This is a genomic window from Collinsella aerofaciens (assembly GCF_040910185.1).
Lineage (GTDB): Bacteria > Actinomycetota > Coriobacteriia > Coriobacteriales > Coriobacteriaceae > Collinsella > Collinsella aerofaciens_BF.
The window spans coordinates 1-57,117 of record NZ_JBDGBA010000007.1 but is presented as its reverse complement, the minus strand read 5'-3'; the positions used below and the strand labels follow the sequence as shown (position 1 = coordinate 57,117).

General features: G+C 59.3%; 54 protein-coding genes and 1 pseudogene (1 of these 55 only partly in view). 24 read left to right on the top strand and 31 right to left on the bottom strand.

Annotated features, from left to right (window positions below; genetic code table 11):
• From AB5Z54_RS04365 to AB5Z54_RS09870, 4 genes are all read right to left on the bottom strand, one after another.
• On the bottom strand, positions 1–3,055 hold the 5' portion of the coding sequence (locus AB5Z54_RS04365) for an ABC transporter ATP-binding protein/permease (RefSeq protein WP_368160432.1). It extends 200 nt beyond the left edge of the window; only the first 3,055 of its 3,255 coding nucleotides appear in the window; it begins with the start codon at positions 3,053–3,055; the stop codon falls past the left edge of the window.
• A gap of 254 nt (positions 3,056–3,309) precedes the next feature.
• Positions 3,310–4,281: a TlpA family protein disulfide reductase gene (locus tag AB5Z54_RS04360; RefSeq protein WP_368160429.1), complete on the bottom strand. Its 972-nt coding sequence runs from the start codon at positions 4,279–4,281 to the stop codon at positions 3,310–3,312.
• Positions 4,282–4,310: 29 nt separating this feature from the next.
• Entirely contained in the window at positions 4,311–5,213 is a 903-nt protein-coding gene (locus tag AB5Z54_RS04355) for a 4Fe-4S binding protein (RefSeq protein ID WP_349088476.1), read from the bottom strand.
• Positions 5,206–5,277 (bottom strand): CD1871A family CXXC motif-containing protein, encoded by a 72-nt coding sequence (locus AB5Z54_RS09870; protein WP_254179316.1) that lies wholly within the window; start codon positions 5,275–5,277, stop codon positions 5,206–5,208. Before AB5Z54_RS09870 ends, AB5Z54_RS04355 begins: the two co-directional genes overlap by 8 nt.
• Before the next feature lie 147 nt (positions 5,278–5,424).
• Between AB5Z54_RS09870 and AB5Z54_RS04345 the strand changes: the two genes are divergently transcribed.
• Both AB5Z54_RS04345 and AB5Z54_RS04340 read left to right on the top strand, forming a co-directional pair.
• Positions 5,425–6,117, top strand: coding sequence for a response regulator transcription factor (locus tag AB5Z54_RS04345; protein ID WP_438265567.1), 693 nt, complete (start codon positions 5,425–5,427; stop codon positions 6,115–6,117).
• Positions 6,114–7,265, top strand: coding sequence for a HAMP domain-containing sensor histidine kinase (locus tag AB5Z54_RS04340; RefSeq protein WP_368160423.1), 1,152 nt, complete (start codon positions 6,114–6,116; stop codon positions 7,263–7,265). Before AB5Z54_RS04345 ends, AB5Z54_RS04340 begins: the two co-directional genes overlap by 4 nt.
• 168 nt (positions 7,266–7,433) lie before the next feature.
• On the opposite strand, the gene AB5Z54_RS04335 is transcribed toward AB5Z54_RS04340, so the two are convergent.
• Positions 7,434–8,198, bottom strand: coding sequence for a trypsin-like peptidase domain-containing protein (locus AB5Z54_RS04335; protein ID WP_195621436.1), 765 nt, complete (start codon positions 8,196–8,198; stop codon positions 7,434–7,436).
• Positions 8,188–8,730 carry a hypothetical protein gene (locus tag AB5Z54_RS04330; protein ID WP_368160419.1) on the bottom strand — a complete coding sequence of 181 codons (543 nt, stop codon included), beginning with the start codon at positions 8,728–8,730 and terminating at the stop codon, positions 8,188–8,190. Before AB5Z54_RS04330 ends, AB5Z54_RS04335 begins: the two co-directional genes overlap by 11 nt.
• Before the next feature lie 376 nt (positions 8,731–9,106).
• Between AB5Z54_RS04330 and AB5Z54_RS04325 the strand changes: the two are divergent.
• Positions 9,107–9,334: pseudogene (locus AB5Z54_RS04325) on the top strand (leucine zipper domain-containing protein); the annotation flags it as partial.
• Positions 9,335–9,394: 60 nt separating this feature from the next.
• Here AB5Z54_RS04325 and AB5Z54_RS04320 read toward each other — a convergent pair.
• The 4 genes from AB5Z54_RS04320 to AB5Z54_RS04305 all read right to left on the bottom strand — a co-directional run bounded on the left by AB5Z54_RS04320 (position 9,395) and on the right by AB5Z54_RS04305 (position 11,252).
• Complete coding sequence (locus AB5Z54_RS04320) at positions 9,395–9,676, bottom strand: hypothetical protein (protein WP_260698998.1); 282 nt, start codon at positions 9,674–9,676, stop codon at positions 9,395–9,397.
• Positions 9,677–9,691: 15 nt separating this feature from the next.
• Entirely contained in the window at positions 9,692–10,315 is a 624-nt protein-coding gene (locus tag AB5Z54_RS04315) for a DUF1700 domain-containing protein (RefSeq protein ID WP_117848183.1), read from the bottom strand.
• Complete coding sequence (locus tag AB5Z54_RS04310) at positions 10,302–10,622, bottom strand: PadR family transcriptional regulator (RefSeq protein WP_022093836.1); 321 nt, start codon at positions 10,620–10,622, stop codon at positions 10,302–10,304. The genes AB5Z54_RS04315 and AB5Z54_RS04310 overlap by 14 nt, the downstream gene beginning before the upstream one ends.
• Before the next feature lie 414 nt (positions 10,623–11,036).
• Entirely contained in the window at positions 11,037–11,252 is a 216-nt protein-coding gene (locus tag AB5Z54_RS04305; protein ID WP_368160417.1) for a hypothetical protein, read from the bottom strand.
• A gap of 26 nt (positions 11,253–11,278) precedes the next feature.
• Here AB5Z54_RS04305 and AB5Z54_RS04300 point away from each other — a divergent pair, with 26 nt between their 5' ends.
• Both AB5Z54_RS04300 and AB5Z54_RS04295 read left to right on the top strand, forming a co-directional pair.
• Complete coding sequence (locus AB5Z54_RS04300; protein WP_368160415.1) at positions 11,279–12,283, top strand: helix-turn-helix domain-containing protein; 1,005 nt, start codon at positions 11,279–11,281, stop codon at positions 12,281–12,283.
• Between the two features lie 155 nt (positions 12,284–12,438).
• The gene (locus tag AB5Z54_RS04295; RefSeq protein ID WP_368160413.1) at positions 12,439–16,824 is read left to right on the top strand and encodes a hypothetical protein; all 4,386 of its coding nucleotides are present in this window, start codon (positions 12,439–12,441) and stop codon (positions 16,822–16,824) included.
• 112 nt (positions 16,825–16,936) lie between these two features.
• Here the strand turns inward: AB5Z54_RS04295 and AB5Z54_RS04290 are convergent, their stop codons facing one another.
• Positions 16,937–17,956 carry a DUF4352 domain-containing protein gene (locus AB5Z54_RS04290; protein WP_368160410.1) on the bottom strand — a complete coding sequence of 340 codons (1,020 nt, stop codon included), beginning with the start codon at positions 17,954–17,956 and terminating at the stop codon, positions 16,937–16,939.
• Between the two features lie 404 nt (positions 17,957–18,360).
• On the opposite strand from AB5Z54_RS04290, the gene AB5Z54_RS04285 reads away from it, so the two are divergent.
• The 4 genes from AB5Z54_RS04285 to AB5Z54_RS04270 all read left to right on the top strand — a co-directional run bounded on the left by AB5Z54_RS04285 (position 18,361) and on the right by AB5Z54_RS04270 (position 25,491).
• Positions 18,361–19,743 (top strand): ATP-binding protein, encoded by a 1,383-nt coding sequence (locus AB5Z54_RS04285; protein WP_040358713.1) that lies wholly within the window; start codon positions 18,361–18,363, stop codon positions 19,741–19,743.
• A 152-nt stretch (positions 19,744–19,895) separates the two neighbouring features.
• The gene (locus AB5Z54_RS04280) at positions 19,896–21,893 is read left to right on the top strand and encodes a DNA gyrase/topoisomerase IV subunit B (protein WP_368160407.1); all 1,998 of its coding nucleotides are present in this window, start codon (positions 19,896–19,898) and stop codon (positions 21,891–21,893) included.
• A gap of 45 nt (positions 21,894–21,938) precedes the next feature.
• Entirely contained in the window at positions 21,939–24,179 is a 2,241-nt protein-coding gene (locus AB5Z54_RS04275; protein WP_368160405.1) for a DNA gyrase subunit A, read from the top strand.
• Between the two features lie 217 nt (positions 24,180–24,396).
• Positions 24,397–25,491, top strand: a complete 1,095-nt coding sequence (locus tag AB5Z54_RS04270; protein ID WP_368160402.1) for a DUF8462 domain-containing protein — start codon at positions 24,397–24,399, stop codon at positions 25,489–25,491.
• A 107-nt stretch (positions 25,492–25,598) separates the two neighbouring features.
• On the opposite strand, the gene AB5Z54_RS04265 is transcribed toward AB5Z54_RS04270, so the two are convergent.
• Positions 25,599–26,129 carry a flavodoxin family protein gene (locus AB5Z54_RS04265; protein WP_368160399.1) on the bottom strand — a complete coding sequence of 177 codons (531 nt, stop codon included), beginning with the start codon at positions 26,127–26,129 and terminating at the stop codon, positions 25,599–25,601.
• Positions 26,130–26,449: 320 nt separating this feature from the next.
• Between AB5Z54_RS04265 and AB5Z54_RS04260 the strand changes: the two genes are divergently transcribed.
• Positions 26,450–27,334, top strand: coding sequence for an LPXTG cell wall anchor domain-containing protein (locus AB5Z54_RS04260; protein ID WP_368160397.1), 885 nt, complete (start codon positions 26,450–26,452; stop codon positions 27,332–27,334).
• Between the two features lie 272 nt (positions 27,335–27,606).
• Positions 27,607–27,837, top strand: a complete 231-nt coding sequence (locus tag AB5Z54_RS04255) for a hypothetical protein (RefSeq protein WP_368160394.1) — start codon at positions 27,607–27,609, stop codon at positions 27,835–27,837.
• A gap of 77 nt (positions 27,838–27,914) precedes the next feature.
• Here AB5Z54_RS04255 and AB5Z54_RS04250 read toward each other — a convergent pair whose 3' ends face one another.
• Both AB5Z54_RS04250 and AB5Z54_RS04245 read right to left on the bottom strand, forming a co-directional pair.
• A complete protein-coding gene (locus tag AB5Z54_RS04250) occupies positions 27,915–28,886 on the bottom strand; it encodes an alpha/beta hydrolase (protein ID WP_368160391.1) in 972 nt (323 codons plus the stop codon).
• 2 nt (positions 28,887–28,888) lie between these two features.
• Positions 28,889–29,653 (bottom strand): carboxymuconolactone decarboxylase family protein, encoded by a 765-nt coding sequence (locus AB5Z54_RS04245; RefSeq protein WP_368160389.1) that lies wholly within the window; start codon positions 29,651–29,653, stop codon positions 28,889–28,891.
• A gap of 273 nt (positions 29,654–29,926) precedes the next feature.
• Here AB5Z54_RS04245 and AB5Z54_RS04240 point away from each other — a divergent pair, with 273 nt between their 5' ends.
• On the top strand, positions 29,927–30,367 hold the full coding sequence (locus AB5Z54_RS04240) for a MerR family transcriptional regulator (RefSeq protein WP_368160387.1): 441 nt from the start codon (positions 29,927–29,929) through the stop codon (positions 30,365–30,367).
• Between the two features lie 231 nt (positions 30,368–30,598).
• On the opposite strand, the gene AB5Z54_RS04235 is transcribed toward AB5Z54_RS04240, so the two are convergent.
• Complete coding sequence (locus AB5Z54_RS04235) at positions 30,599–31,498, bottom strand: LysR family transcriptional regulator (protein ID WP_368160385.1); 900 nt, start codon at positions 31,496–31,498, stop codon at positions 30,599–30,601.
• 128 nt (positions 31,499–31,626) lie between these two features.
• Here AB5Z54_RS04235 and AB5Z54_RS04230 point away from each other — a divergent pair, with 128 nt between their 5' ends.
• The 4 genes from AB5Z54_RS04230 to AB5Z54_RS04215 all read left to right on the top strand — a co-directional run bounded on the left by AB5Z54_RS04230 (position 31,627) and on the right by AB5Z54_RS04215 (position 34,846).
• The gene (locus AB5Z54_RS04230; protein WP_368160383.1) at positions 31,627–32,475 is read left to right on the top strand and encodes an aldo/keto reductase; all 849 of its coding nucleotides are present in this window, start codon (positions 31,627–31,629) and stop codon (positions 32,473–32,475) included.
• Between the two features lie 71 nt (positions 32,476–32,546).
• Positions 32,547–32,681, top strand: coding sequence for a flavodoxin (locus AB5Z54_RS04225; RefSeq protein WP_267473384.1), 135 nt, complete (start codon positions 32,547–32,549; stop codon positions 32,679–32,681).
• 105 nt (positions 32,682–32,786) lie between these two features.
• Entirely contained in the window at positions 32,787–33,638 is an 852-nt protein-coding gene (locus AB5Z54_RS04220) for an aldo/keto reductase (RefSeq protein ID WP_368160380.1), read from the top strand.
• Between the two features lie 44 nt (positions 33,639–33,682).
• Positions 33,683–34,846, top strand: a complete 1,164-nt coding sequence (locus AB5Z54_RS04215; RefSeq protein ID WP_368160377.1) for an iron-containing alcohol dehydrogenase — start codon at positions 33,683–33,685, stop codon at positions 34,844–34,846.
• 56 nt (positions 34,847–34,902) lie between these two features.
• Here AB5Z54_RS04215 and AB5Z54_RS04210 read toward each other — a convergent pair whose 3' ends face one another.
• Together AB5Z54_RS04210 and AB5Z54_RS04205 are read right to left on the bottom strand one after the other, a co-directional pair.
• Positions 34,903–35,175, bottom strand: coding sequence for an ATP-binding protein (locus AB5Z54_RS04210; RefSeq protein ID WP_368160509.1), 273 nt, complete (start codon positions 35,173–35,175; stop codon positions 34,903–34,905).
• A 35-nt stretch (positions 35,176–35,210) separates the two neighbouring features.
• On the bottom strand, positions 35,211–35,372 hold the full coding sequence (locus AB5Z54_RS04205) for a hypothetical protein (protein WP_368160512.1): 162 nt from the start codon (positions 35,370–35,372) through the stop codon (positions 35,211–35,213).
• A gap of 340 nt (positions 35,373–35,712) precedes the next feature.
• Between AB5Z54_RS04205 and AB5Z54_RS04200 the strand changes: the two genes are divergently transcribed.
• Positions 35,713–36,132, top strand: coding sequence for a YjdF family protein (locus AB5Z54_RS04200; protein ID WP_368160374.1), 420 nt, complete (start codon positions 35,713–35,715; stop codon positions 36,130–36,132).
• 208 nt (positions 36,133–36,340) lie between these two features.
• On the opposite strand, the gene AB5Z54_RS04195 is transcribed toward AB5Z54_RS04200, so the two are convergent.
• Positions 36,341–36,790, bottom strand: a complete 450-nt coding sequence (locus AB5Z54_RS04195) for a hypothetical protein (protein WP_270226453.1) — start codon at positions 36,788–36,790, stop codon at positions 36,341–36,343.
• Between the two features lie 564 nt (positions 36,791–37,354).
• On the opposite strand from AB5Z54_RS04195, the gene AB5Z54_RS04190 reads away from it, so the two are divergent.
• From AB5Z54_RS04190 to AB5Z54_RS04180, 3 genes are read left to right on the top strand one after another with little or no spacing between them, the layout of a single operon-like run.
• Complete coding sequence (locus AB5Z54_RS04190) at positions 37,355–37,984, top strand: class I SAM-dependent methyltransferase (RefSeq protein WP_368160371.1); 630 nt, start codon at positions 37,355–37,357, stop codon at positions 37,982–37,984.
• On the top strand, positions 37,971–38,342 hold the full coding sequence (locus tag AB5Z54_RS04185) for an SAM-dependent methyltransferase (protein WP_368160368.1): 372 nt from the start codon (positions 37,971–37,973) through the stop codon (positions 38,340–38,342). The genes AB5Z54_RS04190 and AB5Z54_RS04185 overlap by 14 nt, the downstream gene beginning before the upstream one ends.
• 60 nt (positions 38,343–38,402) lie before the next feature.
• Positions 38,403–39,233 carry a class I SAM-dependent methyltransferase gene (locus tag AB5Z54_RS04180; protein ID WP_368160366.1) on the top strand — a complete coding sequence of 277 codons (831 nt, stop codon included), beginning with the start codon at positions 38,403–38,405 and terminating at the stop codon, positions 39,231–39,233.
• Between the two features lie 95 nt (positions 39,234–39,328).
• Here the strand turns inward: AB5Z54_RS04180 and AB5Z54_RS04175 are convergent, their stop codons facing one another.
• From AB5Z54_RS04175 to AB5Z54_RS04145, 7 genes are all read right to left on the bottom strand, one after another.
• Positions 39,329–40,213 carry an ROK family protein gene (locus AB5Z54_RS04175; protein ID WP_368160363.1) on the bottom strand — a complete coding sequence of 295 codons (885 nt, stop codon included), beginning with the start codon at positions 40,211–40,213 and terminating at the stop codon, positions 39,329–39,331.
• Positions 40,214–40,292: 79 nt separating this feature from the next.
• Positions 40,293–41,417 carry a glycoside hydrolase family 172 protein gene (locus AB5Z54_RS04170; protein WP_172676343.1) on the bottom strand — a complete coding sequence of 375 codons (1,125 nt, stop codon included), beginning with the start codon at positions 41,415–41,417 and terminating at the stop codon, positions 40,293–40,295.
• Between the two features lie 12 nt (positions 41,418–41,429).
• Positions 41,430–41,828 (bottom strand): PTS sugar transporter subunit IIA, encoded by a 399-nt coding sequence (locus AB5Z54_RS04165; RefSeq protein ID WP_055287011.1) that lies wholly within the window; start codon positions 41,826–41,828, stop codon positions 41,430–41,432.
• 26 nt (positions 41,829–41,854) lie between these two features.
• The gene (locus AB5Z54_RS04160; protein WP_055287013.1) at positions 41,855–42,688 is read right to left on the bottom strand and encodes a PTS system mannose/fructose/sorbose family transporter subunit IID; all 834 of its coding nucleotides are present in this window, start codon (positions 42,686–42,688) and stop codon (positions 41,855–41,857) included.
• A gap of 2 nt (positions 42,689–42,690) precedes the next feature.
• Positions 42,691–43,476, bottom strand: a complete 786-nt coding sequence (locus AB5Z54_RS04155) for a PTS mannose/fructose/sorbose/N-acetylgalactosamine transporter subunit IIC (protein WP_368160361.1) — start codon at positions 43,474–43,476, stop codon at positions 42,691–42,693.
• 9 nt (positions 43,477–43,485) lie between these two features.
• Entirely contained in the window at positions 43,486–43,959 is a 474-nt protein-coding gene (locus AB5Z54_RS04150) for a PTS sugar transporter subunit IIB (RefSeq protein ID WP_055287016.1), read from the bottom strand.
• 123 nt (positions 43,960–44,082) lie between these two features.
• The gene (locus AB5Z54_RS04145) at positions 44,083–46,824 is read right to left on the bottom strand and encodes a PRD domain-containing protein (RefSeq protein ID WP_368160358.1); all 2,742 of its coding nucleotides are present in this window, start codon (positions 46,822–46,824) and stop codon (positions 44,083–44,085) included.
• A 59-nt stretch (positions 46,825–46,883) separates the two neighbouring features.
• Between AB5Z54_RS04145 and AB5Z54_RS04140 the strand changes: the two genes are divergently transcribed.
• Positions 46,884–47,309: a hypothetical protein gene (locus AB5Z54_RS04140; protein ID WP_368160357.1), complete on the top strand. Its 426-nt coding sequence runs from the start codon at positions 46,884–46,886 to the stop codon at positions 47,307–47,309.
• Between the two features lie 257 nt (positions 47,310–47,566).
• Here the strand turns inward: AB5Z54_RS04140 and guaA are convergent, their stop codons facing one another.
• The gene (gene guaA, locus AB5Z54_RS04135; RefSeq protein WP_117635915.1) at positions 47,567–49,165 is read right to left on the bottom strand and encodes a glutamine-hydrolyzing GMP synthase; all 1,599 of its coding nucleotides are present in this window, start codon (positions 49,163–49,165) and stop codon (positions 47,567–47,569) included.
• 267 nt (positions 49,166–49,432) lie between these two features.
• Between guaA and AB5Z54_RS04130 the strand changes: the two genes are divergently transcribed.
• A complete protein-coding gene (locus AB5Z54_RS04130; protein ID WP_368160355.1) occupies positions 49,433–50,446 on the top strand; it encodes an asparaginase in 1,014 nt (337 codons plus the stop codon).
• 321 nt (positions 50,447–50,767) lie between these two features.
• Here the strand turns inward: AB5Z54_RS04130 and AB5Z54_RS04125 are convergent, their stop codons facing one another.
• Entirely contained in the window at positions 50,768–50,986 is a 219-nt protein-coding gene (locus AB5Z54_RS04125; protein WP_035136926.1) for a helix-turn-helix domain-containing protein, read from the bottom strand.
• 76 nt (positions 50,987–51,062) lie between these two features.
• Between AB5Z54_RS04125 and AB5Z54_RS04120 the strand changes: the two genes are divergently transcribed.
• The gene (locus AB5Z54_RS04120; protein ID WP_368160352.1) at positions 51,063–51,452 is read left to right on the top strand and encodes a hypothetical protein; all 390 of its coding nucleotides are present in this window, start codon (positions 51,063–51,065) and stop codon (positions 51,450–51,452) included.
• A 9-nt stretch (positions 51,453–51,461) separates the two neighbouring features.
• On the opposite strand, the gene AB5Z54_RS04115 is transcribed toward AB5Z54_RS04120, so the two are convergent.
• The 4 genes from AB5Z54_RS04115 to AB5Z54_RS04100 all read right to left on the bottom strand — a co-directional run bounded on the left by AB5Z54_RS04115 (position 51,462) and on the right by AB5Z54_RS04100 (position 56,167).
• Positions 51,462–51,845, bottom strand: a complete 384-nt coding sequence (locus tag AB5Z54_RS04115; RefSeq protein ID WP_161116122.1) for a DUF1648 domain-containing protein — start codon at positions 51,843–51,845, stop codon at positions 51,462–51,464.
• 11 nt (positions 51,846–51,856) lie between these two features.
• Positions 51,857–52,933: a redox-regulated ATPase YchF gene (ychF, locus tag AB5Z54_RS04110; protein ID WP_055309950.1), complete on the bottom strand. Its 1,077-nt coding sequence runs from the start codon at positions 52,931–52,933 to the stop codon at positions 51,857–51,859.
• A gap of 127 nt (positions 52,934–53,060) precedes the next feature.
• Entirely contained in the window at positions 53,061–54,404 is a 1,344-nt protein-coding gene (locus AB5Z54_RS04105) for a 6-phospho-alpha-glucosidase (RefSeq protein ID WP_368160349.1), read from the bottom strand.
• A 155-nt stretch (positions 54,405–54,559) separates the two neighbouring features.
• Positions 54,560–56,167, bottom strand: a complete 1,608-nt coding sequence (locus AB5Z54_RS04100) for an alpha-glucoside-specific PTS transporter subunit IIBC (RefSeq protein WP_368160507.1) — start codon at positions 56,165–56,167, stop codon at positions 54,560–54,562.
• 360 nt (positions 56,168–56,527) lie between these two features.
• On the opposite strand from AB5Z54_RS04100, the gene AB5Z54_RS04095 reads away from it, so the two are divergent.
• Positions 56,528–57,117 (top strand): alcohol dehydrogenase catalytic domain-containing protein (locus AB5Z54_RS04095; RefSeq protein WP_368160346.1); only part of this gene is annotated, 590 nt, incomplete at its 3' end.

Genomic DNA, 57,117 nt, shown 5'->3' with positions numbered 1-57,117 from the left:
TGGCAAAGACGCCGGCAATGAGGCCCTCGATAAAGGTCTCGGCGTTGAACACGTTTGCCACGTTACGCTTCGACGCGCCAATCGCGCGCAGGATGCCAATCTCCTTTTTGCGCTCCAGCACGCTGATGTACGTGATGATGCCGATCATGATGGAGCTCACCACCAGGCTGATACTCACGAATGCGATGAGCACCAAGCTGATGGTATTCACGATATCAGTCACCGAACCCATGATGATGCCCATGTAGTCGGTGTACGAGATTGCCTGCTCGTCGTGGCCGGCGGCTTTGACCTGCTTGTTGTACGCATCGATATGGTCGAGTACGCGCTCCTTGGCCTCAAAGTCGCGCGGGAAAATCTTGACCGAGATGGGGTCCGCCTCGTCCGCATAACCCAGTGTGGTCAGGTTGTTGTCATAGGTAAGCTGCGATGCCTTGGCATAACTCATCATGAGCGAACTCAGATCCTCGGCGTCCATGTTGAAATGGATGGCGCGGGCAAAGGCGCTCGCATCCATATGCATAGCGCCCGCCAGGTTGGCAAAACTCGAAGACATCTGTGTCGCTATCTGGCCCATGAGCCCTGCCGCGCCCGCCTTGAGCTGGGACGATACCGTCGTCGCAATCTGCTCGCTAATTGTCTTCATCACCTGATCCATAGCCTGCTGCAGATACGGAGCCAGCTGCTTTTGCACATAGTCGGTCATCGCCTGTTGCAGGCGCTCGGCCAGGGCATCGCCACCGAGTGCCTTGAGCTGAGCCAGATATTGCTGGGCTGCGGCATCATTCTCAAGATACGTCGAGAATGCGGCGGCGAGCTTTGACGCGTCCTTAAGGTCTTCGGGCGACAGCGCCTTAAACTGATCAGACTGCAAAAAGCCCTCAAACAGCTGGTTGGCTAGTGTTCCCACCTGCTGCATTTGCTCGGGCGTGAGTTCCAGACCGTCAAAGATACCCGAGAAATCTGGGGTTGGCGCTTTTGCCATGATGTCGCTGAAGTCGATGTCCTTGCCAACGCCCGAAAGGTCAATGTCCAGCCCCGACAGATCGATGCCAGAAAGGTCCATACCGCCGGCTGCACCCGAGAGCGCAGATGTATCGAACGAAAACGCGCTCTTGAGCGCTGCCTCGTCCACACTGAACATGCTGCCCAGATCCACGCCTTGCTTGGCCTCGCCTTGCAGTTCGTCGAAGGTTTTGCCCGTAAAGACATCCGTCTCGGGGTGGGCGAGTTGCTCCTGCACAATCTGCGAATCGGCGGCGCGCTCCATAAGCTGGCGAGTCAGTGCATGCGTATAGGCAATACCCGGAGACAACGCGCTCGCGTTGGCGGTCTCGTTAGGTCGCACCACACCCACAATGTGCACGTCGATACCGTCGGCAACCTTGGCCGTCATAAAGTCGGCATCGTCAGACATGTCAGTCCACATGCCGGTCTCTTCGTTTTTGCGATAGGCATCGGCCGGCGACAGCACCTTAAACGTCGTGGACAGCGCATCGTCGTAGGTAAATTCGGTGCCGGTCTCGGGCGTTTCGACCCCACCGTCAGCCGTCATAGCGCTGTTTACCAGATCGTTGAGCTCATTGATATCCAGCGCGCCGATGCTGTAGAGCGTGTAGTCACCCACCGTGCCACGACTCGAGAGCACCATTACGGCTTCGTTGGCGGACGTGGGCCAATGACCGGCGACGACATCGTACTGACTGTCGAGCAGGCTCTGGTCGTCGATCATCTCGTTAAAGACCGAGGTTCCCATGGATTCCATGCTCACCGTTGCCGCCGAGCTCGCGCCTCCGCTCATGGCCTCGGTCATGGCGTTGGGCACCAGCCGGACAGGCTTCTCATCGCCCTTGCCGGCACGATAGACAACCGGCGATACACCGTAGCCGTACTGAATGGCGTTGACCTCTTTATCGATGCCGTCGCCACCGGCATCGAGCCATGCCTTAAAGCTCGTCATGTCGTTGGACTTAACGCTCGCAAACATATCCTTTACGGCCGTGACCACAGGAATCTTATCGGTTCCTTTAGCCTTGCCGCCGGCACTGTCGTCGGATGAATCCACGTTTTCAGGCGAGTCATCATCCGCAGCCCCCTGTCCGCCCATCATGGACGACAGGTCGTAATCCTGCTTGGAGATGGTGAGCGGGTAGCTCGAGAGCGTATCCTCCTCGACCTTTTTGATGTAGCCGTTTACGCCGTTGGACAGCGCCAGAATCGCCGCGATACCGATAATGCCAATCGAGCCCGCAAAGGCCGTCATGGCCGTGCGGCCCTTCTTGGTCATGAGGTTTCGGGCAGAAAGCCCCAACGCCGTCACAAAGCTCATCGAGGTTTTGCGCGTAGGCTTTGCCTCGCGACGCGCGACCTTGGCAGCATCGAAGGGATCGGAATCGTCGGTGATCTTGCCGTCCGCCAGATTGACGATGCGCGTGGCATATTGGTACGCCAGCTCGGGATTGTGCGTGACCATGATGACTAGGCGGTCGCGCGCCACGTCCTTGAGCAGGTCCATGACCTGTACGGATGTCGTTGAATCCAAAGCGCCGGTCGGCTCGTCTGCCAGCACAATCTCGGGATCATTAATCAGGGCGCGGGCGATGGCCACGCGCTGCATCTGCCCGCCCGAAAGCTGGCTCGGGCGCTTGTTAACGTGCTCGCCCAAGCCGACTTTCTCCAACGCCTCGCGCGCACGCTGGCGGCGCTCGGCATGCCCCACGCCCGTGAGCGTGAGCGCCAGCTCCACGTTTTCCAAAATGGTCTGATGCGGAATGAGGTTATAGCTTTGGAACACAAAGCCGATGCGGTTGTTGCGGTAGGCATCCCAATCGCGATCGTGAAAGTCCTTGGTCGATATGCCGTCGATCAGCAAGTCACCAGAATCGAAATGATCGAGCCCACCGATAACGTTGAGCATCGTAGTTTTGCCCGACCCCGAAGGTCCCAGAATGGCCACGAACTCGTTATCGCGAAAAGACAGGCTCACGCTGTCGAGCGCCACCTGCGTAAACGACTGCGTAACGTACCTTTTGCAAATACCTTTGAGCTCCAGCATGGACGGCAACCTCTCCTGCGCAGGCACATTCGCCCGCTCTCCCCCGCCGTTCGTATTCGACGCGTTTGTCCTACTCTATCCCCATTTTTTGCCGGCGCCAGTGAGGAATATAGGGAACCGCATCAAAAAACGAACGGGACGGTGCCTAAAAGAAGAGGTCCCGAGCGGGACCTCTATATGGTGGAGTTTATCTTGAAAGGGAGCGAACTACTTCGCACAGCGACACACGATCCTCGCTATGCTTTACGCGTTTTCTACTGCTCGCTATTCGCAATCGCCTGGTCGATAAGTTTGTTGAGTGCTGCGCGCTGCTCGGCGGAGCTGATGGCTCCCACGATTGGATCCCCTACGATGTTGCCATTCTGATCGATGACATACGTCGTCGGGAACGAGAACAAATTTGACGTAAACTTACCGGCCTCGCTATCCGACTTGAACCAGATGTTCTTATATGTCACGCCCTTCTTGCTCAGCACGTCCTTGGCATCTGCAATCTCGCCCTTGTTGCCATCGAGCGTAAAGGAATTGACGCCCACGACCTGGCCGCCCTTCTCGGCAAGCTCCTGATTCAGTTTCTCAAGATCGCCCAACTCACCCACGCACGGCTTGCAAGTGGTGAACCAGAAGTTCATGACGGTAACCTTGTTCTTAGAGAACAGCTCGTCGCTGCTCACGTCGTTGCCGTCCAGGTCCTTGCCCGTAAAGCTGGGGAACTTCGTCGCCTCGCTCGAAGCATTGGCACCAGCCGTCATGCCAGCGGTCGAAGCATCGACGCTCTCGCCTGCGCTCGACGTGCTTCCACAGCCGGGGAACTCCTTCTCCAAGCTCTCGAGCTTGTCCTCGATTTCCTTGATCTGCTGCGCACCGGCCTTGAGCGTCTTAAGCTCATCCGCCGTAAACTCATCCTTGGCGCCGTCGATGGTCTTGAGCAAGAAATCGCCGTAATTGCTGCCGTCCTCAATCATTGTCGAGTCTTTATTTGCCGCATTGAATACCTTTTCCCACAGCGCGTTATCACTCGAAAAGATCTCGTTCTCCTTCTGCATGAGCTTCGCATACAGCTCGGCGGCCTCGTCGGCATTGGCCGGCTTCTGCGCAGTGAGTTCTGCGATCTTAGGATCGGAGCTCGCAGATTCGCTCGCATTGCCACCGGGCGCCGAACATGCCACAAGGCACAAGGCCAATACCGGCACCATAAACAGGGCCGCAATCTTAGAAAGCTTCATAGTCATTCCTCCGTTTTGTCGAAGCTTGTTTACTTTTTATCAGCGGTCAAGGGAAGCTTTTCCGCCGACACATCCAGGCCATAGCGATAGCTGATGGCATCGACGGGACAGGCCCCGATGCACTTTCCGCACCGGATACATTCGGCATGATTGGGCGCGCGGACCACATCAACGTCCATCTGACAAACCTTTGAGCACTTGCCGCACGAGACACATTTGCACGCGTCAACCTGAATCCCCAACAAGGACACCCTATTCATGAGCGCATAGAATGCGCCGAGTGGGCAAATCCATTTGCAGAAGGGGCGGTAGAACAAAACGCTCAGCACTACCACGGCAATGAGAACGGCAAGTTTCCAAGTAAAGAGATGTCCCAACGCAGATCGAATGCCGGCATTGGCGATGGCCAGCGGAATGGCGCCCTCGAGCACACCCTGCGGACAGATGTACTTGCAAAAGAACGGGTCGCCCATGCCCACGTCGTTAACCATCAAGACGGGCAGCAGCACCACGGCAAACAGCAGCACGACGTACTTGATGTACGTGAGCGGCTTAAGCTTTTTCGTGGAGAACTTTTTTCCGGGAATCTTATGAAGCAGCTCCTGCAGCCAGCCAAACGGGCACAGAAAGCCGCATACAAAGCGTCCCAGCAGCACGCCGAGCAAAATGAGCGTACCGGTAACATAGTAAGAAAAGTTGAACTTGGATGAACCTACCACCGACTGGAACGACCCGATGGGGCACGCACCCGATGCCGCGGGGCACGAATAGCAGTTAAGTCCAGGTACGCAGACTGTTTTTCCCGCGCCCTGATAGATACCGCCTTTGGCAAAGTTTGGCAGGTGAATATTGGTGACCAGCGTCGCCGCCGCCTGAATGAATCCGCGAAATCGAGCCAAAACATGCGACGCAGTGTTTTCTCTTTTATCCAATTCCGATACACTCCAAGCACAGCCTAATCGCTTTGGCCAGCACGGCATCCGCCTCGCCACGCATAACGCCAAAGCACACCATGGCAATTCCGACGATCAACAAAGCGACCTGTACCACGGGTTTTACCGCTTTGAACAACCTGACCACTCCTTTCGTTACGCGACCATTGGACCATATCGACTATAAAATCCGTGTTAAGCGCGATTTGAAATGTGCAAGGAGACTGTTATGCGTATTTTGATCGTCGAAGACGAGCGAGCACTGTGCGATGCAATCGCGCGCAGCTTGCGAAACTTGGCGTACAGCGTCGACTGCTGTCACGACGGACAGGAGGCGCTCGACCTACTGGACGTTGATGCCTTTGACCTCGTGGTACTCGACCTCAACCTTCCCCGTATCGACGGCATGACCGTGCTCGGGGAACTTAGGAAAACCGACTGCGAGACCAAGGTACTCGTGCTCTCGGCACGCGGCGAGGTCGCCGACAAGGTGGCGGGACTCGATGCCGGCGCCAACGATTACCTCACCAAGCCGTTTCATCTGGACGAGCTTGCGGCAAGGATTCGCAGCCTTACCCTAAGACGCTTTACACAAAGCGACATAGTTTTAACCTGCGGAAAGCTCAGCTTTGACACCAAGGCGCGCATCGCTTCTGTGGACAGCGAGGCTTTATCTCTTACGCGCAAGGAAACGGGAATCTTGGAATACCTGATGCTTAATCAGGGGCGTCCGGTAAGTCAGGAGGAGCTTATCGAGCATGTTTGGGATAGCAGCGTGAACAGCTTTAGCAACGCAACCCGCGTTCATATCTCGTCACTCCGCAAAAAGCTACGCAGCGCTTTAGGATACGACCCGATTCGCAATCGGATTGGAGAGGGCTACGTTATGGAGGATGGCGAATGAAAAGGCTTTCGCTGCAATGGCGCATAACGATTATGACGGCACTGCTCACGTGCGCGGCGTGCGTGCTGACGAACTGCCTGGTCGGCTATACGGGCATGCGCTACATGGATGCCATCGGCAGCAACATCTCGGCCTTTAACGCAACCGGCGAAGATTCGCCCCAGGCGTTCGACCCGACGAAAGCGGTCCCCGATGACAGGGTCACGATCGTCGTAAACGACGCACAGGAGTCTTTTGGCACGACAACCTGGTGCATCACGGCTGGAGTCACACTCATTGGCGGCGTGCTGGCATACTTTGTGAGCGGCCGTGCACTCAAACCGCTACGGGATTTCGCCGCCCAGGTAGAGCGCGTGCAGCCTGACAACCTAAGCGAAATCAGACTCAGTGAAGATGTGCCCACCGAGCTACAACGATGCAGCGCCTCTTTCAACGATATGATCGCCCGTCTTGGCGAAGGGTTCTCTGCACAGCGTCAGTTTACCGGCAACGCCGCGCACGAGCTGCGCACCCCGCTCGCCCTTATGCAAGCACAGATTGAGCTATTCATCTCCGAGCACTCCGGTTTGCAACCCGAAACAGCCGAGCTGCTCGGCCTGCTACAAGAACAAACTGAGCGCGTGTCTCGAATGACCAAGGTATTGCTCGAGATGAGTGAGCTCCGCAGCGTTCCTTGCGAGGATGATGTTGAACTCGGTCCTCTGTCCGAAGAGGTCCTCACCGACCTTGCGCCACTTGCCGAGGATAAGGGCGTAACCCTCGATTGCGCCGGAGACGCTTTGGCAATCGGAAGTGATACGCTCCTCTATCGGCTGGTGTTCAATCTGGTCGAAAACGCCATCCGTTACAGCCGCTCCGGCTCGACTGTCAACGTCTCCATCCGCGACAACGACAGCCACGTGTTCCTGCGAGTCGAGGACCAGGGCCCAGGAATACCCAGGCAGTACCGAGAGAGCATCTTCCAGCCGCTCTTTCGTCTAGACACATCCCGCAGCAGGGCATACGGCGGCGCAGGACTCGGGCTAGCGCTCGTTTGGGAGATTGTGGCGCTTCACGGTGGCACGGTAGAGGTCGAAGCAAGTTCCGAGAACGGAACCACCATGCTCGTAAGCCTTCCAAAACGATCTGCAGCGTTAACCGAACAGTAAAACTAGAACGAGGCCCAGTGGGTCCCGCCCTTACAAAACCCGAAGGCTTTCCATGTGTCTGTACTATGAGCCGTTGGGGAACCAGATGTCAACCAGCATGCCGAGCTCAGTCACCTCATCCTAGGGAAAGGAGCAAAGGGGCGTCACTGCTTTTGACGGTGCTCTTAGCTACAGTAGACCTTCCACGAAAGGTTTGAGCTTGTCGAGCATCGCGTCGCTTCTGATGACTGTACCTAAATCGAGGTGCTCACTCTTCTCCTTCGTAATCGTCTGAGTGATTACGCCCATGAACAGCAGCCTGGAGCCGATGGCAATTCCGTCGGTCGTGGGATAGCTGCCCTGGTTGAGGATGAAGGCGGGACTGCCGCTGGAGCCCTCGAATACAGATGCGTCAACGAGGAACTCGCGCTTACCCTTGTAGTCGTTCCAAGCGGGCGTGGAAGTCCAGCCTTGCCTGATGAGGGGGGTCTTGTTGTAGTCGTCATAGAGCCCGCTGGGGTATCCGATAAAGGTGATTTGCTCGAGCGCCGCCAAATTGTCCAGCACACTCTTCTTCGGGATGAGTCCAGAGTCGATGGATCGGTAGAAGGGCCTCTTCCCGTTTTCTTCAAGCATGCTGAGAACAGGGGCCACCGGCATCGCAACCAAGTCGAGCTCTCCGAGCTTCTTCCCCTCGATGAATGACTTGTCGAAGTTCACGCTGATGGTCTCGCGTGACGGGGCGTCACCTTCGGCTAGATTGATGACGAAGCGACCCTGAATCACATCCTTGAGGACATGGTGGTTGGTAATGAGCAGGGGCACTTTTCGCCCGTCTTCAAGGTCATAGGAAAAGAAGAATCCTGTACCCGAGACGCCCGTGCCTTCGGTAGTAATGCCCACGATGGGGACCGTGGTAAAGAGCAGCTGCGTGCTCGTATCATTAATGTTCATCGGTCTTGGTCTCCTTGTCATCGGGATCCGCCAGGTGTTCTAGGACGCGCTCGGCCAGATCAGATTTGCCCTGCTTCTCTTCTTTTCGGATAAAGATAAAAGCGACAAAGAGTCCTGCTGCGCCACACGGTGCTACGCAGAGCATCAAGATACCGGGCAAAGATGCGAGATTGACAGATGACGACAAACCCCCGAGAAACCAGCCCAGGAACGTTGTCGCAAGACCTAAAAGGATGTCAGGTTTGTAGGAAGGGCGCTCCTGCTTGGCCTGAAGGAGCATCTCCCTTGCTTTTCTCAGGTCGCTGTCGCGCTGTCCGACGTATGATTCCTGCAGGTATTCATTGGGGATGCGAACCTCGTGGTCCTGGCGCACGGCGACGTGCTCCCGGTCATTTATGAGGTGGATGCCGTTACTTGCCTCTCCAACGCTAGCATTGTCGCCCATGTGCTCGAATACGCTGTCGAGGTCAGCCCACCTGACTCTATGGGCAAGCGCCTGGTCTTGTGGTGGGTTCTCTTGACCTTTCTCCACCAGATCTCCTTAGAACAAGGTCCTAGCGTCTTGCGGAAGTTTATGGTCACAGCAGAGACACCATGGTTCAACCAATATATCGATGGATAGATTATACCGTGCGGCTGATATGGCGACCAAGGGATGCTGCCGGCACGGCTGTGGGGTGCTAGTGACTTGCAGATTGCTGGCGACAGGCTACTAATAGCGGCATGGCTTTGCTGTTGGCTCACTCCGCCGCCCGCCTCACGGCGCCGGGGGTTTCTCGGCGCAGTGAGGCGGCATCGGTTGTTCTAGCTGTTCTGTGCCAATAGGTTGTTTACACCCGGGTAGTGACAAATAGGGAGGGCTCCCACATGCTGTGAGTTGTCTAGACGAACAGCAGAGGAGCCCTCCCATGGAGCAACATCCTAACGCAAGGCTCACCCCGAGGGGGCGCGAGACGCTCGTCTCGCGCATAGAGTCCGGCCTCGGCGTCGCCGAGACCGCGCGTCAGATGGGCGTCAGCCGCCAGACGGCGAGCAAGTGGCTGCGCCGCAGCAGGTCCGGAGAGCCCATGTCCGACCGCAGTAGCCGCCCGCGCAGGCTCGCGAGGTCCACGCCGCGCGAGATCGAGAACCGGGTCCGCGAGGCGCGCTCGTCACTGCCGCTCGCCCCGCCCGGGCTGGCGCCGGGCGCGCTATGCTTAGGGAGCGGTGGGCGCCTCCGGAGCAGCAGGGGACTCGGACGCGGTGATGCCGGAGGTGTCGATCTCGCCCAGATTGGCGAGCTGCTCGATGAGGGGGAGGCCCATCGGGTCGTCCACCTCGACGCCGCCGAGCACGATGGTGCTGTAGCGCGTGTCGACTTGGGTTGTGAACACGGCCGGGTCGAAACCCGAAGCGATAAAGCCAATGCCCGCGAGGACAACACCCGCGGCAACGAGCCCGCCCGCCACGGCGAGGTAGATCTTCTTCGCACTGGTCATGGTACTCACTCCTTTCTACGCCGCGAGATGCGCGGCAGCGCCGCCCTTCTCGCCCTTACCCTTCCAGAAGGGCGAGGCGGCCTTCCTCGCCCAGAGCGCCGAGAGGCGCGCAATTTGTTTTGAGGCGGCCCAAGCGCCAGCACCAACGAAGAGCGCCACGCCGACGAGGCCGAGCCCCACGCCCGCCGAGGCGAGGGCGTACGGGAAGTGGCCGATGATGACGCCGCTTACGGCAAGCAGGAGCCCAACTACGCCCACGCCCCCGAGTGCCACCGCGACGATCCACACGCAGAGCGCCAGCACCCAGATGCAGATATAGACCGTGACGGCCACGGCGGCGAAGGCGGCGAGCAGCGGCACCCACACCGGGGAGCCCACGATGGCCAGCACCCACAGCAGCGCGGTGCTGCGCCGGCGCGTCCTCGCGATCGCGCGCGGCACGGCGGGCAGGTCGTCGAGCGTGGCCTCCGCCACCTCGCCGGGCGTGCCCATGGCGGCCACGGCCTCCTCCTCGCTCATACCGTCCTCCATGCGGTCGGCGATGGCCTCCGCATAGAACGCCTTGGTCTCCTCCACCTGCTCGGCCGGCAGGCAGGCGAGCAGCTCGCCCAACCGGCCCAGAAACTCATCGCGCGTCATGGTGCGCCTCCTCAACGTATGCGTAAATCTCCCGTACGGACGGCCACTCGGCCAGGAACTCCTCGATGCGCGCTCGCCCGTCGTCCGTGATGCGGTAGTACCGGCGCAGCCGCCCGTTGTGCTCGGCGGAGCGCGCCGTGATGCACCCGGCCTTCTCCAGGCGCTTGAGCAGCGGGTAGAGCGTCGACTCCGTGAGCCCCATGCTCGCCGGTACGTCCTTCACGATCTGGTAGCCGTAGGACTCCTCGCCGGAGACGGCCGCGAGCACGCAGGCCTCCAGGAAGCCGCGCTTCATCTGTGCCTCCATCCGCACACCTCCTCTCGTCATATACTATGCTATACACACTATACGATGCAAGGTATTAGACGTCAACTCTCATCGCGAAGATTCTCCGGCCCCTGCGCGCTGCGAACGTGATATCGCGGGGCGGTTGGCATTATGCATGAAACGTCAAGTAACGCTCTTTTGATCCACTTCCACTCGGCCCCATATGCCTTGTACAACACCCCCCTTCAACCTTGGGTTCAAGGGAGCCGCTAGGCTGGGCGTGCCGGACGGTAAGGTCCTGGACGCGATGGTGGACTTCTCCGATGCCATAGGGGTCATGGGTCTACGCCGATGGAGGCCCACGCACGCGGCAGGGCTCGCCCGTCACCGCTGGTCGCCGGACGGTCCCCACGCTCCGCTCGCCAACGCGCAGGCGACAGCAGCAGTCCAGCGCTAGCTGGAGACGCCGGAATGCCCAGAAGATGCGTTTCCCATCACTGCGACAGAGCTTTTTGCAGGGGTGGCAATTTTTCCTAATATCGAGGTCAGCTTGGCTTCGGTAGCCACCTTGAGAGCATCGCCAATAGACTCTTCCTTTATGCGTTCGGCATAATCGTAGGCAATACCCAAAAATTCCAGTCCCGAGCAACAGGAGTACAATTGCTGCATTGTTGCCACCTGATGGGAGATGGAAGATGGACTGCGATGGCTACCCACGCGTTCCTATGCCGTTGATGTGCACCGCCTTTGTGCCGGGGCAGATTGACGCTGCGGTTGCAGGCATTTCCGACCCCGATTCACGCACCATCGCCACGGCAGAAGCGCTGTACTTTCGCGGACAGGCCACACTCGCCGCCGAGACAGCACGCCCCTATCTTGACGCCACCGACCCCGCACTGCGCTATTCCGCATGCTTTATCTGCGGATATGCCAGTCTGTCGCTCAACCGTATCGCCGACGCCCGCCGGTGCCTTGCTGGCATCCTCGATACGCCAACTGACGAGGAATCGCCTGCCGTCCACGCCATGCACATCCTGTTCGCCTCTGCCGCGAGCGTCCTGCTGCACTTGCCTTCCCCGTATTCCGCCGAAGAGTTTTATCCGCTTGCGGCGCATCTGCCCGAAGGCCTGCGCCTGTTCGCCAGCTACGTGATGGCGCACGCCTTGTATCTGCGCGGCGAATACGGCCGCAGCCTGGGCATGGTGGAAAATGCCCTGATCATGAAACAGGGAAGCTATCCCATTTCGGAACTGTTCCTGCACCTGGCGGCTTCCATGGCATGCATGAGCCTCAAGGACATCGACGCCGCAAAGGCACATTTCGGAGCCGCTTGGGACATTGCGCGCCCCGACGGCCTTATCGAGCTCATTGGCGAGCACCACGGCCTTTTGCAGGGGCTCATCGAGGCATGCTTAAAATCGCAATACCCCGACGATTTCGCTCGCATCATCGAGATTACGTATCGATTCAGCTACGGCTGGCGACGCATCCACAACCCCGATTCGGGCGAGGACGTGGCCGACGATTTAACGACCACAGAGTTCACCATGGCCATGCTCGCCTGCCGCGGATGGACCAACGCCGAAATCGCACGCCACATGGAAGTATCGCCGGGCACTGTTAAAAACCGCCTATCAGGAGTGTATGCCAAACTTGGTATCGGAACTCGCGCCGAGCTGGTCGCGCATATGTTACGTTAGCGACCGGGCTGCCAAGCGCATCGAACGCGTTCCGGAACCCGGCGCTTCGCTCGATCAATTTGGACATTTTGACCCTTGAACGGCACTACCGCCACGTGGCACCTTCTCGCAAAATTGGATTATTTCCACCGATACCTGCGGGATGGGAGCCAAAGATGCTTGATCGCCGTTCGCTACTTGTTGCCGGAGCGTCCTCGCTGGCAAGCATTATGTTGCCGCGCGTACCGGGAAGCGCAAATGCCTTCATATTGCCGTTCGCCCCCACCGAGGCATACGCCGACGAAGATGATCCCTTCAAGGTCTTGGTGCTCTCGCGCACCATGTTTGGCGTCGTGGTAGTCGATGTCGCTAATAAGAAGAATCCCATCGCAGGCGCCAAGGTCACGCTCACATCGCGCTATGCCGCAGGCAAGCAGCTCACCGCCACGACCGATGACGAAGGCACGGCCATCTTTGAGGTCGCGCCGCTTTCGGAAGGCTACGTGGACGAGGCGACGCTTCTCGACGCGTACGACTTTAACGGCGGCATCTCCATTAGCATGGCGGGCTACCGCGATGTCGAGATTCCCCTCGCGCGTATCCAGAGTGGCACCGCCATAACCGCGCCAACGCGTCCGCTTTCTGACGGCGATCCGTACTTTCGCCAGCTCACATTCGATGAATGGGACATCCAGTACGCCGACGCTACGTTCATGGCATTGCCGAAGGACAACACGGCAAACGACCAGCCCAACACGCACGCTTTTACCGTGCAGGCCCATCTGCCGCAGGGCGGGCAGGCAACGTTGCACATCAATAAAGTGATGCCCGCTGCGGGCAGCTCGCCCGAAACCGTCGCGCAGATTGGCCAAGTCAAGGCCAGCGCATCGGGCGCGAATAATCTGGCGACATTCACACTCGAAGACAAGTTCCTCGATGCAGCTTCGGGCCTTCTGGAGGAAGGATGCAAGTTGCGCTTTGTCCTCGACTACCAGGGCAAAACCTACACGCTCTCCTCCCCCATGGCCGTTGTCACCGCGCCGGCCGCAAAGGCGGAATCGGGCTCGACCACCATCATTCCCGCCACCATGGACCAAGAGATCACTCCGTTTGATTTTCCGGCGGCGTTTCCCGGCATCGGCGGCAATAAGTTCACGTGCTGGATGCCCTCGTTCCCCATTTTGTTCGATTTCTCTTTTGCCGGGTACGTGCTGTTTGGCGGAGGATACAAACCGGTCGGCTACATGAACGATTCGGGCAACCCTGATCCGGAATACTGGAAGAAATCGCCGCGCGAGTCGGGCGCCAAGCAGGCAAACCGCTACCTCGATGAGATGGAGGGGAAGTGGAATCAGTACAAAAGCATGAGTGCCGGTTCGGGTACCGATCCAAGAAACACCAAGCTCCTTCGCCATCATTGCACGCTGCTGTTCACGATGGATATCGCCACACAGCTGTACGGCTCGCTCGCCTACGATTGGGTGGGCAAAACCTGGGGTAACAACAACGACCCCGCATACGGCAATATTAAGGCCCTCTTCCAGGTAAGAACCGACCTCAATTGGACCGAGCAGTTTACCCTAGGACCGGTGCCGTTTTTCCTAAACGTCAACCCCTGGGTGCTGGCGAAGCTGGCGCTCGTCGTGGGTGCCCACACGCACGGCAGCGGCGCGGCGTTTTTTAAAAACATTTCGCTCGACTATTCAAACACCTCGGGCTCGTTCACCATCCAGATCGGGCTCGCCGTCACCTTTGGCGCCGGCGTTGCAGGCGTCGCTTCGTCTGCCGTGCGCGGCGCCGCATCCCTCACGCTGTTCATTGGGTACGAGAAGGCAGATGGACACCAGCTTCCGCGACTGCGCGTAGGTGCAGACGTCGATGTCGATGTGATACTCCAGTTCGTAATGTTCAAGTGGACCACCAAGGCTTGGTCGGGGTCGTGGCCCACGCTCCTCGATTCGTGGAATATGTCGGTGAACAATGGCAACCAGTATGTGCTCCAGCGCTCTGAGCTCGCATTGGGCGGAGATACGCCTTACACGCTGGATGCCCGCTTCGGCACGCCCGGCAACATCGAGGCAGGCGGCGTGCCGCAATTTATCGCATCGGCCACCATCGTCACCAACGCCGAGCTGCTCGCACGCGCCGAGGTTAAGGCCACTGCCGTAAACGCCGTGCCTGTCGTGCGCGATTGGGATCAAGCGGTCACGCGCATTGAGCTCGAGGCGGATACAGAAAGCGACGACACGGGACAGATTGAGCATTTCGTCCATACACTGATAGAGAACGACGAAAACGCCGCGCCGATGTATGCGTACACCCATATCGGGCAGACGACGAACGCCGTTGCGGACCACAACGCCAATTCTGCTGGTGTATCGGAGGACGAGCGTGGCGGCATCAAACCCTCGAGCGACAACGTGCTGTTTGCTGGCGTGCTCAGCGAAGCTCACATGAAGCTGGCAATGATTGCCGGCGTAGAATGCCTGTTCCGTATCGCCTCGGTGCGCTACGGCGACAATGGACGCTCGCGCCTAGTGGTGCACACAAAGGCAAACGGCGCGTGGTCTGCCCCCACGCCCGTGGACTTCCCCCTTGGCTTTGGCGAGGGCGACGTGGAGCGCGACGGCATATACGATTACGACTTCGACGTGGTGGAATATACGGACGGAAGAGGAAACCAGGACGCCTACGTGCTGCTGGTCTCGGGCGAGCGCCCCGACGGCGACAACACCCTTTTCGATACGGCAAGCACAGCCGGCATACTGTCCGTTGTGCGCCTGCGCATAAGCAACGACGGAGTTCGCGTGATGTCGCACACGTCGTGGCGCAGCATCTCGCGCGGCCGCCTTCAGGAGGATGGCCACCATTGTCTGCAGTGTCCACGCATCACGGTGGGCAAGACGCTGGTCGACGGGCGCCTGTCGGGCGCTTACCTCCACCGCCGCGGAACCACCGCAGAAAAGGCGCTGGGCAATGAGGCAGAGGTTGCGCTGGAGTGCTTCACCCTGTGGTCGGACGTTTCGGGCGACAGCCTCACGTTCCGTCAGGTCCTCCGCTTTCCGCAAGCGCCATCGAGCATCGAGCTAGGCGTACCCGAGAATATCAACGGCAAAATGGTGGTGCCCGTTGCATACGAAACTGCAAACGGTTGTGGCTGCGCATCGTATGCCGTGATCGGCCAGTCCATCGCGGGGTGGGGCGTTATGCCACCAGATGCCACAGTACCCCACGCGGTGCCGTGGCCACAACATTCGGGCTTTTTGGCAACCGTCAACGAGCAACTGCGGCATATTACTTGGACGCGAGGAGCATCGGCATTTGCAACGCAGCCCGTGGGTGCCGCAGGCTGTGGCCCGGCATCGTTTAGCGTAAGCAACAACGGCAGGTGCGTGCTCTATGTAGAGAACACCGATGGCAAGGTGGGGCAAACCTACGACGAAGAAGGCAACCCGGTAGCAGTGATGGGCAAGCACTTCCGCATCTTCGCCAGCACCTTGGCAGGCGATCTGTTCACGGAGCCGTTCGTGATGTGCGAGCTGGACCATCCCGTCGATCAGATAACGACATTTTTGACGTCGGGAGGCATGCTCTCCGCGCTCGCCACGCACATTGTGAGCGCGGAGAAGAGCGAGGCAGAGCTGCACGGCATCGAAGTGCCCTTGGTGGCGTGTGCCACTCCGACGGGCGCGGTCGCTACCTCGGGCGCGGTGGTGCCCGGAGCAGCAGGCGAATCCTTCATGGTCACGGTGCGAAACGACGGCAACACCTTGCTGACCGCCGGCACGATCGATCTGTACCGAGAGGGCTCCAGCCAGCCGTTCTCCAGCGCATCCATCGGGTTCGGCGCGAACGCACGCATGGCTTCGATCTTTGATCCAGAGCTTGCCGAGGACGCTTCGGACAACGATATGGCACACGTGAAATACGCGCTCGAGACGCTGGGCGCGCGTTTTGCAACGCACCCGCTGGTAGCCGACAACGGCAACGCCGTGCTGGCACCGGGTTGCACGGCACAGTTCCGCATGAGCTTCGCCATCCCCGAGAGTTGGGGCGACGAAGTGGGCAAACGCGTCACGCTGTATGCGAAGGCGCGTGACCTGGTAGCGCTCGATCCCGTAACGCTCGAGGAAATTCGACCGGGCGCAAACTCGGCGCTGGGTGCCGTACTGCATGAGCTTCATGTGCCTGACGCGGCATGCGAGCGCTCAGAAGTTCAGGTCGGCGTTTGCGGCAGCGCGGATACGACAGGACTTCACGACGCCCCGATGACAGCAGACGGCGATGGCGGCTCGAGTGGCGGCGGTACTGACGAGAGCGGCGGCTCCGGCGGAAGCAGCTCCGGTGGCGGCAGTGGCTCTAGCAGCGGCAAGGATCACGGCAATAACAAGCATTCCGGAAAAGCGGGCGTGCTTGCGGGCACGAGCGATGTCAACGCTCCCCTCATGGCAGCCGCTGCAGCACTCGCCGCAGCTGGCGCCGGCCTTGTCGCCTACAGCGCCCGCCGCACGGCGCTCGAAAACGACACCGCCGATGAGATCAATTCGGATAGGCCTCGCTAGCTCCTAAATTACCTTTGCGAGAGACGCCGACTCGGCTCATCGAACATCAAAAAAGGGCTGGCCCCGATAACTCGGAGCCAGCCCTGAGTCGCCTGACATGGGAATCACAGCGCTACTTGAGCTTTAGCGCCTCCATCATGGGCACGGCGGCGTCCCAATCGATCTTCCAGCCAATCGACACGCGGACGGTTTCACCTGTTGCGGGAGCCGTCGCAAACAGCGTATGGCCGTTGTCGGGACCGGTAAAGCGCAGCCACGTTATGCCGTTGTACTCGACCTGGTCGGTTGTTGTCTCCTTGCCTTCGTAGACCTGCTCTAGGCTTGCAACCTCTTCCTCCGGCGAGCGCGGGAAGATGCTGATGTGCAAGCGTCCTCCAGTCTCGTCGTGGAAGAAGTCTGCCTTTTCGTGCTCTTCGTTGGACGAATCCAGCGTGTACCCATCGGCGGCCTCGATACTGTACGATGCGCAATCGATGCCGGTCATATTGGCCGCGTCACCAGAATCGGCCACACCGCCGGCCGCCTTGAACTCCTTGGTCTCGCACCCCGTGGTGTCAAAGTGCATGGCCTCATGATTCTTGGCGGGGGCGTAAGCATCTACGAACTCGACAGTGATGGGCCCGTAGTACGCCGTCTTGGGCGCCCAGAAATACACGTACTCAACAGTCTCGCCCGGACCGATATCTGACCTCTCGGAAAGATCGATGCCCTCGTGGAGCTCATCGGGAGCCTCGCTTGCAACGTAATCGAGCACGGCCGCCTTGCCGGAAGTAAACAACGGGTCGCCTGCCTCAAGATCGCCCTGGGCAGCATGCACGTTAAAGGAACTGAACGTCCTGTTCTTTGTGTTGTTGTTGGTGATCTTGATGTGCAGGTAAAAGCCGTCCTGCAGCTTGGCATCGCCGCGATAGAACGTACCGTGAGCCACCGACTCATAGGTAATGCCTGCTACCTCGACCGTCTGCGAATCATAGGCCTTGGGCTTTTCCTGCACAGGCGCGCTGCCGCCCGAACTGCCAGCCGAGCCGCTCGGAGCACTACCGCCACAGCCGGCCACCGTACACGCCAGCACGGCCGAAAGCGTCACGGTGGGAATTCCTAACAGCAGCTTCTTCGTCATGGGCTTCATCATCCTCACCGCTCCTTTCGGCTTACAGCTCATCCGTTGCCCGAGTCCCAAGTCGACTCCGTGGCATCGGCCTCCACTATGAGCGTATGGCGAAAAGCAGCGCCGGCGAAGTGACCCGTGGCCCAACTAGCAACCGCCCAGCATCCCCTATGGACCAAAAAGACTCGTATACGCACGCCCTCGGCCCATAAAATGAGACGCCTGTCCCAATGTTCGATTCAATCCAATAATCCGCATGGCACGTTTTTGACAAACGCATCCAACCGCAAACGTAGCAGGACGCATTCGACCGCCTTCAAACTTACTCGGACAGAACCGACTCGGTTTTGTCCGAGTAAACTCGAGCATAAACTGATCCATGCGATACAATTAACTCGGACAAAACCGAGTCGGAAGGAACCGAGTAAGTGGAATTTATTGGCAGGGAGCGTGAGCTCGCCCGTATTAAGAAAACGCTCAAAGCACCCGAGCAGCGCAATGTTCTCATTTACGGCAGGCGTCGCGTCGGAAAAAGTGAGCTCATCAAGCAGGCGCTAACCGATTTGTCGGACGTCGCAACGGTCTATTACGAGTGCCGCCAAACCTCCGAGGCAGACAACCTCGAGAGTCTGTCCGTCCTTGTTGCTGAAGCGCTGAGCTTTCCTCCGCTCGCCTTCACAGGCATCCGCGAGCTCATCGAATTTCTGTTTGCCCAAGCTAAAGACAAGAACATTACCCTCGTTCTCGACGAATACCCCTACTTGAGAGATGCGGTTAAAGGCCTAGACAGCATTCTTCAGACCTCAATCGACGCCCACAGGGAAGACTCACGTTTAAACATTGTCCTGTGCGGCTCCTACGTTGAGATTATGAAATCCCTCATCGAGCATGAAAGCCCCCTCTACGGGCGAATTGATCTCGCGCTTGAGCTTAAGCCCATGGATTACTTTGACGCTGCGAAGTTCTATCCCGCGTTCTCGCCCGAGGACAAGGTGCGGCTCTATAGCGTTTTTGGCGGTATCCCCTTTTACAATCGCCTCATCGATCAATCCCAAAGCGTACGCGACAACATCATCGAGCTCGTCACGGAACCTGGCGCCCGCTTAGAAAGCGAGGTGCCGTCCTATCTCAACGCCGAGATCTCGAAGATGACCAACGCCAACGAAGTTTTCGGGGCTCTCGCACAAGGCTACTCCCGTTGGGGGGACGTGCTGGCACAGTCGCACGTCTCGAGCGGTCCGGCCATGGCAGACGTGCTCGACAAGCTCATGTCACTCGAAATCGTCCAAAAGCGTGCACCCATCAACGACCCTACGAACAAGCGCAAGTCTGGCTACTTTGTAGTGGATCCGCTTTCGCTCTTTTACTATCGCTATGTTTTCCGCAATGCCTCAGCGCGTCAGCTGCTCGACCCGGAAGTCTTCTATGATCGTCACGTCTTCCAAGACTTCGAGGAAAACTACGTTCCTCATATGTTCGAGGAGATCTGCCGTCAATACCTCGTGCGGCAGAACAGGACCGGCAAGATCGAACCGGCTTTCGACGCCATAGGCAAGTACTGGTACGACGACCCCGCAAACAAAACGAGCGGCGAATTCGATGTGGTAACGCAAGACCCCGAGGGCTACGCATTCTACGAAGCAAAGTTCCGCAAATCCCCCATCACGCAAAAAATGGTCGACGAGGAAATCGCCCAAGTCGAGGCAACGGGACTCAAGTGCCATCGCTATGGATTCTTCTCCCGTTCGGGCTTCGAAGCTGGCGAAAGCGATCGAACCGTCTTCATCGACCTGCCGCAGATGTTTGGATAGGACAGGTCCCTCCCGCATTCCAAGCATTCATTATCTAATCGAACGGTTGTTCGATGGATTTCGTGTTGGTTGGAATCGTCTGTGGGCTGGGCTATGCTACCTTGACTATCTATATGACTTAAACGCAGCAAAGGAGCACCGAGAGAGCGAGTATGGCAAAAAACACCGCAAACTATGGTAACGACAGTATCCGCCAGCTCAAGGACGAGGAGCGCGTACGCCTGCGCCCCGCCGTCATCTTTGGCTCGGACGGACTCGACGGCTGCGCGCATGCCGCCTTTGAGATCCTGTCCAACGCCGTTGACGAGGCGCGCCAGGGCTACGGCAAGCTCATCACCCTTACCGCCTTTCGCGATGGCTCTATCCAGGTAGAGGACAACGGCCGCGGCTGCCCGCTCGACTGGAACCCCTCCGAGAAGCGCTTTAACTGGGAACTCGTCTTTTGCGAGCTCTACGCCGGCGGCAAATACAACAATAACCAGGGCGGCGACTACGACTTCTCGCTCGGCACCAACGGCCTGGGCTCATGCGCAACTCAGTACGCTTCCGAGTACATGGATGTCACCGTCTGGCGTGACGGTAACAAGTACTCCCTGCACTTTAAGAAGGGCAAGGTCGTCGGCGCCAAAAAGAAGGCACTCGAGATTGAGCCCAGCGACGAGGACCGCACCGGCACCGCCATCAAGTGGCGTCCCGATCTTGAGGTCTTTACCTCAATCAGCATTCCCCACGACTGGTATCGCGAGACCATGCGCCGCCAGGCCGTGGTCAACGCCAACGTGACCTTCCGCCTGCGCATTGAGGGCGACGATGGCGAGTTTTCCGAAGAGGACTTTTGCTATCCCAAGGGCATCGAAGACTACGTGCTCGAGAAGGTCGGTACCGACTACCTTACCGAGCCCTTCTTTATCGAGGCCGACCGTCGAGGTCGCGATCGCGAGGACCTGCCCGATTACAACGTAAAAATCACTGCTTGCATGTGCTTCTCGCGCACTTTCATGATGCAGGAGTACTACCACAATTCCTCCTGGCTCGAGAACGGCGGTTCGCCCGAGAAGGCGGCCCGCAGTGCTCTGACCAGCGCTATCGACGCCTACATCAAACAACAGGGCAAGTACAACAAAAACGAGAGCGGCATTAAGTGGCAAGACGTCCAGGACTGCCTGGTGCTGGTGACCAACTGCTTCTCCACCCAGACGTCCTACGAGAACCAGACTAAGAAAGCCATCAACAACCGCTTTATCCAGCAGGCTATGACGGCCTTCTTTAAGGAGCGCCTCTCGACCTACTTGATCGAGAACAAGGACGCCGCCAATAAGATCATGGAGCAGGTGCTCATCAACAAGCGCTCGCGCGAGAATGCCGAGAAGACACGCCAGAGTATCAAAACCAACCTGCAGCAGAAGACCGACATGGCCAACCGCGTGCAGAAGTTCATCGACTGCCGCTCCAAGGACAAGAGCCGCCGCGAGATCTACATCGTAGAGGGCGACTCGGCAGCAGGCGCCATTCGCACCTCGCGCGATGCCGAGTTCCAGGGTGTTATGCCCGTCCGCGGTAAGATCCTCAACTGCCTAAAAGAAGACTATCCGCGCATCTTTAAGTCCGACATCATCATGGACCTCATGCGCGTGCTGGGCTGCGGCGTAGAGATCAAAGACAAGCGCATCAAGAACCTTGGCGCCTTCGACCTGGACAACCTCAACTGGAACAAGGTCATTATCTGTACGGACGCCGACGTCGACGGTTATCACATCCGCACGCTCGTGCTCACCATGCTCTATCGCCTGGTGCCCACGCTTATCGACGAGGGTTACGTGTATATCGCCGAGTCGCCGCTCTACGAGATCAACTGCAAAGAAAAGACCTACTTTGCCTACACCGAGCTCGAGAAGAACGGCATCCTCAAAGAAATCGGCGACCAGAAGTGCTCCATCAACCGCTCCAAGGGTCTTGGTGAGAACGATCCGGACATGATGTGGCTCACCACCATGAACCCCGAGACGCGTCGTCTGATCAAGGTGGAGCCCGAGGACGTCACCAAGATGGAGACCATGTTCAACCTGTTGCTGGGCAACGACGAGGCAGGCCGCAAGCGCCACATCTCCGAGCACGGCAAGGAATACCTGGACCAGCTGGACCTGCAGTAGCAGCAAATCGATAACGACGGCCCATAAGAAGTTCAAGAGGATATCGTGGCAAAGAAGAAGACGAAGAACCAGCCAAAGAAAAAACAGGTTAACGCCGAGAACGTCATCGGCCTGCACTCCGAGGTCACCGATCAGCCGATCACGCAGACGCTCGAGGTCAACTACATGCCCTACGCTATGAGCGTCAACGTCTCGCGTGCATTCCCCGAGATCGACGGCTTTAAGCCCTCGCATCGCAAGCTGCTCTACACCATGTACAAGATGGGTCTGCTCAAGGGCGAGCGCCAGAAGAGCGCCAACATCGTGGGCCAGACCATGAAGCTCAACCCGCACGGCGACGCCGCGATCTACGAGACGATGGTGCGTCTAGCCACCGGTAACGAAGCGCTGCTCGCCCCCTTTGTGGAGTCGAAGGGCAACTTTGGCAAGTACTATTCGGGCGACCTGAGCTACGCCGCCTCGCGTTATACCGAGGCCAAGCTCTCCCCCATCAGCGCCGAGATCTTCAAGGACATCGACAAGGACCCTGTCGACTTCGTCGACAGCTACGACGGCGCCATGAAGGAGCCGCGTCTGCTGCCCACCACGTTCCCCAACATCCTCGTCTCGGCCAATAAGGGCATCGGCGTCGCCATGGCGTCCGATATCTGCGGCTTCAACCTCAACGAGGTCTGCACTGCCACCATGCATTACCTGCAGGATCCTGACTGCGACCTGCTTGAGTATATGCCCATGCCCGACTTCTCGACCGGCGGCGAGATTATCTACCGCCGCGAGGAGATGGAGAAGATCATCGAGACCGGCCTTGGCAGCTTCCAGATTCGCTCCCGCTGGCGCTGGATTCCCGAAGAGCGCATCATCGAGGTCTACGAGATCCCCTACACCACCAAGACCGATGTCATCATCGAGCGCATCGTCAAGCTTTCCAAAGAGGGCAAGGTCAAAGAGATCGCTGACATCCGTGACGAGACCGACCTCTCGGGCCTGCGCATCGCCATCGACCTTAAGCGCGGTGTCGACCCCGACAAGCTCATGGCGAAGCTTTATCGCTCGACCACGCTGCAGGATTCGTTCTCGTGCAACTTCAATGTGCTCGTCGACGGCTATCCCCGTGTTATGGGCGTGCGTCAGATCCTGCACGAGTGGGTCAAGTGGCGTATTGAGTCCACGCGTCGCCGCATTAACTTTGACCTGGGCAAAAAGTCCGAGCGCCTGCACCTGTTGCACGGCCTCGAGGCGATTCTGCTCGACATCGACAAGGCCATCGCCATCATCCGCGGCACCAAGCTCGAAGCCGAGGTCGTGCCCAACCTTATGCGCGGCTTCGACATCGACGAGACCCAGGCCGAGTTTGTTGCCGAGCTCAAGCTCCGCAACATCAACGAGGAGTACATTCTCAACCGCACCAAGGACATTGCTAAGCTTGAGGGCGAGATTGCCGAGCTTGAGGAGATCCTTTCCAGCGAGGAGAACATCAAGAAGGTCATCAGCGACGAGCTGGCCGCGGTCAACAAGAAGTACGTGATGCCGCGCTGCACGGGCAGGATCGAGCCCCATGAGGTCATCGAGGTGAGCTTGGAGCCCGAGGTCGAGGAGTACCCGGTTACCATCATGCTCTCGCGCGAGGGCTACCTTAAGAAGATGACCGACCGCGTGCTTAAGAAGGCCACCACGCTCAAGTACAAGGACGGCGACAAGCCCTTTATCGAATTCGCGTCCTCCAACACGCACGAGCTGCTCGTGTTTACCAGCAAGAGCCAAGTATACAAGTGCAAGGTCGCGGCGTTTGAGGATACCAAGTCGGCACAGCTGGGCTCGTACCTGCCGACCGATCTTGAGATGGAACCCGACGAGAGCGTCATCTGGGTCATCGACCCCGAGGACTATAAGGCCGACGTGCTGTTTGTCTTTGAGAACGGCCGCGTGGTGCGCGTCGCGCTTTCCGGATACGTCACCAAGACCAACCGCAAGCGCCTCAAGAACGCCATCTACGGCGGCAGCAAGCTGCTGTATGCCCAGGTGCTCAAGGAGGACCGCGACATCGCGCTGGTCTCGAGCGACTACCGCCTGATGAACTTCAACACGTCGTTGCTCAAGACCAAGACGACCACCAACACGCAGGGCGTCCAGGCCTTTACGGCCAAGAAGGGCCGCTCGGTCACCACCGTCGGCACAACCGAGGAAATCCTCGGCGCCGGCGTCTCGGCCGAGAAGTTCACCGCGCAGAGCCTACCCTCCGCCGGTGCCCTCATGAAAGAAAACGACATGCCGAGTTTGTTTGACTAGGACAGCGGCAGAACCGCCATAAGCTCTCAAAACGGTGGGGCCCGAAGCGCAGCAACATCGCGCTCCGGGCCCCGCTCGCTGCAACGCAGTCAGAATAATAGGAATCCCCGTTTTTCACTCCCGCAACCCCACGGCACAAGGCATGTTAAGCCGTTAGTAAAACTTGCAAAAGTTAGCAAAAGTTGCAAAAATTAGCAAAACTTGCAAAGGAGCTACCATGGAGTACAGCAAGAACCCCTTTACCCCAACATTTGGAAGCGTCCCTCCCTTTCTAGCGGGTCGCGAGCATATCCTGCGTGACATCAACCGTGGCTTTATCAACGGCCCGGGAGATCCCAACCTGTCGACTATTTTTACGGGCGCAAGGGGAACGGGCAAGACGGCGCTTCTCTCGCTCCTTTCAGAAACGGCGCTTGAACACGGCTGGATCGCAGCAAATGTCTCCGCCATGCCAGGCATGCTCGAAGATATTATCGAGCGAACCAAAGAAGCCGCAGATAGCTACCTCTCACAGCCTCACGCGCGCATAAACGGCGTTCAAATTGGTCCAGTGGACATCGATTGGACATATGCTCAAAAGGCCCAGGGCAACTGGCGCACACGCATGAACGGCATCTTTAAGCAACTCGAAAAACATGACATCGGACTTCTCATCACCATCGATGAAGTCACCGTCGATCTCGAAGAAATGCTTCAATTTGCCTCTGTTTACCAGCACTTTGTGCGCGAAGGTAAAAAAGTCGCCCTACTCATGGCAGGACTACCCTACAAAGTATCGGCACTGCTACGCAACGATTCCGTCTCGTTCCTCAGACGTTCCCAATATCATCAATTAGGACGAATCACTGACGTTGAAATTGCAAACGCATTCCGCAAAACCGTTGAGGCCGGAGGCCGCTCAATCACACCAGAAGCGCTCGAGGATGCTGTGAAGGCCGTCGACGGATTCCCCTACATGATGCAGCTCGTCGGATATCGCACTTGGGATGTTTCGGAGAGCTCGCCCAAAATCAGCGCATCTGATGTCCAACAGGGTTCTCTGCTTGCCCGCATGGAACTGCGCGATCGCATTCTCGAAACGACCTATCGGGAGCTTTCCGATAAAGACATTGAGTTTTTACTCGCGATGCTGCCCGATTCTGGCCCCAGCAGGGTCTCAGAAATTGCCAAGCGTATGGGCGTCGCCAGCAACTATGCAAGCCAATACAAGCGCCGCCTCCTCGAGGACGGCGTCATCGGAGAGCGCGGGCGTGGTCTCGTTGGCTTCGACATCCCCGCGTTCAGGGAATTCTTGAACGAGAAGGCGTTTTAGCACACCGGAATTGTCCGCGGGAGCATCGTTGCATGGCAATCAGCAATCCTCTTGGTAAGGACAGCAAGCATTTCCACCAACACCGATTATCATGCGCTCTTCTTTCCTTAAGAGAGCTTGCGAGCGAGCTCGCGCACCTCTTTCAGCTTGGGCGAGGAAGCCATGCTGTCGCGCTCGGTCATGTCGCTGATGGTGACAATGCCCTGGTCCTCCCACTTGCAGTACGCGCAGGTTGACTTGTACATAGCGATCGCCGCATCATAGACGCCCTCGCTGTGGCTATCGAGCAAAAGGGCCGTCTTGGTGAACGGGAAGCCCGTGGCACCGAAGGCGTACAGGCGATCGATGGCGGCCTTCTCCTGCGCAGTGATATCAAACCAGTAGATGGGCGAAGCGAACACAACCATATCGGCGCCTTTCAGCGACTCGATCACGTCGGCCATGTCATCCTTCTGCACACAGATGCCCTCATGGGTAAAGCAGTACTGGCATCCCAGACAACCAGCGATCTTTTTGCCGGCAACGCGGATGACCTCGACCGTATGGCCGGCCTCTCGCGCGGTCTCGGCAAACACCTCGACCATGGTGTCGGTATTAGCGCCCTTGCGCGGGCTACCACTCAATACAACGATATTCATAAGAATCTCCCTCCTTCATGCCGCAGGCGCGCGGCACACATTTCGTTGTAACCAAAACAGATGGAGCTATTCAGTCGTCTGCAGATCGCATCTCTTGTTCGTGCTCTCTAGACACAATCTCATTGCCTGACAACTCCTCAACTGTCTTGATTCTCTCTCCGGGAATTGAACAGTAAATCGTTGGCCGCAGAGTGTCGACTGTGGGAAAATTAACTAGAGCTTTCTCCTGCTCGCGTGAGCGTTCGCGTGTATGAGCCTGGCCGAATCGGGCAGGCACAATATAGATCCACGGAAACCGGCCTACGAACAAGGAGCGCCTTATGTATGGACAGCATGTTGCACCGCAAACCCATAACAAACGCACTGACCTGTCTATCCGCAACGTCAAGCTTCATGCAGGCGCCAGAGTCGTCGCCTTCGGAGTAAGCATTCTTATGGCAGGGCAGCTTTTGCTACCCTGTGCAGCACTGGCGACCGAAATACCCGAACCCGATGTCGCAGTACCCATCACCTGCGACGAAGTCAACGCGGAAGGCAGCCTCACAGCAACCACCCCCATCGATCATTACTACGATTTGGAGCTACCCCCTGCTTTCGAGTTGGTCCAGAACGAGGCTCTTGTATACGATTTTCCCGACAAACCCGAGGACTTCATCTACGGGCTTAACGACACCGTCCATCTCTTCAAGATCGACACCGATACCGAAAGCCTTATAAAAACCGAGAACCCCAAAGAGGCCAGCGTCTCTATTGCCCTGACCATGATTGACAATCACGTTAGAGCAACCGTGGTCTTTACAGGCAGTTACGCCGACGACCAAATCCCTTACAGGCTGGACCTCAACAGCTCAACCTACCTTGGCACACACGTTGACCGTGACTTCGACAGCGGGCAGGGGATTATGCACGAAACGCGGCACGATTACTACATCCGTTACGTCTTCGACAGTGACGTGCACTTGATTGCAACCGATACGAGCGGTTCCAAACCCGAACCGGAAACCAAGCCCGAGCCCACACCGCAGCCCGAAGCAAAAAAGCCGACGGCAAATCCTGTTTCCACCAAGGCAGTAGCGGCGGTTAAACCAACCGGGACCACCCTACCCGCGACGGGCGACAACGGTGCGATGGCAGCCGCCCTGAGTGTTGCCGGTGGTGTAGTTGCGGCAGTTGGCATTTCTGCAACAAGGCGTCGCAACCGCTAGCCAGCATTTCATACCCCGCAGACAAAGCTCTATCCCCGCTCCGATGAGCTTTACTCACCGAGAAGTTTCTTCCCCACGGAAATGAGTTTCTTTCCAACGGCCGCCTTCACGCCAATCGTTACAACCACGTGGGCAGTGCGGGCTTCGAGATCCGCAGCGAGGATGTCCCCCGATGCCCGCACTGCGGCTGGCAGCTCGTGCCGTGGGTGCGCGACGACACATTTCTGCAGGGCGCGGCATGGCGCGAGAGTATCGAACGATATGGGCGCTTCGTGCGCGAGCGTAGCGATGGCCGCGTGCTGTTGCTGGAGCTTGGCGTGGGCGAAATGACCCCCGGCATCATCACGCTCCCGTTCTGGAGCATGACCGCAAAGCTGCCGGATGCGCACCTGTTGAGCGTAAACATCTCGGGCGACTCGGCTCCGCTGCAGCTTGGAAGCAAGGCAGAGGCGATCCAGGCAGACTTGGGTGCCTTGCTCTCGGCGGCGCGGGCCGACGACTAGTAGCGCGGCGAGGCGTCTTGCCGCAAACCGTCCTTGCTAAATGCATGACCGTTAATAAGTAAAAAGCAAGGTGCGTCTTATTTCAAATACTCCTCAAAGAACGCTTTCAGCTTTCCAAACGGAATGACGTCCATCTGGTCGTAGAGGTCGGTGTGGCTGGCACCGGGGATAATGAGCAATTCCTTGTTGTCCCCAGTCAGCTTGCCGTACGCGGTTTCGCTGAAATAGCGGGAGTGCGCCTTCTCGCCATGCACCAGCAGCACGGCAGAGCGGATCTCGCCGGCGTACTGCAAGATCGGCATATTCAAAAACGACAGCGAAGATGTCACATTCCAACCGCCATTGGAGCCCAGGCTGCGGGGATGGTAACCTCGCGGAGTCTTGTAGTAGGCGTAATAGTCCGCCACAAACTGCGGCGCGTCATCGGGCAGCTGATCGACCACGCCGCCCGCCAGCGCGTAACTGTCATTTTTATAGTCCTCGGTGCGCTGCGCGTTCAGCGCTTTCCGCTTTTCAAAGCGCGCCTGCTCGGAATCCTCGGCGTCAAAATAGCCGTTTGCGGTCACGCGGGTCATATCGTACATGGTCATAGCCGCGGTAGCTTTGATACGGGTGTCGATGGCCGCCGCATTGACTGCCATGCCGCCCCAACCGCAGATACCGATGATGCCGATACGCTCCGGGTCAACGCTTTCCTGCACAGAGAGGAAATCCACCGCTGCGCAGAAGTCCTCGGTGTTGATGTCCGGCGATGCTACATAGCGGGGTGTGCCGCCGCTCTCGCCGGTATAGGACGGGTCAAAGGCAATTGCAAAAAAGCCCAACTCCGCCATTTTCTGCGCGTACAGACCGGAGGACTGCTCCTTCACCGCGCCAAAAGGGCCGCTGACGGCGATGGCGGGCAGCTTGCCTTCCGCGTTCTTAGGCACGTAGACGTCAGCCACCAGCGTGATGCCGTATCGGTTATGGAAGGTCGCCTTGCTGTGCTCAACCTTGTCGCTTTTGGGAAATACTTTGTCCCATTCCTGCGTCAGATTCAACTGTTCCATACCTAAACCTCCTTGTCAGTCGCTTTAAGGTATTGCTCGTCGTCCACGGGCTCCAACCACTCGTTGGAGGCCTCCTCGCCCGGAACCTCCACCGCGAGATGGGAGAACCAGCTGTCGGGCGCCGCACCGTGCCAGTGCTTTACGCCTGCGGGAATATTTACTACATCGCCGGGGCACAGCTCCTGTGCCGGTTTGCCCCATTCCTGGTAAAACCCTCGGCCAGCCACGCAGACGAGAATCTGCCCGCCGCCGCTTTTGGCGTGATGGGTGTGCCAGTTGTTGCGGCAGCCTGGCTCGAACGTAACGTTGTAAATGCCGACCTGCTCGGTGGAAAGGGGCGCGAGGTAGCTTTGCCCGATAAAGTACTTCGCAAATGCGTCGTTGGGGGCACCGATGGGAAGGGCCATCTCGTTTTGATGCTTAGCTCTTGCATCAGCGGCATTGTCATCCGCCCAGACCTCCTTCGCCATGCGAAAGGCCGCCCACGCCTTGGGCCATCCCGCATAAAACGCCGCATGCGTAAGGATTTCCGCTATCTCAGCCCTGGTCACGCCATTGTTCTTTGCGGACATCAGATGATATTGAAACGAAGAGTCCGTCAGGCCCTGCGCCATTAGGGCAACCACCGTCACTATGCTGCGATCTCGAAGGGAAAGCACGTCTTCTCGACTCCATACCTCGCCGAACAGCACATCGTCATTGAGCTGTGCAAATTTGGGGGCAAAGTCCCCCAGGGCATCCCTGCCCGCTGCCTGCTTAATCGTCATGTTTGATTCCTCCTGTCGATGGTTTTGAGTACAAACTGCTTTCGCGCAGCTAAGCCGCGCCTAGATTTCCATGCCATTCGATGCGCCTGCTCCAGAGCGGGATGCCCGGCGATTTCGCCCACGCCGTTCACGCCGCCGGCGAAAACCGTTCCGGCAAGCGCGCGCCTTTGGCGAAAATCCCTTGCACTCCTTATATATATTGACGAAAATAAAGGTAATACCTAAACCTAACTTTAGGTCAAGGAGTAAATTCGAGATTTGTCCGGAGGGACCATGTACACAATCGGACAGGTGGCGGATATGTTCGGTCTGCCCGTTTCCACGCTGCGCTATTACGACAAGCAGGGATTGTTCCCGGAATTGGAGCGGACGTCCGGTATTCGCCGATTCGGCGATACGGAACTCGAGGCGCTTCGGGTCATCGAATGCTTAAAGAAGGCTGGGATGGAGATCAAGGACATCCGGCTGTTCATGGAATGGTGCGCGGAGGGTCCATCGACATATCCCAAGCGCAAGGCCATGTTCGAGGAGCGGAAGGCCCACATGGAATCGGAAATCGCGAACATGAACCGTGCGCTGGATATGTTGAAGTTCAAATGCTGGTACTACGAGCAGGCGATCCAAGATGGCAACGAGGATAGAGTGAAGGCGCTGATTCCCGACGATTTGCCGGAAGAAATCAAAGATACCTACGATAACGCCCACACTCAATAATGCCGCCCGATGCTCAAGGGGCTTTGGCAAGGAGTCGTTTTAGGCAGACATGCAAAAAGAAAGCCTCCGAACTAGAAGGTTCGGAGGCTGTTATTCCCGTTATTTCGCTGATGGCTTTGCTCTATGGCGACGCCGAAACAGCATCAGGCGGTACTCGACGGTATCAAAACGCGAGTTCAGAAGCCAGTTCCCGTTATTCCCATAGGCATAAGCGCATCTGTTCGCGATTGCCTATCGATGCTCCGCCTCGAGCACGGCAGACACCGCATCGAGGAACTCCCGCACATGGTCTGCGGGCTGCAGCGAATGAAGCAGTCCGTAAGACACGAGACAGTCCCAATCGGTAGGGACGGTTTTGAGCATGGGGTGGACGTTGGCCCATAACGGCAGCGTCGCAAGCGCGAGGTCCTCGTTCGCGCCGCGATTGAACACCTCCGCCCGATATTGCGGGAAGTCTACGAGCGCGATTTGAGGATGATGCAAGAGTATCTCGTCGCGCACGCGATCGATTTCGGCGTTCCAGCCCCGGCGTATAAGCATAAGACTGTGATTGTGGAGGTCGTCGAATGTGACCATGTCGCGTTTGGCGAGTTCGCTGTCGACGGGAACGGCGCACCAGAGCGGCTCGCGCGAAAGCTCGAGGCCCAGGCACCCGCGCTCTTTAAGAAAGGCATCGTCGAAAATCCCCACCACGATATCCATGTCTTGCCCGAGGTTCGCCAAACCGCGCGCCGCCGAGGGTGTGTTTTCAAACGTGACCACCTGAAGGCTCATGCCAGGGCAACGTTCCTTCACCTTCGGCCACAGCTTCGTGAGCGGCGTACTGGGCGTCATGAGCGACACTCCCACGCGGATGATGCGCTTCTCTCCACGCTCGGCGACGCGGGCACGTGCGATTGATTCTTGAGAGTACTGCACGATATGGCGGGCGTCGGCGAGCAGCGACCTGCCTGCTCGCGTAAGCGAAAGCCCCTGATGCGATCGGTGGAACAGCGTAAGGCCTAGCCGCGACTCCAGCAGGTTCATCTGCTTGATGACGGCCGTGGGCGTGATGAAGGACTCTTGTGCCGCCTTGGAGAAGCTGCCCGCCTCCGCCACGCGGATGAAAGTGTCAAGCTGTGGGTTGTACATCGATCCTCCTGTCACGCATTATGTGCCGTATATACCCCATGGTTATATCCATCATTCCAACGTGAACTTCTCGCACGTCAGTAAACGCCGTAGCCTTGTATTCGAAAAGTCACCATAAGGAGGAGACCATGGAGTATCTGAAGCTCAACAACGACGTAGAGATGCCCATCGAGGGTTTGGGCACCTTCCTCATGACCCCAGACGAGGCCGAGCCAGCCGCAACCGCCGCGCTCGCGGCTGGCTACGAGCACATCGACACCGCCAACGCCTACATGAACGAGCGCGCCGTGGGCCGTGCCATCGCCAAAAGCGGCATCGCGCGCGACAAGATCTTCGTCTCCACCAAGCTCTGGCCGAGCGTCTACGACGCGGGCATGCCGGCGGTGGACGCCACGCTCCAGCGCCTAGGGCTCGACTACGTCGACATGCTCATCCTGCACCAGCCGGTAGGCGACTACCTGGCCGCGTGGCGCACGATGGAGGAGGCCTACCGCGCGGGCAAGGTGCGCGCCCTCGGCCTCTCCAACTTCCCGCAAGATAAGATCGCCGAGATCATCGAGGTCGCCGACATCAAGCCGCAGCTCGTGACCGTTGAGTGCCATCCCTACCACGCCCAGCGCGACCTGCGCGCCTACCTCGCGCCGTACGGCACGGTGATCGAGGCGTGGTACCCGCTCGGCCACGGCGACAAAGGTCTTCTGGAGGAGCCCGTCTTCGTCGCTCTCGCCGAGAAGTACGGCAAGACCCCGGCCCAAGTGATCCTGCGCTGGCACGTGCAGATGGGCACCTCCATCATCCCCGGCTCCAAGAACCCCGCCCACATCGCCGACAACGCGAACATCTTCGACTTCTCCCTCACCGAAGACGAGATGGCCGAGATTGCCAAGCTCGACGGGACCATGACCTACTACACCGCCACTGAGGAAGCACTCGCGGGCTACCTGGCCATACGCCCCGATTTCGACGCGCAGGAGTAGTGCTCAGACGATAACGGACCAACCAAGCCGCCGCCGAGGACCAGTCGGCTGTCGAGGACGAGCCCGCCGCAGTGCCCGCTGCAGACGGCAACGTCCTCGTGGCCTACTACTCGGCACAGGGCCACACCGCTGTCGTAGCTCAGGCCATCGCCGACGAGCTCGGCGCCGATCTCTTTGAGGTGACGCCTAGAACCCGCGGGTTATAACCCCGTGCGCACCCCAGCGTTATAGAACCCTCACCAACGGAAACTTCCGCCGGTACGGCGCCCCTCGTATGGTGGATACGTCAAGTTGCGAGGAAGGAAGGTACCATGGACTACATCGCCTTGAACAACGGCGTCAGGATGCCGCAGCTCGGCTTCGGCGTGTACCAGATCCCGGACGCCACGGAATGCCAGCGCGCCGTAGAGGACGCGCTCTCGGTCGGCTACCGGCTGCTCGACACGGCCGCAAGCTACGGCAACGAAGAGGCGGTCGGGGCCGCCATTCGTGCGAGCGGCCTGCCGCGCGACGAGGTGTTCGTGACGACCAAGCTGTGGATGTCGGATGTGAGCTACGAGGGAGCCAAGCGCGGCTTCGACGCGTCGCTCAAGCGGCTGGGGCTCGACTACGTCGACCTCTACCTCATCCATCAGCCGTTCGGCGACGTCTTCGGCGCGTGGCGCGCCATGGAGGAGCTCTACGAGCAGGGCGTTATCCGCGCCATAGGCACAGCTAACTTCTACCCCGATCACCTCGCAAACCTCATCTCGTTCAACCGCATCGCCCCCGCCGTGAACCAAGTCGAGTGCAACGTGTTCTTCCAGCAGCGCGAGGCGCAGGAGTACATGGCCGGCAAGGAGGTGGCCATGGAGGGCTGGGCACCCTTTGCGGAGGGCAGAAACGACCTCTTCCGCAACGAGGTCCTCGCTCGCATCGGCGAGGCGCACGGCAAGACGGTCGCCCAGGTCGTGTTGCACTGGCTGTTGCAGCGCGGCGTGGTCTGCATCCCTAAGAGCACGCACCGCGATCGCATGGAGCAGAACTTCGACGTCTTCGACTTCGCGCTGAGCGACGACGAGATGGTCGCCATCGCCGCGCTCGACACCGGGCGCAGCGCGTTCTTCGACCACCACGACCCCGCCACCATCGAATGGCTGTCCGGGCTCGTGCGCAACGTGTAGACCAGCGGTCAGACCGCACTGATAACTTACTAGGAGGAATTGCCATGAACTCATTCACGTACGACTACCCGGTCAGGAACTACTTCGGCGAGGGGGCCATGGACCAGGCACTCGACGCCGAGATGGGTGCCATGGGCAAGACGGTGATGCTCGCCTACGGCGGAGGCTCGGTCAAGCGAACCGGCGTCTACGGCCACGTGGTCGATAAGCTCACGAGCGCGGGCAAGCGCGTGGTGGACTTCGGCGACATCATGCCCAACCCGACCTACGAGAAGTGCCAGGAAGGCGCCGCGCTCGCACGCGAGGAGCAGGTCGACTTCATTCTCGCCGTCGGCGGCGGGTCGGTCTTCGACTGCTGCAAGGTGGTCTCCGCGCAGGCGATGCTTGATGAGGACATCGAGACGTTCGAGCACGTCGACGGCAAGATGCCGAGCTCGTTCATCCCCATGGGCTGCATCGTGACACTCTCCGGCACGGGCGCCGAGCAGAACAACGGGGCCGTCATCACCAACGAGGAGACACACGTGAAGGGCGCCTATCTGGGGGCGATGCCCATGTGGGCGGCGCTCGACCCGGCGCTCACGCTCACCGTACCGCACGCGCAGTTCATGAGCGGCGCGTTCGACACGCTCTCGCACTGCATGGAGAGCTATTTCGGAAGCCCGCGCGGACGCAACGTCACCGACGACATCAACCTCGCCATCCAGCGTAACGTCATCCGCAACATGCGGATCATCGCGGACGACGACCAGAACCTCGATGCCAGAAGCGAGCTCGTATACGACTCCGCCATGGCCGAGAACGGCGTGCTCAAGATCGGCAAGTCAACGGACTTCCAGGCGCACATGATCCAGCACCAGTACGGCGCGTACACCCACACCAACCACGGAATGGGCCTCGCGGTCATCCACCCTGCGCTCTACCGCCACCTGGCCCCCGAGGCGCCCGCGCAGTTCGCCCGCTGGGCACGCGAGGTGTGGGACGTCGACGCCAAGGGCAAAGACGACCTTACGGTGGCGCTCAAAGGCATCGACCGCCTGCAGACGTTCATCGGCGAGATGGGGCTTCCCACGAGCTTCGCCGAGATGGGATCCGACACGTCCGACGAGACGCTGCGCAAGGTTGCGGACACTTGCGTGCTCACCGGCGGCTGCGCCAAGAAACTGGAGCGCAGCGAGGTGTTCCAGATTCTGACCGAGTGCCTCTAGATCGGCGCTCGGTCCCGATCCGCCCGCGCCGAAGGAAACCGTACGACTCCGAGATGTCATCGTAATCGTAGGACCCGGCGAGCCCGCCGCGCCTGATGAATCCGTCGAAGTCGTCGTCGACGGCCCCCCTGCTCGTCGAAGTAGGAGCGGTATTCGCCGAAGCTGAAGGGGAGGATGTGTACCTCCCCGTGGCGCCCTGTGAACAGAGTTGCCAGGTCCGAACTCAGGAGGAACGCGTTCGATCCCGTGAGGTAGATATCCCATCCGCCACGCGCGTGAATGCTGTTAATTGCTTTCTCGAAACCCTCGCACAGCTGCACCTCGTCGATGAAGAGACGGTTGCGGGCGCCCTCTTTGTGCCGCTCTATGATTTCGCGATGCAGCGCTGGTACTCGAGCAGTAGCTCGTTGTCGAGGTCCAGCAGATCGATGTAGACGTTGTTGGAGGATGGGTCCCTCCGAGCAACGGAGGCGGAGAACGCCTTCATGAGCTCGGACTTGCTGGAGCGGCGCATCCCCGTGATCACCTTGATGTCCTAGGTGCCCTCGAGCGCCCAAAGCCGCTCCATGTACGTAGTGCGGTCCACCCATGCCATCATCCGCTCCCTCTCGGTTTCGAAACTCGAATATTTCTAAAGTTTCGAAACCGAGAAGACAATATACACAAGGGCGCGTCGGGGAGCGAATCCCAGTCGCGCCATGTCGGCAGCGATGCCGGGCGCATTCACGCGTGCTACAATGCGGACATCAGAGATGAAAACACAGTCCCCGTCGGGTAGTCGTGGGCGTGCGGGAGTCCGCATCAGTAACCTGCCTCCTTGGTTGTCCCTTCTCTGCATGGTCATCTACATAAAGGAGGAACCAGCCATGCAGATCAGCGTGTCGTCCACCCTGACCGTATATCACGACGGCCAATTCTGGGTCGGGCTGGCGGAGCACGTCGAGGGCGGAAGGTATGGCGTCGCCCGCATCGTCTTCGGCGCGGAGCCGTCCGATGAGGAGATTCTGCGATTCGTTACAAGTGAATGGGAGAAGCTCTCGTTCTCCGGTGGCGAACCGGCTGAGGCAAGCAAGCCCGCGAAGAACCCCAAGCGGCGCGCTCGCGAGGCGGCGAAAGCCCTCAAGCAGCCAGCGATGAGCACCAAGGCGCAGCAGGCTCTCGCGGCACAGCGGGAAGCGATGAAGCGGGAGTCGGCTCAAGCAAGAAGCCAGCGTCGCGCGGATGAGGCGGAGGCGCGCTTCGAGCAGCGAAAGCTGAAGCGCAAGCAGAAGCATCGTGGGCACTGATCGCCATTTGCAGCAAGGCAAACCATATACAGCAGCGGCGCCAGTTCCACTTGAAGCCGACGCCGCGTAGACGCTAATGGTGACGGCTATGCACGGGCACGGTCGCGCCAGCGCACTTCACAGCTTGTTTCTCAAGTATTTGGGACGCACACGCGGCGTTCAAAAATGCGGAGCGACTCCGCATGGCTCGAGACTGAGCCGAGGTGCCCTACTTCTCGCTCTCCAGCAGCCCCACGATGCGGTCGATGTCGACGGCAAAGCGAGGCCTTCCCTCGCGCTCGTAGCGGTCGAGGTATGCCTGGCACTCGGAGACGATGCGCTTGGTGTTGCCGTCGATGATGCGCTGGAGCGTCTCGTAGTAGGCCGAGCCCTCGGTCCTGAAGCGGCGCTGGTAGACCTTGGTTATGGGGAACATCTTGATGTAGTGGATGCCGTGGCGGCAGCCGGGGCGCGTCGTGGGGCGGGGTGGCAACGCAAAGTACTGGTCTTTGGGCGCGTTAGGGGCGATGTTGGAACGCAGCGGCACAGCGAAGTCCCTGCGCTTCCCGCGGAAACGCAGCCTCACGACCACGATGCAGGGGCGATTGTGCTTAAGCATGAGCTCGCGGTCGCCCTCGACGAGGTCGAAGAAGTCCTGGGAGATGGATACGATCTTCATCGGTTACGCCCCCTTCATACGAAGCGGGGCCCGCATCGCTGCAGGCCCCTACAGGTGGACGATATTCTACGCCTTGCGGCACCCCGTCGCCCACGGAGGTTAAACGTACACGTAAGCCGTACTCTGAAAGCCGCGGCTTCCGGCAAGTAGTTTATACCACGAAAGGTCGCTTTTAATGCGCATAGCTCGCAAAATAACACTCGCCGGGCCGTCACCCCTGGCCGTTACCCTCCAATCTTCATTGGAGTCAGCAGGTCAATTCATGTAGTCATGGGGGTTTATCCTAAAGGGAATCAAATTTATACCCCCATAACTAAAGAAATCCCTATTCCCACTCAATGGCTAGAGCCCTGGTGTAATTGGCTGGATCACCGTTCCGGGAACCGGTATCGACCCACCTGTCCGCCAAGCTCCTTCTTCAGCTCCAGCCAAGCATCTGACTCGCGCCGCTTTAAGCGAAAACCGGAGAGATGCGTCTTAGCCAAGAAAAGAAGGTTAGCCTTAACTTACTGCATGATTCGTGTGTTATAGTTAGATGGCTCTAACTGTTTGGGGGCGACAGCCATGCACGAACGCGAGGGTTTCTGGGACAAGAACGCCGGTCGGTATGACCGTTTCATGCGAAACGACCGGGCGGCGTATGAGAAGATGTATGGGCTGATCCGGCCGGTAGTGAAAGCAAAAACCGTATTGGAGGTTGCCACCGGCACGGGGCTTATCGCAAAGAGCATCGTGAATGCGGCGGCGCACATCGAGGCTACGGACGCCTCTGCAAAGATGATCCTTGAAGCAAAGCGGGACAATCAATCCGCAAAGCTGCACTTTTCCGTACAAGATATGTTCCGCCTGCCCTATGCAAAGAAGTCCTTCGAAGTGGTGATCGTGTCCAACGCGCTTCACATAGTGCCGCATCCGGAAAAGGCCCTGCAAGAAATCAGGCGGGTGCTGAAGGACGACGGCGTGCTCATCGCTCCAACCTTCACCCACGCGGGGAACTCGGTTTCCGGCAAGGCAAAAGCCTTTTTCATGAGTATGGCCGGATTCCCTCTCCACAGCAGGTGGACAAGCGAGGAATACCTACGTTTCCTGCGTCAAAACGGTTGGGCGGTGCAGAAAAGCGCGGTGCTGAAGGCCTCGTTCCCGTTGACCTATGCGGAATGCACGAAATCGGAGGGGCCAGATGTCGTTCTTTGAAAACACCCGCAAGCCCGTGGGCCTCGGCGAAAAACTTATGGTTGCCATGATGAACCTGGGCCACAGCCCTGTGGCGCGGTGGGGACTTCGATTTCTACGACTTGCGCCAAACGCCAAGGTGCTGGACTGCGGCTGCGGCGGCGGGGCGAACATAAAACGGCTGCTGGAAAAATGCCCGCATGGCGTCGTCAAGGGCATCGACTATTCGCCCGTCAGCGTGGAGAAGGCTAGAAAGCTCAACCGAACTGCAATTCAGGAAGGGCGTTGCGCCGTTCTGCAAGGCGGTGTGGCGGATATGGCGTCTGAGAACGCCATGCGGGCATTTTTGCATCCATCCTGCACATGGCGACAGACATGACGGTCATAGCGGCTGTGCTGGCTGCGATTATGACAGTTTTATTCACTGAGGAAGAAACCTATGAAATGTAAAATTGAGAAAAACACCGTGCAGGAGACGCTGATCCTCCCGCTGTATTCCCGGAAGCTGTGTACGGAGCTGTACCCGAACCTTTATAGGGATGAAACAGCGGTTCGTCTGCTCGACCAAATCGACTACGACTTTTCAGAGGCAGAGAAAAACTCCCGCAGCCTGATGCAACGCTTTGGTGCGCTCGAGGTGGCCACACGGCAGAGTGATCTTGCTTTCGAGGTGCGGGATTACCTGAAAGGCCACCCCAATGCGGCGGTGGTCAATCTGGGCTGTGGGCTGGACAACACCGGCAGAACCTGCGACAACGGTAGATGCAAGATCTACAATCTGGACTTCCCGGATGTGATTGCCTTGCGGCAGCAGCTGCTGCCCGCCGAGGATCGAGAACAAAATATCCCCTGCGATCTGAAAGACACCGCATGGTTTGGCAAAATCGATGCCTCCGGCGGGGCGGTGTTCTTTGCCTCCGGGGTGTTCTATTACTTTCTGACCCAGCAGGTCCGGGAACTGGTGCGGGAGATGGCGGACGCTTTCCCCGGCGGTGTGCTGATCTTTGATGCTGCCAATCGGACGGCAGTAAAGATGATCGCAAAAACATGGCTTAAGACTGCAAAAATCAAGGATGTTGGGGCATATTTTGCGGTTTCGGATGCCGCCAAGGAAATCGGCGCGTGGGACAGCCGTCTGCAGGTCACAAGTCGCGGCTATATGCTGGGTTACAACGATTTGAGAGACCCTTCCGTCAGCGGCTTTTTCCGGTTTCTCGCAAGGGTCGGTGACAACGGGATGAAAATGCAAATCGTGAAAATAAGATTTTGAGAGGCAAAAATGCAAAAGACGAGCACTTCTTGCCGCCCAATTGGCAAGAAGCGCTCGTCTTTTCTTAACGCGTTGTATGGCGGAGAGAGCGCAAGTTACGCGAGCGCCCTTCTTGCCAGCTCGGCCGCGCCAAGGATTCCTTGGTCGCCGCCGCAGCCCGGGGCGCAGATGTAGCTCTCTATGTCCTTAAGCTCGGCGGTCTGGATGTAGCCACCCAGATATTCGAGGGTCTTCTTGCGGACGATGCCGTAGAGCTGCTCCTGGTGCATCACGCCGCCGCCGAGGACGATGCGGCGAGGCGAGTACATGAGCACGAGGTTCGCGCACATCTGCCCCAGATAATCCCCCTCGAGCGCCCACACCTCAGCGTTGTCCGCGAGCTCGGCCGCGGGCTTTCCCCAGCGCGCGGCGATGACGGGGCCGGAGGCGAGGCCCTCGAGACAGCTCGCGTGGCTCGGGCAGACGCAGCGTCCCTCCTCGGTGGGACGGGTCCTTACCAGCATGTGGCCGGCCTCGGGGTGCAGCATGCCGTGAAGGAGCCTGCCCGCGCACATGACGCCCGCGCCCACGCCGGTGCCGATGGTCACGTAGACGGCGTCCTCGAGCCCCTTGCAGCAGCCGAAGACCGCTTCGCCGAGGCAGGCAACGTTCACGTCCGTGTCGTAGGCCACCGGAATCCCGAGGGCGTCGGCGAACGCGGCGCGAAGACCATAGCCTCGCCACGCGAGCTTGGGCGTCTGGAGGATGGAGCCGTAGCGCTCATCGTTGGGGTCGACGCAGGTCGGGCCGAAGGCGCCGATGCCCAACGCGTTCACATCGCGGGCGGTGAACCACTCGACCATTTGCGGGACGGTCTCGGCGGGCGTAAGCGTCGGGGTCTCCATACGGTCGAGGACCTCGCCGTCGCCGGACACCACGGCACAGACCATCTTGGTCCCGCCGGCCTCGAGGGCGCCGAGCCTCATTTGCTTTTCGCTCATGTGATCCTCCTTACAAAGGGACGCCCGCAGTCATGGTCAACCGCGGGCGCCCATAACGTTGGCTTGTTTCGAGGCGACCCTACCTGGGCACGCGGTCCTGCCTTGCGGCAAACGGGGCGAGCACGGCGTGCGGCTCGCTTTGGTACCAGTAGGCGACGGTGGAGATGTCGTCCTCGCGCTCGTAGAGCTTGATGTCGTCGTTGCCGAGGTCCTGGAACGTCACGCGCAGGTCCTCCTTGAACGAGATCGGGTCGGGAAGGTGCCACCTGTAGAGGCCGTGCCTGGGCAGCGCGTCGTCGTTGGTCGCGAGCATCGGGTTCGGGTTCGGCTTGCCCGCGCTGAAGCGGTCGCGCGTGGCGTCGCGCGTCGAGCGGTACGGGTAGCCGGCGAACAGCGTGTTGAAGCACTGCGCCTCGGGCAGCGCGTGGGGCGGCCTGTCGAGGAAGGCCCAGGCACCGCCGAAGTAGTCCTCGGCTCCCGTCGAGGTGACCGTGGGGAACTCCTCGTCGCCGTCGAGGAAGAACTTCATCTCGCCCTCGCCCCACCAATAGCGCTCCAGGGCGCACAGGGCCATGTAGGTGCCGACGTAGTAGCCCTTACCGCGCACGCCGTCGAGCACGGTGTAGTCGACGCCCCTGCGGGTGCTGCGCTCGCGGTTAAAACGGGCGTGGAAGTACATGGCGTCGTCCGGCACGTCGGTGAGCGCGTAGTTGAACGTGTAGAAGATGTACTTAATGAACCCGGGGTGCTCGCTCGTAAGCGTGACCTTGGCGTGCTTCCTGAAAGGCATCTCGAAGTAGCAGTTCATGCCGCCCGTCGGGTTCACGCAGATGGGCATCGAGTTGACGATGGCGCGCTCACCGAAGCCGTTGCAGAAGAAGTCGCCGACAGGGCACTCGACCGAGGGGGTCTCCTCGTCGTCCCAGTAGAAGCGCAGCACGAGGTCGCGCATGACGAAGCTGCCGGCGGCGGTCTTGTCGGGGACGGTCATCCAGATGTGGCGGATGATGCCGGGGCCCTCGATGTCCGCGAGCGTGATGGTCTCGCCGGACTCAAGGGGCACGCAGCACGAGCCCTTGCGGCCGACGCCGAGGTGGCTGGCCGACATGGCGGCACGGCCCTTCTCGCCCGTGATGTTCTCGGGGGTGATGGCGCGGCTTTCCTCACCGCCGTGCATCCACACGTCCTTAAGGAACTCTCTCATCGTCGACCTCCTCTATTCGTCGTCTTCGCACTCGGCGGAACTGGCACCGTTCACGTAGACGATCTGCTGGCGCGCCTCGTCGACGAGGGCGTCGAAGTCGAGTTTCTCGTCGGGGCGCGCGAGCGCGACCGTCATGGCGAGCGGGAGGTTGACACCCGCGATCACGTGGATCCGGTCGGAGGCGAAGCGGGAGAAGCGCTGGTTCACGCTGCCGCCGAGCGCGTCGGTGAGGACGACGACCTCGTCAGTGCCCGAAAGAGCCGCCTCGACCGCCGCGTCGAGCCCCTCGCCGTTGTCGTTCACGTAGGCGCACACGGCGTTGACGGCGTCGCTCTTACCCGTAAGGAACTCGAGGGTGTCCTTGAAGCCCTGGGCGAGAAGGGAATGGCTCGCCACAACTATCTTTCTCATTGATTCACCAATCTCTTGGGTCGAAGCTAAGCGAGGATGCCAGCGGCGGAGGCGACCATCGCGAGGACGATCACCACGAGGATGAGGACCGTCATGCTCGCGTTCTTCTTGGTAAGAAGGTAATACGCGCTTCCCGTGATGGCGGCGGGGATCATGGCAGGCAGGATCTTGTCGAGCAGCGGCTGAATCTCCATCGAGACGTCGCCGAAGCTGAAGCTAATCGGGCAGGTGACGCCGATGACCGAGGCGATGAGGCAGCCGACCACGGTGAGGCCGAGCACGGAGGCGGCGGCAGTGAGGTTGGGAAGCTTCTCGCTGAAGTCGGTGACGAGCTTCACGCCCTGCTTGTAGCCGAACTCGAGGGCGTGCATGCGGACCCAGAAGATGGCCAGGATGAGCGCGAACCAGATGCCGGCTCCCACGGGGTTGCCCTCGATGGCCATGTAGGCGGCGATGGAGCCCATGATGGTCGGGATCATGGTCATGAGCAGGGAGTCGCCGACGCCGGCGAGCGGTCCCATGGTGCCGATCTTCAGGTCTTGGACGGCGTCCGCCGCCGCTAGGCCGTCGCGTTCCTCCATGGCCACGCAGGCGCCGAGGATGATGGCGGCGAGCCAAGGCTGGGTATTGTAGTAGCGGAAGTGGTTGTTGAGCGCTTGCTTATAGTCCTCGTCGTTCGTGTAGATCTTCCTCAGGACCGGCGAGAGGGCGTAGGCGACTGAGGCGCCCTGCTGGGTCTGGTAGTTGAAGGTGCACACGCTCATGAGCCAGCGCCAGTTCGCGTTGCGCAGGTCCTTCTTGGTGACCTTGTAGCCGGAGGGCTTGCCCTCGGCGACGGCGGTGATGTTCTCGTTTTCCATGGTTACTCATCCTCTCCGATGAAGGCGTCTGCGGAAGCGTGGGCGGCGAGCTCGGTGTCCCTCTCGGCACGCTGGTAGAACGCGATCGCGAGGGCAACGCCGACGATGGCGGCGCCGATGATGGGCACGTTCAGGAAGGCCGAGAGGAAGAAGCCGGCGAGCAGGTACTGGAAGTACTTGCCGGTGGGCATGTAGCGGAGCAGCATGGCGATACCGATGGCCGGGAGCATCTTGCCGGCGAGGGTGAGGCCGGAGAGGAACCACTGGGGCATGACCTCGAGGAGCCAGTTGACGGCGGGCTGGCCGAGCGTCACGGAGACAAAGACGGGCAGGGCGGCGCACAGGCCGAAGAGCGCGGGGCAGACCCACAGGATGGCGTTCATCTGATTGAACTTGCCCTCGTTGCAGAACTTCTGGGACTTCTCGACGACGAAGCCGTTGAGGATCTTGACGATGACGTCGAGCTGGATGCCGAGCATGCCGACCGGCAGGCCGATGGCGAGGCCCGTGTCCGCGCCCAGGGTCACGCCGTAGGCGGTGGCGATGATGGCCATCGTGCCGTAGTCGGGAATCGACGAGCCGCCGAAGCCCGCGACGCCGAGCTGCATGAGCTGGATGGTGCCGCCGATGACGAGGCCGGTCTGCCAGTCGCCCATGACGACGCCGGTGATAAGGCCCCAGAAGACGGCATAGTTGACGAAGATCATCGGGATGCCGTAGTAGTCCACGTGCTTGATGAAGGCCAGCAGGGTCAAAAGGACGACCTGCAGGATAGTGAAGTTGACCATGATCCCTCCTTAGATGAGGTCGGCGACGGAGACGGGCTTGTCGGCGGGCACGAACTGTGCCGTCACCTTGACGCCGCGGGCGATGAGCGCCTTGTAGCTCTGGACGTTCTCGGCGGAGGCATAGGCGCGCTGGGTGAGCTGGACGCCGCCCTCCTTGACGAGCGAGCCGCCGACGATCAGCGACGGGAGCTCGATGCCCGACTCGACCAGGTGAAGGATCGTCTCGGGCTCCTTGGCGATGACAAAGACCTTCTCGCGGTCGTACTTGCCCGCCGCGAAGTTCTTGAGCGCGGTCTGCTCGGAGATGATCGAGACGGCCATGCCCGCGGGGCGCGCCATCCTCATAGTGGACTTCAGGACCTCGTCGCCGGCGACCTTGTCGTCGATGACCATGACTCGGGTCGCGCCCGACACCGGGGCCCACTGCGTCACGATGATGCCGTGAAGCAGGCGATTGTCGATTCGTGCCATAACAACACTCATGTTTGCTCCTATCAAATGAAGTTTTACGTTCGGTACTGCCTCGGCGCTATCCGGATTCGCGCCGGGCAAGGGGTTATCGAATTATTGAGGACGCGCGGTCAGCTTGCGGCGGCGCGGGGAAGGTCACTCGTCGAGCAGGAGGTCCGAGGAGCCGAGGCGCTCTTCTCGCGCCGGGGCGGCGCTCACGCTTATGTAGTCGAAGACATATGCGATCTCGCTTACGGGAACCTCTACGCGATAGCGCGTCGAGATGCTCGAGAAGCTCTGCCTGAAGGACTCGATGAAATCGGCACGCTCCTCCTCGAAGCGGTCCTGGCCAACGTAGGTCTCAATGGGGTTTCTGGTAACAAGGCGCTCGACGAGACAGCAGAGGTGGACGTAGAGCCCAATGATGGCGTTGCTGCCGATCTTCTCGCCTGTCCTGCGCTGAAGCTCGTGCACGGCGCTCTCGATCTCGTGGAATAGCCGCTCCGGGTCGAGGATGGTGATGGAGCGGATGACGTTCTGCAGCGTCATGTTCGAGAGCAGCTTCTCGTGGAAAGAAGAGAGCTCGGAAGCGTCAAGCCACCTGCCGAACACGGCATCGACCTTAGAGGCGGACGCCGTCGACATGATGTCCTCGAGGGCGACGAAGGGGACGGAGGCGACCCCGGGGTCTCCCGTGCCGATGACGGCGCAGACGCGGTGCTCGGAGAAAACGGCGTCGTTCGACCCGTTCGCGACGAGCTGCTTGAAGGGCCTCGTGAGCAGGCGCGCGCCTATGGTGCGCGGGAGGCTCTGCGAGACGAGCTGGCGTATCCTCTCCGCGGCGTCGACCCCGGACTCGGAGCAGAAGACGATGGCGTCCTCACGGTTGACGCGCTCGATCACCTTGCAGTGCGTCACGCACGCGGCGGTCGCATCGCCAAGAACCTCGGCGATGGACTTGCCGCCGAGCAGCCCGACCCCGATCTCGAGCGCAAGACCGGTAGAGACGTTGTTCACCACGCCGATAGTGGAGTCGGTAACGTTCTCGAGGGCCTTATAGGCCTCCTCCAAGGAGCCCATGTCGACGAGGAACACGACCCCGGTGCAGTAGGAATGGCGGTCGACGAGGCGCTGGAGCGGACCGACGATGTCCTTCAGCTGCTGGTCGTAGGGCATGTCGACCGCCTCGTACACATGCATGCCGAGCATACGGTTCGCCGCGTCGGCGATGCTCGTCGCCGTCGAGTAGCCGTGGGACAAGATGACGCAGAGCGTCCGAAGGGCCTTCGCGTCGCGAGACTCCGATGCGACGCACAGCGTCAGAAGCGTCTTCGTGAAGTGATCGAGCGAGATTCCCAGCGCCCCTTCCACGTCTGCGGCGACCTGATCGGAGACGCTCGAGGCAAACGGTAATTCGGAGGTCACGGCACCGAGGAGATGGGAGATTTGCTCCGCACAGGCAGACTTTCGCTTAGCCAGGCCGATGCCCGGCCACAACTGCAGGCAAATCTCCTGGGCCAGCAGAAAAGCGACCTTCCTCGAAAGCTCGATGCCATAAGAAGAGCCTGCGTCGGCAAGGACCGCGCCCACGATGCGCTCGAAGGCGCGCGACCTCGAGGAGGCAACGCCGCGGCCGAAGATCAAGTGATCCTCAACGCCGCGCACAGCGGAGACAGCTTGCGAGACGAGCTCGGAGACAGAGAGCTCCCCGGCGCAGAATCGCTCATCGAGAGAGCACAGGGCATCGAGCGCCTGCTCGACCGGCCCTGTGCTCTCGGCGGCATCCAGGGACGCGTCGATCAGAACGCCATCGTCGGGCTGTTGATCGATCTGCGCGGAGGAGAGGAGCCCGCTGGGAAGAAGATACGGGCGAACGACGACGTAGTCGCCCTCGCGATTGAGGAACGCTTTGGCGCAGCAGTTCGTCACGCAGGCGCGCAAGCCGGCGATGTTATCGGAAAAGTCCGCGTTCACGAGGCAGCGGTATGCGCCGCGGCTGATCTTCACATCAGAACCGATTCGGCACCCCTCGCTGCGCAGGAAGCTCAAGATGAGATCCTCGCGCTCCTCGGGGGTCCGCTCCTTGAGTGAGGGGACGCGGGCACAGATGGGCATTTTGCTGTAGGCCGAGGAAACCTTCAGGTCATCGGCGGAAAGCGTCGTCGAAAGAACGAGGCGAGCGCGCGGCGCATCCTGGGAGGCATCGAGCCCGAGGGCCGTCGCAAGGCAGTGCTCCATCGCAGAGGGAGAGAGTGCCTCGATGCCGTTGACAAAGACCACACCCCCGCGCGCTTTCGCGATCGACTCGTCAAGAAGCCCGTTGAACGAGGCGGCGTCCGGGACCCCGGCGCAGTCGATGCGCACATAGGAGGAGTCGCGGGACAGCAAGCCCTGGTTCTTGCCGTACTCGTACACAAGGCGAGAAAGGAAAGACTTACCGACACCCACGCCGCCGCTCAAGAGGATGGGCAGGCCAAACGGAGGGTACTGAACCGCAGCCTTGCACTGCTCGACAACGGAGCTGAGGCTCATGTCGAAGCCCACGGCACGCGCGAAGTCGCGGTGATCGGCGATTCCCGTCGCCTGGATGAGGTCGGCGAGCGAGGCGTACTCGCTTGCAGAGAGCTTTACCTGAAAACGCTTCTGGAACGCGCGGCGATGAAAATAACGGACAGGCCTGCCCGCCACCTTAACCACAAGACCGGCGCGAACAAGGTCGTTGAGGTACTGGCTCGCCAGGCTCCTGGAGATGATGAGCGTCTCGGCGATGTCGGAGGTGGACAGACGGGCAAGGTCGTCGAGCGAGACGGCGGAGGTGAGGGCCTCGAGATGCTCGAGAATCCTGTCCCTCATGTCGACGGGTTTCTTTGCCAAGCTGTCCTGTGTGGTCTTGTCCATGACTTCTTACCTCCTCGTACAAGGAGTATAAGGGGAGAACAGAGAACGGAAGGGGGCGCGTGGGGGAATCAACAGCTCCGAGGAAAAGTCCACCACTTGAGGGGCAGAAAACAACGGCCATTGAACATTCAGGGCCGACGCTCAACACTTCGGCTCGACACTTCGCTTTGGAAAGGGCCCTGCGCGATGGTGCAGCCCTCCATCTCGCAGCACAGGTCGCCGAAGGTCGCGAGGATGCGCTCCTTCTGTTCCGTGGGCGAGACGGCTCGGTGGGCAAGGTCCTCTCAAAAGGGGTCGTCCGACGCCGCAAGACCTCGATGACCGACTACCGCCTCGAGCAAGTGGCGGATTACCTCTGCACCATCGAACTTGCCTTGGTCAAGTGCGAGGCCAAGGAGAACGGTGAGACATACAACAAGTTCTTCGGAGGTATAGGCTCTTTCAAGAGGAACTGGCTCAAGCAACCCCGCAGCAAGCGGATATAGCTGGTCTCGCGGTTTCGCAAGGAACGGTCAGCTCTCCTCTGGCGAGGAACCCCGGGCGACGTGCTTCGAGCAGCGGAAGCTGAAGCGCAAGCAGAAGCAGCGCGGGCATTGATCGGTGCCGACATGGGCCCAGACGTGAACAGCGCTACGTCCCCTGTTCACGGGGCGCGAAACCGCAAAGGTTGCACAGAGGTTGCAAAATAAGAAGCCCCCGACCTGTTTTCGCAGGTCAGAGGCTTGAAATCAACGAATATCGTTTATTCCCACTCGATGGTCGCGGGCGGCTTGGACGTGATGTCGTAGCACACGCGGTTGGCGCCAGGAACCTCGGCAACGATGCGGCCAGAGATGCGGGCCAGTACGTCATAGGGCAGCTTGGCCCAGTCGGCGGTCATGGCATCGCTGGACTCGACGGCACGCAAGATGATCGGGCGCTGGTAGGTGCGCTCGTCGCCCATAACGCCAACGGACTTGATGTCAGGCAGGACCGCGAAATACTGCCAGCAGCTGTGCTCGGAGTTGCGCTCGCCGGTCTGCTCAAACAGACGCTGGTTGTAGGCGTCGAGCTCCTCGCGCACGATGGCATCGGCGTTCTTGAGGATCTCGAGCTTCTCCTTGTCGACCGCGCCGATGATGCGGATGGCCAGGCCCGGGCCCGGGAAGGGCTGACGGAACACGATGTGACCCGGCAGGCCCAGCGCCAGACCAAGCGCGCGGACCTCGTCCTTAAAGAAGTGGTCGAGCGGCTCAATGAGGTCGAAGTGCACGCCCTCGGGGAACGGGATCAGGTTGTGGTGGCTCTTGATGGTGGCCGTCTTGCCGCCCGTCTTGCGAGCGCCGGACTCGATGATGTCGGGGTAGATAGTGCCCTGAGCCAGGTACTTGACCGGCTTGCCGTCGGTCTCGAGCTGCTGCGCCACGGCGAAGAACTCTTTCCAGAACTGCGTACCGATGATACGGCGCTTCTCCTCGGGCTCGGTCACGCCGGCCAGAAGCTCGGCGTAGCGGTCCTCGGCATGAACGTGGATAAAGTCGACGTCAAATTGCTTGGTGAAGACCTCCTCCACCTGCTCGGGCTCGCCCTTGCGCAGCAGGCCGTGGTTGATGAACACGCAGGTCATCTGCTTGCCCACGGCGCGGGCGCCCAGCGCAGCCACGACGGAGGAGTCGACGCCGCCGGACAGGGCCAGAATCACGCGGTCGTTGCCGACCTTCTCGCGGAACTCAGCCGTCATGGTCTCGACCAGGTTGTCCATGCTCCAGTTGGGCTCCAGGCCGCAGATCTCAAACAGGAAGTTGCTCAGCAGCTGCTGACCGTACTCGGAGTGCTTGACCTCGGGGTGGAACTGCGTGGTGAAAATCTTGCGCTCGACGCACTCCATGGCGGCAACCGGGCACACGTCGGTGCTGGCGGTAACGGTAAAGCCCTCGGGCACCTCGGAAACGGCGTCGCGGTGGCTCATCCACACGGTCTGCTCCATGGGCGTAGAGTTAAAGAGCTTGGCACCAGCCGTGCGCGTGATGGTGGCGCGGCCATACTCGCCCACCTCGGAGTGGCCGACCTTGCCGCCGAGCGTCACGGCCGTGATCTGATGGCCGTAGCAAAAGCCCAGGACGGGAAGGCCCAGGTCAAAGATGGCAGGATCGATGGACGGAGCGTCCTCGGCATACACAGAAGCCGGGCCGCCGGAAAGGATGAGCGCAGAGGCGTTCATCTCGCGAATCTCGTCGGCCGAGATGTCGCAGGGGACAATCTCGGAATACACGTTGAGGTCGCGGACGCGACGGGCAATGAGCTGACCGTACTGCGCACCAAAGTCGAGTACGAGGACCTTTGCGGAAGCCTTTTGATCCATGGTTCCCCCTCTTGTTGGCGGGGAGCCGGTGCCCACCCGCGCGAATAAACGAGAATAACTTTCATAGTGTACACGTTATATGGGGTTTCTCGTCCCTCGCAGCCATCAGCGCACGGCAAACGCACGACCTGGGTCCCTATTTGACGGCAATTGAAGTGTTACCAAACGTTACAGATGATGTAATACGTTTGAACATTGTACGCCCTGTGCCACAATACTGCCGAACGACTCCGCCTCTGCGGCGGCAAATACGATAGGAATACCAGCATGAAGCGCATCCTTCTCATCGCCACGGGCGGCACCATCGCATCGACCGAGGACGGCAACGGCCTCTCCCCCGCCCTGACCGGTGAGGAGCTCGCCCAGAGTGTCCCCGAGATCTCGGGCCTCTGCGAGCTCGACGTGGTGCAGCCCATGAACATCGACAGCACCAATATGCGCCCGAGCGACTGGATGCGCATCCGCGACGTCATTGTCGAGGGTTATGCCGACCACGACGGCTTCGTGATCATGCACGGCACCGACACCATGAGCTACACCGCGGCAGCGCTTTCCTACCTGATTCAGGACAGCCCCAAGCCCATCGTGCTCACCGGCTCGCAAAAGCCCATGGGCAATCCCTTTACCGACGCCAAGCTCAACCTGTACCAGAGCCTGCTCTATGCGCTCGATGAGCATTCGCACGACGTCTCGATCGTTTTTGGCGGCGTGGCCATTGCCGGCACGCGCGCCCGTAAGCAGCGCACCATGAGCTTTAATGCGTTCATTAGCGTCAACTATCCGCCCATTGCCTACATCCGCAACGACCGCATCGTGCGCAACGGGCTTCACGGCACGCATCAGGGCGAAAACCCGGTGCGTTTCTACGACAGCATCGACCCGCGCGTATTTGTACTTAAGCTTACGCCCGGCGTAAACCCGGGCATCCTCGACGCCCTTGCCGATAGCTACGACGCCGTGATTCTGGAGACCTTTGGCATTGGCGGTATCCCCGAATTTGGTGAGTCGGGCGAGTCGTTCCAAGAGGCGATTTTCCGCTGGGTCGATTCGGGCCGCACCGTCGTTATGACCACGCAGGTCCCCGAAGAGGGCCTCGATCTGGGCGTTTATGAGGTCGGCCGTGCTTACGCCGATCATCCGGGCATTCTGTGCGGCGACGACATGACCACCGAGACGCTCGTGGCCAAGACCATGTGGGCACTCGGCCAGTCACGTGATGCGGCAGAGATTCAGCGCCTGTTTTACAGCCAAGTCAACCACGATCGCATCCCGATGGCGTAATTCCTAAGGCAGTTCCACTTATCGCAGCCTCAAACGACAGGTGGTCCCCCTCGGGCCGTGCAAAAATCGGAGTATTCTGCAATTTCTCCGCCGGAGGCATAGAATCGGCCGACTGTTAGACGAACTTTTAGGGCGAAGAGGCCGTCTAGTAAATATTTATTCCACATTTTTATTAAGTGTGTGGATTAACTACTGTCAAAAAAGCAAAGCCAGCCGCCCGAGCTACCATCTACGGCTGAACAGGTGCTGAATACTCGCGATTTTGCACATCGCAACCAGGGGGACCCGCCCAAAGAGCGTCAATTAGCAGCGGGAATCGCCCTATTCGATGCCCTCGAGAAGTTCTGACACCGTCATGCCGAGTGCGGGCGCGATCTTAAATAGAACCTTGAGCGTGAAATTTGCCGTCCCATCTTCGATTCGGTCGAGGTAGGGTCGGCTGATTCCTGTCGCCACACAAAAATCAACCTTGGAGATACCAAGGTCCCTGCGTGTCTCTTCGACCCGCCTGCCAAGAATCTGTTTCGCACGTTCGTCCATGCAGCCGAGTTTGAAATGGAGCCGAACATAAACGTAAACTATAATTTACGTTTTGCCGAATACACAGGAGTTTTCTATGTCGGGTTCTTCGGTCCGCATGTACCGAGCCACGCCTCGCACAAACAGCGCACCGCCCGAGCTCGTCGTCGTTGAAGCAGAATGCCTTTCGCCCGATGAGCGCACAGCATTTGCATTGCTATCAAGTCGCGTCGCCGCCGTTCTGGTCCCTTGCCCGGCGCAAGGTGAACTTGCCATCCAATGCCAAGCGCACAGCTGCTCGCTCAAGCAGGCTGCCGTAATCGCAACCAGCCAACGAGGTCTGCCCCTTCTCCTGGAAGCCGGTATCGCACTTGCCCTTCGCGGCGCCGGATACGAAAACGAGGCCGCCGCCGACATGGTCTTTAAACCACGATCGAGCGGCGGCCTCGCAGCAGCCATTGAATATGTGTGCAGGCTCGTTGCCTAAAAGGACAAGCTAGAAACCAAAGCCAAAGCCCGTTCCAGTAATCGCCGAATACATAAAGTAGACGTTGATTACATTGAGGAACACGCCCGTGATGCAGCCGTTGCGCAGGTAGCGCTCGCACGCAAGACGTGCCATCACAGCGGAGTCCTCGTTGTTCTTTGCCTGGCGTCCCGCCGTAAAGTACGTCGCCACGCTCAGCAGCAGGTTGAGCACCGGCAGTGCCAGCAGCTCGTAGCTCTTACCCCAGCGCGTCACCTCGCCGGCTGCGTTAAACTTCGTTGCCACCTCGGGGCCAATGTTGGGGATCACAAACGCTGCAACCACCAGCGGAATCACCGCAAGTACGAGCAGCGCAATACCCATGTAGCCAGCTTTTTTGCCATATTTAAACATATGCGTCGTCCTTACACGTTAAAGCGGAAGTGCACGACGTCGCCATCGGCCATGACATAGTCCTTGCCCTCAATACGCAGCTTGCCGGCGGCCTTGGCGCCCTGCTCGCCGCCGAGCTCGATGTAGTCGTCATAGCCAATAACCTCGGCCTTAATAAAGCCGCGCTCAAAGTCGGTGTGGATGACGCCGGCGGCCTGCGGGGCGGTCGCGCCCTGACGAACCGTCCAGGCCTTGACCTCCATCTCGCCAGCCGTAAAGAACGACTGCAGGCCGAGCAGCTTGTAGGCTGCTTGCGCGAGCACGTCCAGGCCGGGCTGCTCCAAGCCCAGGCTCTCCAGGTAGTCGGCGGCGTCCTCGGGATCGAGCTCGGAAAGCTCGGCCTCGATCTTGGCGCAGATGGGTAGCGGCTTGACACCGTCGATGGGCGCCAGGTCCTCGTTGAGCATGTCCTCGTCTACGTTGGCCACATACAGGATGGGCTTCATAGTAAGCAGGAACAAGCCCTTGGCAGCAGCGCGCTCCTCGTCGGTCATCTCCATGGATGCGGCGCGCTTGCCCTCGTTGAGCCAGGCGAGCAGGCGCTTGGCCACCTCGAACTTGGGCATGAGCTCCTTGTCGCGCTTGGCCTCCTTCTCGAGCTTGGGCAGTTGTTTCTCGAGCGTGCCCATGTCGGCCAGGATGAGCTCGGTCATGATGGTGTCGGCGTCACCGGCGGGGTCGACGAACTCGCCCGTGCGGCCCACCTCACGCATAACGTTGGGGTCCTTAAAGTAGCGCACGACCTCGCAGATGGCGTCGGTCTCGCGGATGTTTGCCAAGAACTGGTTGCCCAGGCCCTCGCCCTCGTTGGCACCCTTCACCAGGCCAGCGATGTCGACGAACTCGACCGTAGCCGGCACAATGCGGCCGGGGTTAACGATGTCGGCGAGCTTTTGCAGGCGGCTATCGGGCACATCGACGATACCCACGTTGGGGTCGATCGTGGCAAACGGGTAGTTGGCGGCAAGGCCGGTCTTTTTGGTAAGCGCGGTGAACAACGTCGACTTGCCCACGTTGGGCAGGCCCACGATACCGATGGAAAGGGACACGACAGCTCCTTTTGGTACAGGTACTTCAAACTGCATAAGTATAGCGCCGCCGCAGCATCCGGGCGAATCCGGACGCCACGACGGCGCAAATGAAGCAGAGATGCGTGAGGGTTCGAGACAGTAGTCCTTACTTAAGCTCGGGCCAGAAATCCTTGTTGGCCTCGATGAGCTCGTCCAGGATCTGCTTAGCAACGCTTGCCGAAGGAATGGTCTTGGAGAGCGTGAGCGCCTGCCAGAGCTTCTGGTAGCTGCCCTCGACCCAAGCCTGGACAACGAGCTTCTCGACGGAAACCTGCTGCTCCATCAGGCCCTTCTGGAACTGCGGGATCGGGCCCTGGCAAATCTTCTCAAAGCCGTTGGAGCCGACGATGCAAGGCACCTCGACCATGGCCGTCGGGTCGAAGTTGGGCACAGCACCATCGTTGGGGACAATCAGCAGGAAGCGCTCGAGCGTGTTCTCGGCCAGCGCGCAGGCAAGGTCGACGATGTAGTTGGCGTGTACGTCGGGCTCAAAGCCGCCGTCCTTGGCAGTACCCTTGGCGATGATGTCGCGGCAAGCGCCAAAGACCTTCTTCTCGCGGCCGTCCATAACCTCATTGGCGCGAGTGTAGTTGGGGTCAGACGTCTCGACGACATAGTCCGGGTACAGGTAATACTTGAGGTAGGTATTGGGAATCGTCTCGGGATCGACAGCATAGACATCCTTGGCCTTGCCGAAGGTGTGAATCCAGCTCTCCTCGACATGCTGCTCCTTACCGGCCTCGTGCTCGATGCCGTCCAGGTAGCCGTTCTTAGCCATGTGCTCCTTAATCTTCGGCATGAGGTCGTTGCCATCCTTGTCGTAGATTTTGCTCCACCAACCAAAGTGGTTGAGGCCGTAGTAGCTATACTGCAGCTCGCGACGATCCTTGATGCCGCACATACGGCTCATCTTATCCATGAGGTCGATCGGCATGTCGCAGATGTTGATGATGCGGCTGTTGGGGCGCAGCACGCGGCAGGCCTCGGCGACGATGGCCGCGGGGTTGGAGTAGTTGAGCATCCAGGCGTTGGGACTGTACTTCTCCATGTAGTCGAGGATCTCGATGACGCCGCCGATGGAGCGCATGCCGTAGGCGATACCGCCGGCACCGCAGGTCTCTTGGCCAACGCAGCCGTACTTGAGAGGAATCTTCTCGTCGAGCTCACGCATGGCATACAGGCCGACGCGGATGTGAGCAAGGACGAAGTCGGTCCCGGTGAATGCGGTCTCGGGGTCGGTGGTGTAGTTGAACTCAACCTCGGGAGCGTTCTCATGGAAGTAGATCTCGCAGGCCTTGGCCACGGTCTCCTGACGCTCGGCGTTGTTGTCGTAGAAGGTCACCTTGTTGACCGGGAAGCGGTCGCGCTCCTCAAGCAGCATCAGGGCAATGCCCGGAGTGAAGGTAGAGCCACCGCCGGCAATGGTCACGGCATAGTTTTTCTTGGACATGATGTCCTCCTCATTCTGGCCGCTTGCTCAATCCATCCCCGCACGCGGCCTGTACGGTTTGGAATTGTTACCTAGAAGTGGAGTTTTTTATCTCTAGAATCGGCCTTGCGGTGCATGCCGGCTCTGCAAGGCCGATTGTTTCGATGGACGATGGTTTACAGAAGACTCTCGAACTTCAGAAGACTCTCGAACTTCTCGCGAACCTGCGGGACGGTAAGGCCGATGATGACTTGGATTGACTGACCTTGGACCACCAAGCCATGCGTACCGATCGCCTTGAAGGAAGCCTCGGGTGCAACGACGCTCTTGTCCTTGACGTTAACGCGCAGACGGGTAGCGCAGTTAGTTACATCGATGATGTTATCCGTGCCACCGAGCAGATCGAGGATGTTCTCGGCAAGCACCAAGCGCTCGTCATCTTTACTCTGGGCGACCGATTTGCCAGCAGCAGCACCGCCCTGCTTTTGCTTGTAGTCGGCCTTGGACTTGAGCTCGACCTCAACATCGTCATCCTCGCGACCGGGGGTCTTAAAGTCGAACTTGACGATCAGGAAACGGAAGACCACGACCCAAAGAGCGGTAAAGCACAGACCGACAAGGATGGAGATGGCGTACTGCAGACCGTGTGCGGCCCAAAGGGGCAGCCAGTCCCACGAGAGCATCGAGATGATGCCGCCGTCGAAGATACCCACGACGCCAAGGAGGTTTTGAGCCATGCAGCCGAGCGCTCCGAGCACGCAGTGGACGACGAACAGGCCGGGCGCGATGAACAGGAAGGTGAAGTCAAGCGGCTCGGTGATACCGCAAAGCATAGCGGTAAGGGTGACCGGGATCAGCAGAGCCTTGACGCGCTGCTTGCGCTCGGGTTTGGCGGTCATATAAAACGCAATGGCGACGCCAAGCGAGCCGAAGACCTTAGTCCAACCAGGGCAGGTATAGGCAGCCCAGGGTGCGGCATCCTTAAGAGCAATGCTCGGATCGGCAGCCAGTTGGGGCAGGATATTGGCCCAAGCAGCAAAGATGCCGCCGTTGACCGCCGCGTTGTCGTAATAGAACGGCGTATAGATAAAGTGGTGCAGGCCTGTAGGGATCAGCACGCGCTCGAAGAAAGCAAAGACACCCACGCCAAACGTACCGGCGGAAAGGATGAATCCCTGGAAGGCAGAGATAGCAGCCTGAACATGCGGCCACACCAGGCAGGCGATAAGAGCGACCGGAACCATAACGAAGAAACCGATCATATAGATGAACACGGAACCCGAGAACACGCCCAACCACTCGGGGAGCTCGGTGTCGAAGAACTTATTATGCAGCATCGTGGCGATACCAGAGATAATGAGCGCGCCCATGATGCCCATATCAAGCGTTTTGATGCTTGCGATAGTGGCAAGACCAGTACCGCTGCCCGCCTCGACAGAGTAGTCGACCCCAAAGACAGGGCCCCACTGCCCCAAGATTGTGCTAACAAAGTAGTTGAAGGTAAGGTAGATGGCCAAAGCCTCCATGCAGCAGCGAGCGTTCTGCTTGTTCGCGAGCGAGATTGGCAACGCTACGCAAAACAGCAACGGCATCTGGTTAAAGAGCGTCCAACCACCCTGGAGCAGCACATTCCAGCAATCAAACCAAAGATGGCCCGCAGTGGCCATCTCGCCAAAGATCGCCTCGGTGGTAAACAACGTACCCAGGCCGACGACGATTCCGGAAAATGCGAAAAGAATTGCAGGCGTGTACATTGCACCGCCGAAACGTTGTATCTTTTGCATCATGACGGGGAATCCCCCTCTCTTCATTCGGAGCGACTGCGGTTTTGGCTTCACTCGAGACCGCAGACGCGCCGTTTGCGTGTACCTCGTGCAATAGGACGGGTGGGCCCGCTTCCCTGACTTCTTGCGCTTCTATTTTTATCATATCACTTATCTAGACAAGTTAGCATAAATACTACGGTCGGTAAACGGTTGATTATTGGCCGTAAACGGTATATGTCCAGTATTTCGCCTGTTAAATCTGATATAACTGATGGCTGCATTTCATTTTTCTTTTCTACTTGTCTAGATGTGCTTGTCTATATCTATAGACATACCTATACTTCATTACAACATTCACCGCTACGTTAAGGAGTCACCATGAAAAGCGCGGTCTTCTATGGAAAGCACGACCTCAGAGTCGAGGAATCGGCAAAGCCGGCCGTGGGCAGGCGCGACGTTCTGATCAACGTCAAAGCTTGCGGCGTCTGCGGCACCGACGTGCATATCTATGAAGGCGACAAGGGTGCGGCCGACGTTACCCCGCCCACGATCCTTGGTCATGAGTTTGCGGGCGTTGTCGAGGCCGTGGGCAGCGACGTCGCTGGCTTTAAACCGGGCGATCGCGTGTGCATCGACCCAAACCATCCCTGCGGCTGCTGCGAACCCTGCCGCGACGGAATCAACCACTACTGCGAGCATATGACCGGTTACGGCACCACCGTTAACGGCGGCTTTGCCGAGTACTGCTCCGTCGATATGCAGCAAGTCTACAAGTTGGGCGATCACACCAGCTTCGAGCAGGGCGCTATGACCGAGCCCGTCGCCTGCTGCCTGCACGGCATCGATATGTGCAACATCAAGCCCGGCAGCACAGTTGTCGTTATCGGCGGTGGCATGATCGGTCTGCTCATGATGCAGCTTGCTAAAAACGCCGGCGCCACCAAGGTTGTCTTGCTCGAGCCCGTCGA

Coding starts and splice junctions, on each gene's coding strand:
- AB5Z54_RS04295 (WP_368160413.1), top strand. CDS start 12,439: ATGCTTGATCGCCGTTCGCTACTTGTTGCCGGAGCGTCCTCGCTGGCA.
- AB5Z54_RS04215 (WP_368160377.1), top strand. CDS start 33,683: ATGAACTCATTCACGTACGACTACCCGGTCAGGAACTACTTCGGCGAG.
- AB5Z54_RS04120 (WP_368160352.1), top strand. CDS start 51,063: ATGTCGGGTTCTTCGGTCCGCATGTACCGAGCCACGCCTCGCACAAAC.
- AB5Z54_RS04270 (WP_368160402.1), top strand. CDS start 24,397: ATGGAGTACAGCAAGAACCCCTTTACCCCAACATTTGGAAGCGTCCCT.
- AB5Z54_RS04160 (WP_055287013.1), bottom strand. CDS start 42,688: ATGGAAAACGAGAACATCACCGCCGTCGCCGAGGGCAAGCCCTCCGGC.
- AB5Z54_RS04195 (WP_270226453.1), bottom strand. CDS start 36,790: ATGAAGATCGTATCCATCTCCCAGGACTTCTTCGACCTCGTCGAGGGC.
- AB5Z54_RS04175 (WP_368160363.1), bottom strand. CDS start 40,213: ATGAGCGAAAAGCAAATGAGGCTCGGCGCCCTCGAGGCCGGCGGGACC.
- AB5Z54_RS04190 (WP_368160371.1), top strand. CDS start 37,355: ATGCACGAACGCGAGGGTTTCTGGGACAAGAACGCCGGTCGGTATGAC.
- AB5Z54_RS04145 (WP_368160358.1), bottom strand. CDS start 46,824: ATGGACAAGACCACACAGGACAGCTTGGCAAAGAAACCCGTCGACATG.
- AB5Z54_RS04235 (WP_368160385.1), bottom strand. CDS start 31,498: ATGTACAACCCACAGCTTGACACTTTCATCCGCGTGGCGGAGGCGGGC.
- AB5Z54_RS04185 (WP_368160368.1), top strand. CDS start 37,971: ATGTCGTTCTTTGAAAACACCCGCAAGCCCGTGGGCCTCGGCGAAAAA.
- AB5Z54_RS04100 (WP_368160507.1), bottom strand. CDS start 56,167: ATGCAAAAGATACAACGTTTCGGCGGTGCAATGTACACGCCTGCAATT.
- AB5Z54_RS04305 (WP_368160417.1), bottom strand. CDS start 11,252: ATGCAGCAATTGTACTCCTGTTGCTCGGGACTGGAATTTTTGGGTATT.
- AB5Z54_RS04105 (WP_368160349.1), bottom strand. CDS start 54,404: ATGTCCAAGAAAAACTATGCCGTGACCATTGCCGGCGGTGGCTCTACC.
- AB5Z54_RS04220 (WP_368160380.1), top strand. CDS start 32,787: ATGGACTACATCGCCTTGAACAACGGCGTCAGGATGCCGCAGCTCGGC.
- AB5Z54_RS04250 (WP_368160391.1), bottom strand. CDS start 28,886: ATGGAACAGTTGAATCTGACGCAGGAATGGGACAAAGTATTTCCCAAA.
- AB5Z54_RS04200 (WP_368160374.1), top strand. CDS start 35,713: ATGCAGATCAGCGTGTCGTCCACCCTGACCGTATATCACGACGGCCAA.
- AB5Z54_RS04280 (WP_368160407.1), top strand. CDS start 19,896: ATGGCAAAAAACACCGCAAACTATGGTAACGACAGTATCCGCCAGCTC.
- AB5Z54_RS04265 (WP_368160399.1), bottom strand. CDS start 26,129: ATGAATATCGTTGTATTGAGTGGTAGCCCGCGCAAGGGCGCTAATACC.
- AB5Z54_RS04230 (WP_368160383.1), top strand. CDS start 31,627: ATGGAGTATCTGAAGCTCAACAACGACGTAGAGATGCCCATCGAGGGT.
- AB5Z54_RS04170 (WP_172676343.1), bottom strand. CDS start 41,417: ATGAGAGAGTTCCTTAAGGACGTGTGGATGCACGGCGGTGAGGAAAGC.
- AB5Z54_RS04155 (WP_368160361.1), bottom strand. CDS start 43,476: ATGGTCAACTTCACTATCCTGCAGGTCGTCCTTTTGACCCTGCTGGCC.
- guaA (WP_117635915.1), bottom strand. CDS start 49,165: ATGGATCAAAAGGCTTCCGCAAAGGTCCTCGTACTCGACTTTGGTGCG.
- AB5Z54_RS04345 (WP_438265567.1), top strand. CDS start 5,425: ATGTGCAAGGAGACTGTTATGCGTATTTTGATCGTCGAAGACGAGCGA.
- AB5Z54_RS04335 (WP_195621436.1), bottom strand. CDS start 8,198: ATGAACATTAATGATACGAGCACGCAGCTGCTCTTTACCACGGTCCCC.
- AB5Z54_RS04240 (WP_368160387.1), top strand. CDS start 29,927: ATGTACACAATCGGACAGGTGGCGGATATGTTCGGTCTGCCCGTTTCC.
- AB5Z54_RS04115 (WP_161116122.1), bottom strand. CDS start 51,845: ATGTTTAAATATGGCAAAAAAGCTGGCTACATGGGTATTGCGCTGCTC.
- AB5Z54_RS04125 (WP_035136926.1), bottom strand. CDS start 50,986: ATGGACGAACGTGCGAAACAGATTCTTGGCAGGCGGGTCGAAGAGACA.
- AB5Z54_RS04165 (WP_055287011.1), bottom strand. CDS start 41,828: ATGAGAAAGATAGTTGTGGCGAGCCATTCCCTTCTCGCCCAGGGCTTC.
- AB5Z54_RS04180 (WP_368160366.1), top strand. CDS start 38,403: ATGAAATGTAAAATTGAGAAAAACACCGTGCAGGAGACGCTGATCCTC.
- AB5Z54_RS04130 (WP_368160355.1), top strand. CDS start 49,433: ATGAAGCGCATCCTTCTCATCGCCACGGGCGGCACCATCGCATCGACC.
- AB5Z54_RS04315 (WP_117848183.1), bottom strand. CDS start 10,315: ATGACGCGCGATGAGTTTCTGGGCCGGTTGGGCGAGCTGCTCGCCTGC.
- AB5Z54_RS04300 (WP_368160415.1), top strand. CDS start 11,279: ATGGACTGCGATGGCTACCCACGCGTTCCTATGCCGTTGATGTGCACC.
- AB5Z54_RS04360 (WP_368160429.1), bottom strand. CDS start 4,281: ATGAAGCTTTCTAAGATTGCGGCCCTGTTTATGGTGCCGGTATTGGCC.
- AB5Z54_RS04245 (WP_368160389.1), bottom strand. CDS start 29,653: ATGACGATTAAGCAGGCAGCGGGCAGGGATGCCCTGGGGGACTTTGCC.
- AB5Z54_RS04340 (WP_368160423.1), top strand. CDS start 6,114: ATGAAAAGGCTTTCGCTGCAATGGCGCATAACGATTATGACGGCACTG.
- AB5Z54_RS04320 (WP_260698998.1), bottom strand. CDS start 9,676: ATGACCAGTGCGAAGAAGATCTACCTCGCCGTGGCGGGCGGGCTCGTT.
- AB5Z54_RS04150 (WP_055287016.1), bottom strand. CDS start 43,959: ATGAGTGTTGTTATGGCACGAATCGACAATCGCCTGCTTCACGGCATC.
- AB5Z54_RS04290 (WP_368160410.1), bottom strand. CDS start 17,956: ATGATGAAGCCCATGACGAAGAAGCTGCTGTTAGGAATTCCCACCGTG.
- AB5Z54_RS04310 (WP_022093836.1), bottom strand. CDS start 10,622: ATGGAGGCACAGATGAAGCGCGGCTTCCTGGAGGCCTGCGTGCTCGCG.
- AB5Z54_RS04260 (WP_368160397.1), top strand. CDS start 26,450: ATGTATGGACAGCATGTTGCACCGCAAACCCATAACAAACGCACTGAC.